Here is a 48580-nt window from a genome sequence, read left to right on the forward strand (position 1 = left end):
CTTCTGCTTGCCCTCGGCGATCCAGAAGGGCACCAGGTGGCTGACCTTGTGCGCCGCCAGCGGGTAGTCGGGCGGATGCGACAGGTAGGAGTCTTTCGCCGGCTTGCCGGGCTCGGGCATGGGTTGTGGCCAGCCCATGCCGCGCGGCAGGCAGTAGCCGCCCTTCTTCTCGACGTTGCCCGTCATGATCGGCAGCATCATGCAGGCCTTCTCGTTGTACGAGCCGTACAGGTGCTTGGCCGGGCCGCGGTAGGTGAACAGCGTGGCCGGCTTGGTGGTCGCGAACTCGCGCGCGATGCGCTCGATCGTCTCCACCGGCACGCCCGACAGCTTCGAAGCCCACTCCGGCGTGTAGGGCTTGTAGTGCTCCTTCAGCTCGGCGGTCGTGACGTTGGTCCAGGTGTCGATGAACTCCGAGTCCTGCAGGTCTTCACGCAGGATCACGTGGCCCATCGCCAGCGCGACCGCGCCGTCGGTGGCGGGGAAGACCGGGATCCACTCGTCGGAGAAGCCCGCGGTGTTCGACAGGCGCACGTCGAAGGTCACGATCTTCATCTGGTTGTCGATGCGGCCTTCGGTCACGCGCTGCGACAAGGGGTTGTGGAAGTAGGCCGCCTCCAGCACGTTCGAGCCGAAGTTCAGCACGTACTTGGTGTTGGCGAAGTCGGGCGTCTCGATGTCGGGGCCCCAGGTCGGCTCCATGCCCACCTTCTTCGACGATTCGCACACCGAGGTGTGGTTCACCACGGTGGCCGAGCCCAGCGTCTTCATGAAGCGGTCCAGCGTGCCGCCGGTACGGTTGCGGCCGTACTTCAGCATGATGGTGTTCGGGTCTTCCTTCAGCGCGGCGTCGAGCTTGTGCGTCAGCTCGGCCAGGGCCTCGTCCCAGGTGATGCGCTTCCACTTGCCCTCGCCGCGCGCACCGACGCGCTTGAGCGGGTAGAGGATGCGGTCGGGGTCGTAGCTGTACCACATGCCCGAGTTGCCCTTGGCGCACAGCCGGCCGCGGGTCGAGACATGCTCGGGGTTGCCTTCGAGCTTGACCACGCGGTCGTTCTCCAGGTAGGCGATCGCGCCATCCTGGATGTTGCAGACGTGGCAGCCGGTGGGCACGGCGCGGCGCTCGACGGCGGTGACCGGGCCGATGTCCTTGCCGCCGAGTTGGCTCTCCATGGCACCGACCAGGCGCGGCGCCACGGCCGCGGCCGCGCCGGTGCCTGCGCTGACCTGAATGAATGTGCGACGCGTGACGGAGGGGGTCTTCATGTGCTGTTTCCTCGCGAACGGTTCAGTACAGAGATTCAGTACAGGGATTGCATCTGCTGGGGCGCCATCAGGATGGCGTAGCGCAGTGCGGCGCTGCCCACCAGCACCAGCAGCGAGGCCAGCGCCATGGTGGCCGGGCGCTGCCCCACCGGGGCGAGCAGCAGGGCCACCGGGGCCACCGTGCCGGCCACGACGCCCAGGCCGACGAAGATCAGGCCCATCGTTCCGGTGGTGAGGATGATGTAGGTGAGCTCCTCGGCGCTGCCGCCATAGTTGGTGGTGCCCAGGATGCCGATCAGCACCACACCCACCGCGCCCACCGACCACATCAGGTACTGCCGCAAGGTCGCCTGGGCTTGCGCATTGCCGCGCGCCAGCAAGGCGCTGGCCGCCGCGCCCGACGCCATCGCCAGGGCGACGAAGAGTACCGGCATGACGGGCGTGTTCCACATCGGCCGCGATTGGTGGACGGAGAGGTCGTAGCCGGTGTAGATGGGCAGGCCCAGGGCCAGCAGGGCCACCACCAGGGCCAGCGCCTTGCCGCGCTTGTCGTCCCCCTTGTTCAGCAGGAACAGGTAGACCACCAGCGCCACGCCGAAGGCCACGATGTTCAGCGAGCCCCAGGCCAGCGGCGACGTGAAGTGCAGGTAGACCGGGTTGAGCACATTGAGAAAGCGCAGCGGCTGCGACAGGTCGCCGATCAGCAGCAGGCCGCCGATCGCCAGCAGCACGAACGCGCCCCAGGCGGCCGGCTTGCGCAGCTCGGCGAGCTCGGGCTTGTGCCACGACAGGAACGAGAAGAACGCGAGGCCCGCGCAGATCCCGATGACGAAGAAGTAGATCGCGTAGGTCGAGTGCCACGACACATCGTGGAACCAGAGATATTCACCCATGGTGTTGTGCCTCTCAGATGTTGAAGTGGTTCCTGAACGCGGCGCGCTGCTGGTCCATCACTTCGCTCTTCTGGTAGCCCTCGCGCCCGAACTCGGTCTGGTTGCGATCGGCGCCGATGTAGAACACGTGGGGCTTGGTTCCCTGCTCGGGCCGCAGCACCTGGGTGGGGTTCTTGGCCACCAGGTACGAGACCTCGCTGTTCGGATCGTTCAGGTCGCCGAACACGCGGGCCCGGCCGATGCAGGTCTGCACGCAGGCCGGCACCAGGTCCTGCGTGACGCGGTGGAAGCAGAAGGTGCACTTGTCGACCACGTTCGTGATCGGCGTGTAGGTGCGGTGCGACGGCAGCATGAAGCGCGCGTTGTACGGGCACGCCGCCATGCAGCTGCGGCAGCCGATGCAGCGGTCATAGCGCTGCAGCACGAAGCCGCCGTCCTCCACCACGAAGGTGGCTTCCACCGGGCAGTTGCGCACGCAGGGCGGGTCGTCGCAGTGGTTGCACAGGCGCGGCAGGAACTTGCGCGACACGTTCGGGTACTTGCCCGTCACCTTGTACGGGACCCACGTGCGGTTCACGCCCAGCGGCGTGTCGTACTCGGCCTTGCAGGCCACCTGGCAGGCCATGCAGCCGATGCAGCGGCGCGTGTCGACCACCATGGCATACCGCTTCTTGGCCGCCTTGCCGCTTGTCGCCTGCGGCGTGGCGCTGGTTGCTTCACTCATCGATTTGTCTCCTGAGGATGAAGGCCGAATCTCTTTTGGGGCCAGCCAGTCACGGGCTCTTATGCGCAACCGCCGTGCCAGGCGAGCTCAGCCCCAAAGCGAGGGATCACCCTTAGGAAAACGCGGCTGCAGAGCTTGATCTGCCTCAGGAAGGTTTCGAAAACGAAACGTCACCAGGGTTTGCCCGCGGCTTCGGCGTTACGAAACCGCCATGTACTGGCGCCGTTGTCGGGAGTTGATGGAGTCGGGCAATGCAGCGTCGGGGGGTCTTGCAGTTCGGAGCCGCCTGGGGATTGGTGCAGGCCGCACCCGCGGTTCGGGCTGCGGAGCCGCCACTGCGGGTCGGGCTCACGGCCGTCATCCTGGCCGACCAGGCCGCCTTCCTGGCGCGCTGGAGCGGCTACCTCGCGCAACAGGTCGGCCGCCCCGTCACCTTCGTCGCACGCGAGTCGTACCAGGCCATCCTCGACCTGCTGTTCTCCGACCAGCTCGACGCCGCCTGGATCTGCGGCTACCCGTATGTCCGGCACCAGGCGCAGCTGCAATTGCTGGCGGTGCCGATGTTCCAGGGCGCGCCGCGCTACCAGTCCTACCTCATCCGCACCCTGGGCAGCCCCTTGCGCGGCTGGCAGGATCTGCGCGGGCAGGTGCTGGCGTTCTCCGACCCGCTTTCGAACTCGGGCTGGCTGGTCGCGCAGCGGCAGCTTCGGCTGGCTGGGCTGGGCATCGGCGATCTGCGGCGCAGCTTCTTTGCGCACGGCCACCGCAATGTGGTCGAGGCCGTGTCCACCGGCCTGGCGCAGGCGGGCTGCGTCGATGGCTATGTCTGGGAAACCATGCGTCACCAGGGCATGCCCGCGGTCGCGAAGACCGAAGTGATCTGGCGATCGGCCGAGTTCGGTTTCCCGCCCATCGTCGCGCGCGCCGGCAACGCCGATGCAGGCCTGAAGCCGCTGGCGTTGGCGTTGCAGCACATGCCGCAGGATGCGCAGGGCCGCGCGCTGCTCAAGTCGCTGAACCTGTCGGGCTTCACCAGCGCCACGCCCGCCCTGTTCGACTCCATTCGCGAACTGGCCAGCAGCGTGAACGGCGGCGCGCGCTCCTGAACCATGCTGTCGCGCCTGCCCTACCGCATCCAGATTCCGCTGGGCCTGTCGCTGGCCGTGACCCTGTCCGTGCTGCTGGTCAGCGTGGTGGCGGCGCAGATCTCGGCGGTGTCGGCGCGGCAGGGCGTGCTGTCCACCGCGCAACGGGTGGTGGACCTGCTGGCCGCGCAGGGGCGGCCGCTGCTGATGGCCGACGACACCTGGCGCGCCTACGAGCTGCTGCGCAACGCCGCCACGCTGCTGCCGGATGCCGAGCAGGGGTTCGCGCGGGCAGCGATCCTGGATGCGCAGGGTTTCTGCCTGGCCGGCTCGGACCCGTCGCGGCTGCAGACCGGCGCGCGGGTGCTGGGGGTTCGCGTCGGCCAGTTCGTGCTGCCGGCCAGCGCTGAGCTGACCAACCCGACGGCGCTGGAGGCGCTGAACGGCAACCTGGCGATGATCCAGCCCATCCGCAGCGCCGATGCGCAGGTCGTGGGCTTCGTCTACGCCGAAGTCGATGCCGGGGCGTTCGCGCCCGACTGGGCCACGCTGGCCACACCGGCCCTGGTGGGCGCGGCGCTGGCAGTGATCGTGCTGCTGCCACTGGGCTGGTTCGCGGGGCGCCGCATGGCGCGCCCGGTGGCGCAGGTCGCTCGGTGCATCGCGCAGATCGGGCGGGTCGACCTGGCGCAACTGCAGGCCCAGGTGCCCACCGGCGACGACCCCGAGATCAACCGCATTTCGGGCGCCATCCGGCGCCTGCTGGCCGAGATGATGGTGCGGCAGGCCAACGAGCAGCGGGCCCTGGCTGCCGAGCGCCTGGCGGCCGTGGGGCGCATCACCGCGGCGGCCGCCCACGAGATCAACAACCCCCTGGCCGGGCTGCTCACGGCCACCCGCACGCTGCGCCTGCACGGCGATGCACCGGAAACTCGGCAACGCACGATCGACCTGATCGAGCGGGGCCTGCACCAGATCCGCACCATGACCGCCGCGCTGCTGCCGCAGGCACGCGTCGAGGACCGGGCGCTGAGCGCCAAGGACCTGGACGACGTGGTCACGCTCGCGCAGGCCACGGCCGCCATGCACAGCGTGAGCATCGGGGTCGCGACACACATCGAGGCGCCCTTGCGGGTGCCCTCTTCCCTGTTCAGGCAGGTGATGCTGAACCTGCTGCTCAACGCCATCAAGGCCGCCGGCACCGGTGGCCAGGTGCATGCCACGCTGACCTGCACGCCCGAGCGCGTCCAGTTCATCGTGGCCAACACGGGGCAGGCCATGTCGGCCGAAGCGCTGCAGGCCAGGCTGCAGGCGGAAGACCGCCACGACCCGCATGGCTTCGGCCTGTGGATCTGCCGCGAATTCGCCGTGCGCCACGGCGGCCACTTCGACGCCGCCGCCGCATCCGACATCCCACCCCCCTACCGGACCAGCCTGACCTTCTGGCTGCCCAACCAGGCCCACCATGAGCACAAGCCACCTGCTGCTGATTGAAGACGACCTCATCCTCGGCGAATCCCTCGTTCAGCGCTTCGAGATCGAAGGCGTCAAGGTCAGCTGGGTCCGCCGCCTGGCCGAAGCCCAGCCGCTGGTCGAGCACCGCCTGTGGGGCGCGGTCGTCAGCGACGTCCGCCTGCCCGACGGGCTGGCCACCGAGTGGTTCGCCCAGCTCGCCGCCGACAAACGGCTGCAGCCCTGGTACTTCCTGACCGGCTACGGCAGCGTCAACGACGCCGTGGGTGCCCTGCACGCCGGCGCCCGCGAGTACCTGACCAAGCCTTTCGACATCGAGAAGCTGGTGACCCTGGTGCTGGATTCGCTGGCCAGCTCCACCCGCGTTCCCGCCGAAGCCGTGCTGGGCATCTCGCCCGCCATGCGGCAGGTCGAGGAAGTCGCCCGCAAGCTGGCGCGCCAGAAGACCTCGGTGCTGGTGACGGGCGAGTCCGGCGTCGGCAAGGAGGTGGTGGCCCAGCTGATCCACCAGCTCGACCCGCGCAGCAAGAGGGGCGAGTTCATCCCGGTCAACTGCGCGGCCGTGCCCGATTCGCTGATGGAGGCCGAGTTCTTCGGCTACGAGAAAGGCGCGTTCACCGGCGCCATGCGCACCCACAAGGGCTTCGTGGAGCGGGCCCACGGCGGCACGCTGTTCCTCGACGAAGTGGGCGACCTGCCGGCGCACATGCAGGCCAAGTTCCTGCGCGTGCTGCAGGAGCGCTCCTTCTTCAGGCTCGGCTCCGAGCGGGCCACGCAGAGCGATTTCCGCATCATTGCGGCGACCAATCGCGACCTGTACGCCGACATGCTGGCCGGCACGTTCCGCGAGGATCTGTTCTATCGCCTGGCGGTGATCCGCATCGAGATCCCGCCGCTGCGCGACCGGCCCGAGGACATCCGCTGGCTGACCGAGCTGATCCTCCAGCAGATCACGGCCGAGCAAGGGGTGCCGATCGCCATGTCCGAGCGCTTCATGCGCGACCTGATGGGCCGTAACTGGCGAGGCAACGTGCGCGAACTTCGCGCCTTCCTGGAACAGGCGGTGGTGCTGAGCAACGAGGGCGTGCTGGATGTGCCCGGCGGACCCCCTTGCGACGAACCGCCCCGCGAGTCGCCGGAAGACCAGGCCGGCGACGATGCGCCGACGAGCCTGCAGGCGATGGTCGAGGAGGTCGAGCGCCGGCACATTCGCGCAATGCTGCAGCGCACGCAGAGCAACATGGGCCAGACCGCCAGCCTGCTGGGCATCAGCCGCAAGACCTTGTGGGAGAAGATGCGGAAGCTCGGCGTCACGCGGGAAGAATCGGAACGGTGCTGACATGTCCATGAGCGAAACCTCGACCGTCGGGCGGGCCTGGCTCGCTTCGGCGCCGCGCCATCTGTTCTTCACCGGCAAGGGCGGGGTCGGCAAGACCTCGCTCGCCTGTGCCTCGGCGCTCGCGCTGGCCGACAGCGGCCGGCGTGTGCTGCTCGTCAGCACCGACCCAGCCTCGAATCTCGACGAGATGCTGGGCACACCGCTGTCCGACACACCGACGCCGATTGCCGGCGCGCCGAACCTGTCGGCGCTGAACGTCGACCCCGAAGCGGCTGCCGATGCCTACCGCCAGCGCGTGCTGGCGCAGATGCCGGCCGGCGCCACCGAAGCCGAGCGCGGCACGGTGCGAGAGCAGCTCTCCGGCGCCTGCACCACCGAGATCGCCGCGTTCGACGAGTTCACCGGCCTGCTCGCCGGTGACGCAGCCGGCTACGACCACGTGATCTTCGACACCGCGCCGACCGGCCACACGCTGCGCCTGCTGAGCCTGCCCAAGGCCTGGACCGGTTTTCTCGAAGGCAACGACCGCGGCGCGTCATGCCTCGGGCCGCATTCGGGCCTGAAGATGCAGGAGGCGCGCTTTCGCCAGGCGCTGCTAGCGCTCGGCGACGCGGCGCGCACGCGCATCGTGCTGGTGGCCCGGGCCGACGGGCCATCGCTGCGCGAAGCGGCGCGAACGCAGGGCGAGCTGCTCGCGCTCGGTCTCGCGAACCAGACGCTGGTCGTCAACGGGGTGCTGCGCGATGCCGCACCGGGCGACGCCGTGGCGCAGGCGCTGCGGGCCCAGGCCGAACGCGAACTCGCCGGCATGCCGGACAGCCTGCGCGCGCTGCCGTGCGACGAAGTGCCGCTGCGCAGCTACGACATGGTGGGCCTGGCCGCGCTGCGCGCGCTGCTGGACGATGCCGCCCTCGCACCGAGCCCGCCCGTCCCGCGCGCCGACCTGACCGGCATCGGCTCCTTGCGCGACCTGGCCAACGCGCTGGCCCGGCAGGACCGCGGGCTCGTGATGGTGATGGGCAAGGGCGGCGTCGGCAAGACCACCATCGCGGCCGCGTTGGCACTTGCGCTGGCTGCGCGGGGAAAGAGCGTGCACCTGTCGACCACCGACCCGGCCGCGCACCTGGCCGCCACGCTCGACGGCAGCGTGCCCGGCCTGCAGGTCGACCGCATCGACCCGCATGCCGAGACGCAGCGCTACATCGACAAGATCATGGCCACCAAGGGCCGCGACCTCGACGACGCCGGCAAGGCGCTGCTGCTCGAAGACCTGCAATCGCCCTGCACCGAGGAGGTGGCCGTCTTCCATGCCTTCTCGCGCATCGTCAGCGAGGCACGCAGCGCCTTCGTCGTGCTCGACACTGCCCCCACCGGCCACACGCTGCTGCTGATGGACGCGACCGGCGCCTACCACCGGCAGATGACGCGCGACTTCGAAGGCAACGCGTCGGCCCGCATCGTGACCCCGCTGATGCGGCTGCAGGATCCGGCCTACACCCGCATCGTGCTGGTCACGCTGGCGGAGACGACGCCGGTGTCCGAGGCCGCTGCACTGCAGGACGACCTGCGCCGGGCTCGCATCGAGCCTTTTGCCTGGGTCGTCAACCGCAGCCTGGCCGCGTCGGGCTGCACGACGCCGGTGCTGGCCGCGCGCCTGGCGGGCGAGCGGGCCCAGCTGGCCCGGGTCGCCGGCAGCCTCGCACAACGAACCTACGTCATTCCCTGGCGGGTCGAGCCGCCGATCGGGCTTCGCGCCCTGCGCGAGCTCGATGCACCCGCCGACAACACCACCACCGCATGAAGATCTTCGGTATCGCCGGCCATTCCGGCATGGGCAAGACCACGCTGCTCGAGCGGCTGGTGCCCGAACTCTCGTCGCGCGGCCTGGTGGTCTCGCTGATCAAGCACAGCCACAAGGACATCGACATCGATCGCCCGGGCAAGGATTCGTACCGCCTGCGTGAATCCGGCTGCAAGGAGGTGCTGCTGCTGGGCAACCAGCGCTGGGCGCTGATGCACGAGTTGCGCGGCGCCGAGGAGCCGCCGCTCGACTATCTGCTCGACCGCATGCAGCACTGCGACCTGGTGCTGGTCGAGGGCTTCAAGCACGGGCGCTTCCCGAAGCTCGAGGTGTGGCGGGCCGAGCTGGGCCGGCCCACGCTGTGGCCCGACTGGCCGGGCATCGTGGCGATCGCCGGCGATGCGCCGCCGGGCGCGGCGAGCGCCGTGGAGCTGCTCCCGCTGGCCGACACCGCGGCGATCGCCGAAAGCGTCCTGAGGCACGCGGCACCGCGCTGAAGCGCGCGTATCGTCTGCCTCAGGCGAGCACGGCGCTCGTGTGCAGCAGATCGGCGCCGAGCGCCTCGGCGACCTCGATGCCGTCGACGCCGGCCGACATGATGCCGCCGGCATAACCTGCGCCCTCGCCGGCCGGGAACAGCCCGCGGACGTTGACGCACTGATAGTCCTTGCCGCGCGGGATGCGCAGCGGCGAGGACGTGCGCGTCTCGACCCCCGTCAGCACCGCATCGGCCATCGCGAAGCCGCGGATCTGCTTGTCGAAGGCGGGCAGCGCCTCGCGCACCGCGGCCAGCGCGTAATCGGGCAGGCTGCCGCGGCCGGGCTCGTTCAGGTCGGTCAGGCGCACGCCCGGCTTGTACGAGGGCAGCACGCTGCCGAACTCGCGCGCCACCGCGGCGCCGTGCCGGCCGGCGACGAAATCGCCGACGAGCTGGCCCGGCGCGATGTAGCCGCCCTCGCCCAGCTCGTAGGCACGCGATTCCCAGAAGCGCTGGAAAGCGATGCCGTCCAGCGGCGACACCGGGCCGTCGGCCAGGCCGTCCTGCCGGTAGTCCTGCGGCGTGATGCCGACGACGATGCCGGCATTGGCATTGCGCTCGTTGCGCGAATACTGGCTCATGCCGTTGGTGACGACGCGCATCGGCTCGGAGGTGGCGGCCACCACCGTGCCGCCGGGGCACATGCAGAAGCTGTAGACCGAGCGGCCATTGCCCGCGTGGTGCACCAGCTTGTAGTCGGCCGCGCCGAGGATCGGGTGGCCGGCGTTCGGGCCGAAGCGGGCCCTGTCGATCACGCTTTGGGGGTGCTCGATGCGAAAGCCGATCGAGAAGGGCTTGGCCTGCATCGCCACACCGCGCCCGTGCAGCATCGTGAAGGTGTCGCGCGCGCTGTGGCCGAGCGCCAGCACGACGTGGTCGGCATCGAGCTGCTCGCCGCTGGCCAGCGTCAGGCCTCGGACGTGCCCGTCTTCGATGCGGATGTCGGTGACCCGCTGCTCGAAGCGGATCTCGCCGCCCAGCGCCTCGATGTCGGCGCGCATCTTCTCGACCATGCCGACGAGGCGGAAGGTGCCGATGTGCGGCTTGCTGACGTAGAGGATCTCCTCCGGCGCGCCGGCCTTGACGAACTCGGTCAGCACCTTGCGCGTCAGGTGGCGCGGGTCGCTGATCTGGCTGTAGAGCTTGCCGTCGGAGAAGGTGCCCGCCCCGCCCTCGCCGAACTGCACGTTCGACTCGGGGTTCAGCACGCTCTTGCGCCACAGGCCCCAGGTGTCCTTGGTGCGCTCGCGCACGGGCTTGCCGCGTTCGAGCACGATGGGCTCGAGGCCCATCTGCGCCAGCACCAGCGCCGCGAAGATGCCGCAAGGCCCGAAGCCGACGACCACCGGGCGCGGCCGCCCGGCGGCGTAGAAATCGGCCGGCGCCGTGGCGACCAGCTTGTAGCGGGTGTCCGGGCTCGGCTTGATGTGGGTGTCGCCGGCATGGCGGGCGAGCACTTCGGCCTCGCCCACGCCTTCGGCGAGCTGGCAGTCGATGGTGTAGATCAACACCACCGCCGTCTTCTTGCGCGCGTCGTACGCGCGGCGGAAGACGGTGAAATCGGCAAGCTGGTCGTCGCGCAGCTTCAACCGCGCGACGATGGCCGGCCGCAGCGCGTCCGGCGCGTGATCCAGCGGCAGGCGAAGTTCGGTGATTCGAAGCATGGAGAAGTTGTCGCGGCGCGCGCAGCGCCGCCGCCCTCAAGTGGCGTGCGTGGATCCGGCTTTGCCGGTCCGCTGCGCGAGCCCCCCTCGGGGGGCAGCCCCCGGAAGGGGGGCGTGGGGGCTCGTTCAGCCGCCTTTATGCGGGCGCTTGCCGGGGTTCTTCTTGCTGCGGGTGTGCGAGCCGCGCTCGAGGCTGACCTTCTGGCCGCGGCCCGGGGTGTAGTGCACACCGGTGGCAGAGGCCACGCGCGGGGTGGCCTTGCGGTCGGCTTCGGTGACGATCTTGTTGCCCATGGTGAAAAGCTCCTGAGGTGGGGTGAAGAAAGCGAAGGGCGTGATTATCGTTGCCCCGGGGCCCGCCGCCCTCAGGCCCGTCGCCGCAGCCCCATGAAACCCGCCAACGCCACCAGCGCGAAGCCGGCGCCGGCATAGAAGGTGAAGCCCGGCCCGAACGCCCCCCAGAGCCAGCCGGCCAGCGCGCTGGCGATCAGCATCGCCACGCCGCTGAGCAGGTTGAAGAAGCCATAGGCCGTGCCGCGCAGGTCGGCCGGCGCCGTGTCGGCCACCATCGCGGCCAGCAGGCCCTGGGTCATGCCCATGTGCAGGCCCCACAGCGCCACGCCCACCAGCAGCAGCGGCCAGCCGGTGGCACCGGCGAGCACCAGATCCGAGGCCACCAGCACCGCCAGGCCGAGCGCGAGCAGCCGGCCGTGATCGACCCGATCGGCCAGCCTGCCGAAGGGGTAGGCCGTCGCCGAGTACACGACGTTCATCGCCACCATCACCATCGGCACCCACGAGGCGGCCACGCCGAGCTGCTGCGCGCGCAGCACGAGAAAGGCCTCGCTGAAGCGCGCCAGCGTGAACACCGCGCCCACCGACACCACGCGCCAGTAGGCGCCGCCCAGCCGGGCCAGGGCCTCGCGCCGGATCGGGTTGGTGGGCTTCGCGCCATCGGCCCGCGGCGGCTCGTGCACGCCGACGATCAACAGCCCCACCGCCAGCAGCCCCGGCACGACCGCGACCCAGAACACCGCCCGATAGTCCTGCGACCAGGCGAGCATCAGCGCGGTGGCCACGAGCGGGCCGACGAAGGCGCCCACCGTGTCGAGCGACTGGCGCAAGCCGAAGGCCGCGCCGCGCACCTCGGGCGGTGCGACATCGGCCAGCAGCGCATCGCGCGGCGCGCCGCGGATGCCCTTGCCCAGTCGGTCGAAGAAACGCGCCGCGACGGCCACGCCCGCGCCCTGCGCCAGCGCGAAGGCCGGCTTGCTGAGCGCACCCATCGCATAGCCCAGCACCGCCAGGCCCTTGCGCCGGCCGACCCAATCGCTCAACACGCCGGAGAAGACCTTGGCGATCAGCGCGGTCGACTCGGCAATGCCCTCGATCAGCCCCAGCGCCAGCACGCTGATGCCCAGCGTGCCGACGAGAAACATCGGCAGCAGGCTGTGGATCATCTCGGACGAGACGTCCATCAACAGGCTGACGAAGCCAAGCACCCACACGGCCGTGGGCAGATGCGGCCGCGGCAAGCCGGCGGCGCCTAATCCGTTCGTCTCATGGTTCGGCATGCGCCATTGTCCCGCCCGCCGGCGGTGGCGCCCTACGCACCGTCGGCGCGAGCTCAGGCCAGCGCGAGCGGGTCCAGCCGGCGGTGCGGCACCTTCACCAGGTCTCGCCGGTGCCAGCCCTCGCCGGGCCGGATCGGGAACTCGGCGGCATAGCAGCCGTCGGCCGAGACGATCTCGAGGTACAGGTGCGGCGGCCGGCCCGCCGGCGCACGCTCGCACACGTAGGCGAACAAGGCCTCGGGCCGCGTTTCGGCCAGCAGGCTGTCGAACACCGCGCGGCGGCGTGTCGGGTCGGCCAGCGCAGCGGCGTCGTCGAAGCCGCGGCCGACAGGGGGGATCCAGTCGGTGCCCAGCAACTCGCCGGGTACGCAGGCATCGACCTCGATGCCGTAGATCTGGCCCTCGTTGCTCAGGCCGCGCCGGATAGCCGTCCGCAGCGGCTCGAACAACTCACGGAAGGCCGCGTTGATGTCGGCCGATTCCATGAAGCGATGCTGGCGGGCGCCGGTGGCGTCCCAGCCATCGCTGTCGTCGCCGTCGCGCGTCCAGAGTGCGGAAACTGAATCGGGAATGCTCATGCCGGTCGCCATCGGCACGATCGGCAACGAGTTGAGGCATCGGGTGAGAAAAAGGTTGCCGATCGCAACCGCGGAGCCTGACGCCCGGCGCGGGGAACCTCAGCCCTTGTGCTGCATGCGGGCTTCGTCCTCATGCATGTGTTTCAGGAAGTAGCGCAGGTAGAACGCGCCCATGCCGATCACGACCAGGATGCTGGCCAGACTCATCAGGCCGACGTCACTCGTGAACAGGTCCTTCATCGCTTGCATGGCAGCTCCTCGTTGAATTGCCTGGAGCCGATTCGACTCCCGCCGCGCGCCCGGCGCTCTGACCTGGCTCAACCGAACCCGGGAACCGCGATTGCCGGATGTCCTGCTGCCGCGGCTGCGCCCATCGGCCGGCGGCCAAGGAGGCCCCCATGCGCCGCTCCCCCGTCCGCCCCACCCTGCTGGCCGCACTCGTTCTCGCCGGCGCCCTCGCCACCCCGAACGCGCAGACCTGCCCGATCGACATGACCCCGCTGACAGCCACCGGCCAGACCCGCCAGGAAGAAGGCAGGACGCTGGCCGAATACAAGTGCGAGAAGGGTCACGTCTACTGGATCGCCGTCGACTGACCCTCGCGGTCAGCCCGGCGCCTGCAGCGCGCGCAGCTTGCGGTACAGCGTGCGCAGGCTGACGCCCAATGCACGCGCCAGCGCCTCCCGGTTGCCCTGGTGCGCGGCCAGCGCGGTGCGCAGCACCTCGAGCTCGGCCTCGCGCAGCGGCCGCAAGGGACGCCCGGCACCACGCGGCGGCGGCGTGGCCAGCTTGGGCGTGGCCGGCGCGCGCGGCACGCCCGCGGCCAGCGCCCGCTCGATCGCCGCGGTGCCGACCACCGCGCCGTCGCTCAACAGCGCGGCGCGCTCGAGCACGTTGCGCAGCTCACGCACGTTGCCCGGGAAAGGATGCTGCGCCAGGCGCGCCATCGCGGTCGGCGCCAGGCTCAGCCGCCGCGCCGGTGCCAGGCGCGCCAGCAGTGCCTCGACGAGCAAGGGGATGTCGCCGCGCCGCTCGCGCAGCGGCGGCAGGTGGATCGGGAAGGTGCTCAGGCGGTAGAACAGGTCTTCGCGAAAGCGGCCGTCGGCGACCATCGCGTACAGGTCGCGGTGGGTTGCCGAGACCAGGCGCACGTCCGCACGCCGCCACTCGGTGCCGCCCACGCGGCGGAAGGTGCCGCTCTCGAGCAGGCGCAGCAGCTTCACCTGGATCGCCAGCGGGATGTCGCCCACTTCGTCGAGGAACAGCGTGCCGCCGGCCGCCGCCTCGATCAGCCCGGCCTTGGCCGCATGGGCACCGGTGAACGCGCCCTTCTCGTGGCCGAACAGCTCGCTTTCGAACAGCGTCTCGGGCAGGCTCGCGCAGTCCACCACCACCAGCGGGCGGGCGGCGCGCGGGCTGGCATCGTGCACCGCGCGGGCAACCAGCTCCTTGCCGGTGCCCGACTCGCCCAGCAGCAGCACGCTGGCCTGCGACGGGCCCACGCGAGCCACCAGCTCGAGCATCGCCTGGAACGGCGCCGAGCGGCCGATCAGGCCCTGGGCGGCCGCCGTGCCTTGCGCCACCCGCAGCGGCTCCATCTTCTCGACGAAATACGCGCCGGCGCCCTGCGCGTCGCGCAACGGCGTCAGCTCGATGTTGACGTAGGCCTCGCCCTGCGGCGTGTGGTGCAGGTGCAGGACGCGCTCGCGCTGCCCGCTCTCGCGCGAGCGGGCCAGCGGGCAGCTCTCGCCGGACTGGTCGCACGGCGCGCTGAAGTGATGCGACACGGCGTAGCAGGTGCGCCCGATCACCGAGGTGCCGGTGCCGAACTGCTCGCGATAGGCCGCGTTGGCGGCCACGATGCGGTAGCGCCGGTCGAACACGATGTGCGGCTCGGGCAGGCTCTCCAGGAAGGCGCTGAGCTCGGGCAATTCGTCGGTGGCGGGGGCGCGGGTGGCATTCATGACAGTGCCAATGGTGCCATTCTTGACACCATCTGCCTAGGTTTGGCAGCGTCGGCCCAGGGCGACGCCCGGCGCGCCACCCGGTGGCAGGACTGGCACGCATCTTGATACCAGGCAAGGTATGCAGACCACCCTCCCCGCCCTCCCGCTGGCCGAAGGCCCCGACGCCGAGCGCCGCCTCTGGCTCGCCGCCACCGGCACCGCCGGCGCCGCCGCGGCCATGGCGACCGCCGTGCCCTTCATCTCCACGCTCGCCCCGAGCGAGCGGGCGCGCGCGCTGGGCGCCGCCGTCGAGGTCGACATCGGCGACATTCCGCCCGGCGGCCTGAAGACGGTCGAGTGGCGCGGCAAGCCCGTGTGGGTGATGCGCCGCACGCCCGAGATGCTGGCCGCGCTGCAGGGCCAGGAGGCCCAGCTCGCCGACCCGCAATCCGACAAGGCCCAGCAGCCCGAGTCAGCACGCAATCCGGGCCGCTCGCTGCGGCCCGAGCTTTTCGTGGCCGTGGGCATCTGCACCCACCTCGGCTGCTCGCCGACCGCCGTGCCGGCCGGCAGCCCGAACCCGAGCGTCGGCCCCGCCTGGCAAGGCGGCTTCTTCTGCCCCTGCCACGGTTCGACCTTCGACCTCGCGGGCCGCGTCTTCAAGAACAAGCCCGCGCCGACCAACCTCGAGGTGCCGCCCTACCGCTACCTGAGCGACAGCCGCATCGTCATCGGCGAGGAAACGGCATGAACAGCTCGGCCGCCGACACCGCGCTGGCTGCGCAGACCGTCTCGCTCTACCAGGCCTCGAAGAAGATCTACCCGCGCTCGGTCACCGGGCGCTTCATCACCTGGCGCTGGGCCTTCGTCTGGCTGACGCAGGCCGTCTTCTACGGCCTGCCCTGGCTGATGTGGAACGACCGCCAGGCGCTGCTGTTCGAGCTGGGCACGCGCCGCTTCTACATCTTCGGCCTGGTCTTCTACCCGCAGGACTTCATCTACCTGACCGCGCTGCTGCTGGTCTCGGCCTACTCGCTGTTCCTCTTCACCGCGGTGGCCGGCCGGCTGTGGTGTGGTTATGCCTGCCCGCAGACGGTCTACACCGAGATCTTCATGTGGGTGGAGCGCAAGATCGAGGGCGACCGCGCCGCACGCATGAAGCTCGACGACGGCGCCTGGACGGGCGGGAAGCTCGCGCGCAAGGCCGCCAAGCACGGCGCCTGGGCCGGCATCGCGCTGTGGACCGGCTTCACCTTCGTCGGCTACTTCACGCCGATCCGCACGCTGGCGGCCGAGGCCATGGCCTTCGGTTTCAGCGCCTGGGAGACCTTCTGGGTCCTGTTCTACGGCTTCGCGACCTACGGCAACGCCGGCTTCATGCGCGAGCAGGTCTGCAAGTACATGTGCCCCTACGCGCGCTTCCAGAGCGCGATGTTCGACAAGGACACCCTGATCATCACCTACGACGCCGAGCGCGGCGAGCCGCGCGGCTCGCGCTCGAAGAAGGCCGATGCGACGCAGCTCGGCCTCGGCGCCTGCGTCGACTGCGGGCTGTGCGTGCAGGTCTGCCCGACGGGCATCGACATCCGCAAGGGGCTGCAGTACGAATGCATCGGCTGCGCCGCCTGCGTCGACGTGTGCGACGGCGTGATGGACAAGATGAACTACCCGCGCGGCCTGGTGCGCTACGACACGCAGAACGGCCTGCAACAGCACCTGAGCCGTGCCCAGCTGCTGCGCCGCGTGCTGCGCCCGCGGGTGCTCGTCTACACCACCGTGCTGGTGCTGATCTGCGCCGGCGTGGCGACGAGCATCGCGCTGCGCACGCCGTTCCGGGTCGACATCGTGCGCGACCGCGCCTCGCTGGCGCGGGTGGTCGACGACGGCTTCGTCGAGAACGTCTACCGCCTGCAGGTGATGAACGCGACCGAGGCGGCGCAGAGCTACACCGTGGCGGCCGACGGCCTGCCCGGCCTGGCGCTGCCCGCGCCGGTGCTGTTCACGCTCGGCCCGGCCGAGGCGCGCTGGGTGACGCTGTCGCTGCGCGTGCCGCCCGAGACGGCGGCCAGCGCGCAGCCCGGCGCGCACGAGATTCACTTCACCGTCGAGCGCCAGGCGGCGCCCGGCGACGGCCCGCGCGCCGTGCGCGAGAAGTCGACTTTCGTGCTGCCGCGCTGAGGGCCGGCCGCCGGGGCCGTCAGGGCTTGAGCTGCGCGCGCACCTCGCCGCCCTTGTTGGCCTCGGTGTGCACGTTGACGTACAGCTCGCCCGACTTGTAGGCCGCCAGTTGGTCGGCGGTGAGCTTGGTACCCGGCGGCACCGACCACATCGCCCCGTCGGCCGACTTCGTCAGCGGGACGATGACCGGCCCGTTCTTGCCCTTGGGGGCCATGTGGATGTGGGCCATCGTGCCGGCCAGGCCCGTCGTCGTGACGCTGCCGCTGACCTGGCCTTCGGCCGACACGCTGATCGAGCCGGCCCCGGTGGCCGAGGTCTTCACCGGTGGCACCTCCTCGTCGCCGCTGAGCTTGAGGCCCTCGGCGCTGAAGGCGGCCGATGCCGCAAGACAGGCCAGCGCAGCAACGCCGGACCAGACCGAGAGGCGGGAGATTCGAGGCTTGCTCATGGGGTGCCCTTTCCTGTGATGTTGGCGTCGGGATACGTTCGGCGATGCGCGCCTATTCCGTGCTTCCCACGCACATCGCCATCCGGGGCAATGCGCATGCCTGGGAACCCCCATGAAGCGCCCTCGATCCAGGGCCGCGCGTGGGATGGACGCGCCCCATGGCCGGCGGGACGATCCGCGCCAAGGAGGGCCGCGCCATGCTCGACCAAGGCCTTGTCCGCTCCGGCTTCGATGCCGAAATCCTGCTCGGGGAGCGCCAGTTCAGCTATGTGCTGCTCGCGCTGGTGGACGCCGGGCTGGTGCCGACGCAGCTTCAAGTGGGGCCGGCCTTGCTCGGCCTGCTCGGGCCGGTGGAGATAGATCGCACCTACCCACCCAACCCGGATGCGCCCTTCGGCGGCGTCTCGGACACTCGGCACCCGTTCGAGGTGGAGATCCTGTTCGAGCACCCGAGCGGCGCCGACCTGCGGGTCCACCCGGTGCTCTCGCTCGACGGCCTGGGCGTCGAGGCCGACATGTTCGTTGCCCTCACGCTGACGACCCAGGCCGACGAGCTCGGCATGCTGGCCAGCGCGTTGCTGCACGTCGAGGTGCGCGACATCGACAGCCCCGTCCTGCCCTTCGTCGAATCGCAGTTCGGCGTCGACAAGGCGACCATCCTGGCCGAGGTGAAGGCCCGCGTCGACCGCGACATCGACCTCGGTGGCTTCGGCGACTTCAAGCGCCTGCAAAGCCTGGCCGTGCGCAAGCTCGAGGCGACCGAGGGCCACCCGCGCGCCTTCGGCATCTACGTGAACCTGCGGCTGCAGCAGGGCCCCGAACCGATGAGCCTGAAGGCCGACCGCGGCAGCGTCGACGAGGCGCTGAACTTCCTGCCCGAAGGCTCCGACGCCGCGATGGCCTCGCGCAAGGGCCTGTTCGGCGACATGGCCACCGACGCCTTCGAGCGCCTGGCCGAGATCGACGCCGAGGGCCATGTGAGCCACCCGTGGCACAAGAGCATCCACAACCCCAAGAGCGACGTGATCGGCAAGATCAAGGGCGTGTCGGTCGGGCCAGGCGTGGGCCCGCAAGGCCAGCCGCAGAACACGCTTCGCATCGACGTGCACGTCGAGTACGAGATCGACGACTTCTTCGACCCCGACGGCCACCTGGTGATCAACCTGTCGCCGTCGACCAACGACCAGGGCATCATGGTCTGGGCCATCGATGCCGATTTCCACGCCTCGCTGCTGCTGGAAGTCATCGGCTTCCTCGTCATCGCGTCGATCTTCACCGGCGTCGGCGGGCTGGTCGGCCTGGGCCTGGGCGCCGCGATCGCGGCCGGCCTCGTCACCGGCTCGCTGGTCGACGGGCTGGGCCACTTCATCGTCGACGAGGTCTACTCGGGGCGGGTCGAGAAGAAGGTCGATGCCGGCCTGCCGGACGTCATCAGCGGCCGCGTCGAGGTCGGCCAGCGCCGCTGGGACCCGCTCTACACCACCCACCACCAGATCGCAATGCGCCCGGACGGCGCGCTCGTCAACGGCAACGGCGTCGCGCTGTGGGGCCGTGCGGTGATCGACAAGCGCATCGTGCCGGTCGACCACGTCGTCATCCGCGACAAGTTCCCGCCGCCGCCGACGCCGCCCACGCACCTGCGCTACCGCGTGTTCGACGTCGACCAGTTCAGCGCCGATTTCACCGCCATCGCGCCGGGCACCGACCGGCGCGACATCGCGCAGCACGACCCGGTCAACGAGCCCACGCTGTTCCAGCTCGACATCGATCAGATCAAGAGCCGCATGGACGAAGGGCGCATCGTGCCGGACCTGGCCTGCATCGCGAAGTACGTCGACATCCGGCAGAACCAGGTCCACAGCATCTTGACCGTCAGCCTGCGCGAGTTCAACGAGCAGCGCAACGAGATGATCTTCGCCTTCGAGGCCGAGGTCCGCCCGCAGATCGAGGCCGAGCAGGGCGAGCAGATCCGCCAGGACGTGATCGCCGAGTTCGAAGCCCAGGGCGTGACGCCGACCGAGGAGGAGATCCTCGCCCAGGTCCAGGCGCGCATCGACGCCATCCTGGCCGAGCGGACCGACACCTTCACCGGCAGCGTCCAGTTCAAGCGCCAGCTCGAGCTCGCGCTGCGGCCGATCCTGAGGCTCGACATGCCGCCCGAGAACTTCGCCGCGCTGCAGAAGCAGGGCATCCTGCACCTGCTGGACCTGGAGGTGATCACGATGCGCAGCGGCCTGCGCTACTACCGCGACCACCCGGACTTCTTCAAGCCCGACAACCTGATGTCGCTGCCGCACTACCGCGAGACGCCGCAGGGGCCGGCGTTCCCCGAAACCTGAACGGCGCCGCGGCGGCTACAGGCGCAGGCGGGCGAAGGGGTCGCCGAAGTAGGCGTAGGACTGCGCGGTCGGGTCGTCGGGCCGCTCGGCGCGGATCTCCTGCAGGGCCTCGCCGATCGAGCAACCGCCTTTGAGCTTGCGGTAGAAGGCCACGCTGAAGGCGGCGGCGCTGGGGTCGTAGACCGGCCAGTACGGCGCGATCACCCCGCTCCAGCCCGCCTCGAGGCAGTTGCCCGCGAAGCCACCGGCACGCGACATGACGCGCCCGCCCCGCCCGACCATGCAGGCATTCAGGTAGAGCACGGGTTGCGCGGTGGCGCCCAGCGCGGTCGACGCAAAGGCCATCGCCGAGATCGAGGTGCTGCCTTCGAGCTGCAATGCGGTCAGGTCGGCATTCGCGCCGACGGCGCCATGGCCCGAGAAGTGCACCACCTGCACGTCGTCCCGCGCCAGCAGGCGTTCCACGTCGGCGCGCGCGGCGGGTGTCACCACCGAAGCCGCGGCGACCAGGCCGCTGATCGCCTCCAGCTCGGCCTGCGCCGACGGCAGGCCGGCGGCCTGCGCGTCCGGCACCACCAGCGCCATCCGGGCCACCGGCATGACTTGCGGCTGCGGCCGTGCCGCCGTGCCGGGCCGCCAGCGCCCCATGACGTGCAGGCTGCCCAGGGGCGGCAGTTCGGTGTACTGCCCGTTCAGCCGGCCGCTCGGGCGCACGATCTCCCAGGGAAACGAGAGCTCGTCGGAGAAGACGAAGAGCGAGCGAGGCGGCGTCGGGGCCGCGGCCAGGCGCAGGTACTCCTCGCGGAACGCCTCGGGCAGGTGCATCCACAACTGCTTGCCCAGGTCGCCCAGGGTGGTCATCAGCTGGCGCTGCCAGCGCGCCACCGCGTCGTCGAATTCGGCGTCGGGCACCTCGGCCCCCGGGAACGTCTCGAAGCCCGGATCCAGCGCCTCGGCGAGGTAGGCGGCCAGCTCGCGGCCGTCGAGGTCGAAACGGCCGAAGGGCCGGGACTCGTACTCGTTGCCATACACGGCCGAGCGCAGGTCCAGCTCGAACAGGTCCCGTCCCGGCTCCGTGCGGCGCACGTAGAGCACCAGATCCGCCACGTCGCGCGGGCGCGCCGGCTCGAGGCGCAGCGCGCTCGTGCGCACCGGCGTGGCGGCGCCGGCAGCCGCCACCGAATGGCCCCGGGGCACCACCAGCACCCGCCGGCTGGCGCCGCCCACACAGTCGTTGCCCTGCCAGAACGACACATCGATCGTGCGCTCGATCGGCTTGTCGCCCGGGTCGAGCGCGGTGACGCGGAAGATGGCCGTCTCCAGCGCCTTGTCGCGCTCGCGCCGGATCGTCAGCCCGGCATGGCGGGCCCCCTCGATGCGAAAGCCCGGCGCGCTGAGCTCCGCGCTCAGCGTCAGCTCGCTGGTGCCGCTGTCGAAGGCCAGGCGCATCCGACCGGGCGAAGGCGCCGCACCGGCGACGGGCGGGTTGAGGCCCACGTACAGGTCTCGCAGCTCGCCGGCCTCGACTTGGTCGGGAAACCCCAGGACCGGGTCACGCTCGATCAGATCCGGGCTCGCGTGCGGCGCCAACGCCGCCGATTCGAGGGCGATGGCTTCGCCGGCCGCGCCGGCGGCCCCACGCAAACCCGAACGCAAGCCCGAACGCAAGCCCTGGCGCAAGCCGTTGCGGCGCTCGCCGGGCGACACCGGCAAGGCCAGGGTCTTCTTCATGCCGACCCCGTTCACGCGGTCGAGGAAGGCCTCGATGTGCGTCACCGTACGTGGCTGGGCGAAGAAGGCCGTGTGCCAGACGCCATCCGTCGGCCCGTAGACCAGCGGATCGTCGATCGGGAACGACGGATGGCCGTTGGCCGCGAACACGCCCTGTTGCGGCACCACCAGGTCGTTGGCCACGGGCTGTCCGTCGCTCACGAAGATGCGGTCCATCGCGGGGTCGGCCAGCCGGTCGAGCACCCAGCCGTTCTCACGGCCCGGCTGCGGCTCGTAGTCCGCCGCGACGGCGCCGTACAAGGCCGGCGCCTTCTCGGTCGAGCGGTTCAGGCGTTCGACGACGTAGCCGCTCCTGGTGCCCAGCGCCGCGATGCCCGGCAGCCCGGCGGCGGCCGAGTGCCCGACCAGCGTGACGAGGCCGAGCAGCACCTCCATCGAGTAGGCAATCGGGCCGTCGGGCAGGTTGGTCAGGCAGTTGGTGAACAGGTCGATCATGTCGACCATGTGGTCGGCGTCGCCCAGCGGGGAGCCCTGGTTCGGCGTGCCGGCGAAGTAGACGCTGCGCACGCGGCACAGGCTCGCGCCGCCGAGCGCGGGCAGCCGCTCGCTGAGCGCACGCGACACGATGCCGCCGCGGCTGTGGCAGAGGATGTCGAAGGTCAACGGCCCGCCCAGGCCGGCCGCAGCCAGCGCACGCAGCAGATGCGCGGCGTTGTCCTCTGGCGAGGCACTCACCGTCGGGTGATCGAAGGCGATGACACGCCCCTGGTAGCGATCGCACCAGCGCTGCATCGCCTCGCGCGGCAGGCCGGCCAGCATGCCCTCGACCGAGCTGAAGATGCCGTGCACGATCAGCAGCACCGGCCCCTCACCCGGCGCCGGCCAGGCCTTGAATGCCTCCACGGTCGCCGCGGCAGGGGGCGAACGGTAGTTGTCCGGCGTCACGCGCCAGAGGCGGTAGGGCCGGGCCCGCTCCTCGACGCCCTCGGCCAGCCAGCGCACAGGATCCTGCAGCAGCGCCGATGCCACCGGCAGCACCAGGACCTTGAACAGTTTGCGGCCGACCTTGGTGATCGGGCCGCGCAGCGCGCGGCGCGGCATGCCGGCGCTGGTGGCGTGCCGGCTGGCGCCGCTGCGAAGGGGGATCACGAAGCGCAGCGCTCCCGCCGCGCGCAAGCCGCCATGCCCACGGGGCGGCGCGGCGAAGTGCCAGCTCAGGCCCCCCGATTCGTCCTGGTAGAGCACGACGCGCGGCCGGGTGTCCCCTGCCGCCACCGCCGGTGCGAGCGTCACCTCGTCCGACGCGTCGGCCCGAAGCTCGGTCGCCTGCACCTGCAGCGTCTCCTGCTCGGTGATGCCGACGGCTTGCAGGGCGCGGTCAAAGCCCGGGCTGGTGTCGATCTCGGCCGGCAGTGCCGCCGAACGCAAGACGCCTGCCGCGGCACGACGCTGCCGCACCTCGCCCATGCCGCCCAGTCCGGTCAGCGTGGTGCCGTTCGGAAAGCTCAGAGTCTCGTGCGTGGCGGCCAGGCGCAATGATGCGTGCGGCATGTCAGTCCTCCTGCAGGCCGAGCACGCGCCGCGCCTTGGTCTTGGCATTGACGATGCCGGCCGGCCCGATCAGCGGCGTGCTCTTGATCGAGTGCACCCGACCCAGGGTGTAGTGCGTCATCAGGCACGCAAGCGCGCTCTCGTCGTCCGGAAACTCGGCGATGGCCAGGCCGTCATAGTCCCCGAGGCAGAAGAAGAACTGGTGCAGCGTGCCGCCGAAGGCTTCCGTCGCGGTGCGCACCTCGTCGACCCGCTCGGCCTTCTCGACGAGCATGGGCTTGACCTGCTCGTCCTTGTAGCGCCACTGATGAAGGTACATCGGCATCTCGCGGTCCTCGGGCAAGGTCAATCGGCCGCCGCGGCCGGCTTGGCCGACGGGTGGGAGAACAACGCCGTCCACGCATCGGGAATCAGGCGGCGCCGAACGCCGGTGCCCTCCCCGGCGTCGGCAAGCTGGCGCACGGGTGGGCGAACGAGATGCGGGACCGTCAGCCCGATCGCGCCGCCGAAGCAGAAGGCGTAGAACAAGCGCATGGCGACCTCGCCGAACGCCGATGACTGGCCACTGCCGCCCAGGGCCAGCCTGATCGCCTGCAGCGTCAGCGAGATGCCGAACCACGTGCCGCCAAGCACCAGCCCGTCGAGCAGCCGGCGCCGCAAGGCCCCGTCGACGTGGCGCCAACGGTGGTCCTGCACCAGCCAGGCCATGCACGCCGCGGTCGTGAAGGGCGACAGCACGATGAAGCGGACCTCGTGCAGGCGCGTCGTCAGGCCCTCCCAATCGCCCACCAGGTAGCCGGCGCTGGCGTTGAGCAGCAGGTGGAATGAAGCCGCCGCGAGCCCGGCCCCCAGCACGAAATCGCGCGGGGTGCGGCGCGTGAGGCCGGCGTTCGCGAAGCCGAAATGCAGCTTGGGCACGATCGCGAACGCCAGCGCCGCGAGCTGTGTGGCGACGATCACGACGAACAGCTGCTCCTGCTCCAGCACGTCGCTCTTCAGCGAGGGCGCGAAGACCAGGTAGATGGTCATGCCCAGCATGAGCACGACGAGCCCGTTGAACAGCGCCATGTAGCCGGACTGCATCGGCTCTTCCGTGATCGTGAAGCCCATGTGGCCCAGCGCCTCGATCCGGCGCCGCGACGAGCGGTGCGCCGAGAGCACCGCCCGCGCACACAGCATGCAAGCCTCGCGGTAGAACGCGTTGGCATCATCGCAGAGGTCGGCATTGAGGTCGTTCACCAGCGCGCGCAACGGCCGGTCGATCTGCTGCGCGTGGGCATCGTCGCCACCCCCGGCCGATTCGTTGTGGTGAAGGCGAATCTCGCCCACCCGCTCGATGCCGCACAGCGAGCGGGCGGCTCGAAGCGTGAGGCGGTCGAAGCGCTGACGCAGTTCGTCGAATTCATTGCGTGCCTCGTCGAGCAGCGCGCTGTACCTGCCCTGCTCCTCCCAGGCCAGGATCTGCAGGAAGATCACGGTCGCTCGCAGCATCAGCTGGTGCGCCGGCTGGGTGATCGGCAGCCAATCGTTGCTGACATCCACGCCGCGCCGCAGCAACATGACCCGCGCCTGTTCGGCCCGTGCGGGGTCCAGCCGGTACTCTGCCTCGCCCAGGCGGCGTGCGAGCCGCTGCGCCTCGAACGGCGCCCTTGCCACCCTGTGCCGCAGCCACTCCCGCGGCCGCCGGGCCACGGGCGTGATGCCGAGCGTGGTCAGCACGACCAGCAGGCCGACCCAGGCCGGCCCCGCGCTGCGCAGCGGCACGCCGACCAGGCGCGCGAACACCCACCCGGCGAGCCAGAACCAGGCGATGTAGAGCAACGCGTGCAGGCAGGCGCCGAGGGCGCAGCGCCAACGTGTCGTCGTGCTGCGCACCCAGCTCGGGCGGTGGAATGCCGTCCACGCCACCACGCCGGCGGCCAGGCTGCCACCGATCATGCGGGCCCATACGGCGGGGTCGTCCATGATGGTTCCTCCTGCAGTCAGATGCCCACGCCGGCGAACAGGCGCCGCAACTCGGCCTGCGCACTCTGGCGTCGGGCAGCGTGCTCGGCCTTCGGCTCCGGCGGAACCGGCTTTGCGGCCCGTTCTGCCGGCCGCGGCGGCTCGCGCTTCACGTTGAAGGACAGGTTGGCGCCAGCGCGGGTGAACAGCACCGGGATGCCCCACTCCACCGCGTTGGTGATCTGCATCGCCACGCGGCCGACCGTGAGCGCCCGCTCGACCGTCTGCCCCGCCACCAGCGCGCCGTAGAAGTGGCTGGCGAACTTCACCGCCGCGTCGTTCGAGACCGGGAACTGCATCGCGACAGAGGCCGAAAGCCCGGAGCGGACCAGCGCCTCGCCCGGGCTCGCCCCGCGACCGCTGTCGCAGCAGTTGAGCACCGCGAGCCGCAGGTGGCCGCCGGTTTGCAGGATGGTCGCCAACTGGGTGGGCGAAATCTTCACCGCGCCGCCGAGGCCGTCGGCGAACACGACGTAGCCTTCGCTGCGCCGCGTGCCGTCGCTGTCCTTGAACACTTCCAAGCCACCGTGGCCGATGAAGTGGAAGACGTGCCAGTCGTCCTGCTGCATGGCGCTGAGCAGGTCCTCGGCCGTCTCGCCCTGCACCCAGCGGAAGTTCACGAGGTCCTTGTCCTTCATGGCATCGATGGCCTTCTCGATGCCCCGCCGCTCGGCTTCCGCATCGAGCGGTTCCCACTCGCCGCCCGGGTTCGCGATCATCCCGAGGATGTTCAGTGGCGCATCGATCGCCGCGTAGGTCGGCGCGTTCAGGTCCAGGAACCTCACGAGCGGCGAACGGCTGCTCAGCGAGAGGAAGGTGCGCGTGGGGTCGCTCGAGGCCTCGTCGAACACGTACTCCCACGGCAGCAGCGCGAGCTCGGGCGGCTCCACGTTCAGCTTGACGCGCAGGCCCTCGAACTTCTCCATCTGGGTGTCGATGAAGTCGACGCTGCCGTTGAAGCTGCGCGCGATGGGCTCGGCCTCCCTGAAGACGGCCTTGAACATGCTGCTGCCGAAATCGCGCAGGATTTTCTCGTCGGCCGAGACCGCGCCACGCGAGCCCCGCAGGCGGCCGCGCAGGATCGCGTTCTCCAGCTGCAGCCGGAGCTCGCGGTGCGTCTCCTCGAATGGCCACTTGAGCTCGGCGCGCTTGGACGGGCCGATCGGCGAGCGCGTGACCTGGGCGACGTACCGGTCCCCTTCCGACCAGATGTGCAGGTCGAAATCCTCTAACAACTTGTTCGCGGCCATGCAGCCCCCCTTCACGCGGCATGGCGCGCGCCGCGCACCGCCACCACATGCGGCGCCAATGTGCGCCCTAACAGCTGCACACGAATCCGCAGGATTGAGGATCGAACCTTCGGCGATCGCCTGGGCCATACTCGTGCCGATCGCCTGCCCGTGCGGCGAACAGGAGAGACAAGCCGCCATGAAACCTGCGACCGTGCTGTTCATTGCCGGCAGTACCGCCGTGGTGCTGGTGGCCGTGGGCACCTGGCTGTGGCAGCGCAGCGTGGGTGGGCCGTTCGCGTCGCTGACGCCGGAATCGCTGCCGGTCGCCACGGCGCCCGCCGCATCAGCGCCGCCTGCGGCACCGTCCGCGCCGGCCAGCGGAGCGGCCCAGTACCCGATCGAGTCGGCCGCGGCCGCATCGGCGCCCGTGCCGGGCCCGACCCTGGAGACCTCGCTCACCACGCTGTTCGGCCGCCAGGCCGTGCTCGGCCTGTTCCAGCTCGACAGCTTCCCCCGCCGCCTGACCGCCACGGTCGACAACCTGGGCCGCCGGCACGCCCCGGCGCAAGTGTGGCCGCTCAACCCCGCGCCCGGGCGCTTCCTCGTCGGCAAGGGCGGCGGCGCCGAGTTCATCGACGCCGACAACGGGGCGCGCTACACGCCCTACGTCCTGCTGATCGAACAGGTCGATCTGCCCCAGCTCGTGGCCACCTACACCCGGCTGTACCCGCAGTTCCAGCAGGCCTACGAGGACCTGGGGTTTCCCGGCCGCTACTTCAACGACCGGCTGGTCCAGGTCATCGACCTGCTGCTGGCCACGCCCGAGCCCGCCGGAGTGCTGAAGGTGCACCTGCCACCGATCAACACGCCGATGCCGGCGCCGCGCCCCTGGGTGCTGTACGAATTCGACGACCCCGCGCTGCAGGGCCTCACGGCGGGCCAGAAGATCCTGCTTCGCATGGGCGTCGTCAACGAGCGCCGCGTCAAGGCGCGGCTGGCCGAGCTTCGGAAACTCCTGACGGCCCGGCCGGCGGCGGGCTGACTCAGTCCACCCTGCCGCCGCCCCCGCCGGGAGCTGACCCTAAAGCATTGCTTGCCCTGGCGGGCCGCACCGCGCACAGTCGACCATCTTCGTCTCGACCGAACGCCGCCATGACGCCCAACCCGCCTGCCGTGCCACGCGCCCGGCTGCCCCTGCGCGCCGCCGACCTGCGCGGGCTGTCACGCCTGGGGGTGGACGCCGTCGTGGGCGTGACCGACGTGGTCGAAGCCATGCACCACACGATCGCGTCGGTGCCCGGCATCGTCGGGCCCGCCCCGGCCGGCCGGCCCAGCGGCATCACCGGTTTCGTCTACCGCACGGTGCGCGCCACCACGCGCACCGTCGGCCGAGGCTTGGATGCGCTGTGGGCTGCCGTGCCCTTCGACACCACGGCCTCCACGCCCGAGCGCGAGGCCTTCGTCGCGGCGCTGAATGGCGTCTGGGGCGACCACCTGGCCGACACCGGCAACCCGCTGGCGATCACCGTGTCGCTGCGCGTCGGCGGCCGGCCGTACCGGGAGGCCCTGGCCACCCCCACCGGCCGCCTGCTGGTGCTGGTGCACGGGCTGGCGATGAACGACCTGCAGTGGACACGCCGCGGCCACGACCATGGCCAGGCGCTGGCGCGCGACCTCGGCTTCAGCCCCGTCTACCTGCACTACAACAGCGGCCGCCACGTCTCGCAGAACGGGCGCGCGTTCGCCGAGCTGCTCGACGAGCTGGTGGCCGGCTGGCCGGTGCCGGTGGAAGAGCTCGTCATCCTCGGCCACAGCCTGGGCGGGCTGGTCGCGCGCAGCGCCTGCCACCTCGGCGCCGCGCGGCCGTGGATGAAGGCGCTGAGCAGGCTCGTCTTTCTCGGCACGCCGCACCACGGCGCGCCGCTGGAGCGGGGCGGCCGCCTCGTCGATGCCGCGCTCGGCTTGAGCCCCTACGCGGCGCCGTTGGCGCGGCTGGGCAAGGCGCGCAGCGCGGGCATCACCGACCTGCGCTTCGGCAACCTGCAGGACGCCGACTGGCAGCATCGCGACCGACACAGCCAGACCCGCGACGACCGCGCGCCCACGCCGCTGCCCGCCGGCGTGGCAACCTACCTCGTTGCCGCCACCAAGGCGGGCCGGCCCATCGGCTTGCACGGCGCCACCGCCGGCGACGGCCTGGTGCCCCTGGCCAGCGCCCTGGGCGAGCACCGCAGCCCGGCCTTGGCGCTGAAGGTGCCGGCGAGCCACCGCTTGGTCGTGGCCTCGGCCAACCACTGGGATCTGCTCGACCGCCCCGAGGTCTACCGAAAGCTGCGCAGCTGGCTGCGCTGAGCGCCGCGAACGCCGCCATCGCCATGGACCGCTCCCGCGCCGAAACCCTCCGCCCGGCCCGTGTGCAGGATGCCCGCGCCCTGGCCGAGATGTCGCGCGACCTGATCGAAGGCGGGCTCAGCTGGCGCTACACGCCGCCGCGCATGGCCGCGCTGATCCGCGAACGCGACACCATGGCGCTGGTGGCCAGCGATGGCCCGCGGCTGCACGGCTTCGCCGTCATGCAGTTCGGCGACACCGAGGCGCACCTGACGCTGCTGTGCGTGCAGCCCGCGCAGCGCCACCGCGGCATCGGACGCCGCCTGATCGAATGGCTCGTCGCCTCGGCCCGCGTGGCCGGCATCACCGCCATCCGGCTCGAGCTGCGAGCCGACAACGCGTCGGCGCTGGCCTTCTACCAGCGGCTGGGCTTCGTCGAGACGCAGTGGCTGCCCGGCTACTACGCCGGCCGGATCGCCGCGCGCGGCATGGTGCTGAAGCTGGTTGACACGGCCGGGTGAGTCCCGTGCCCCATCGGGCTCGCGGTAGGTCAGAATTCGGCCATATCGACACCACGTTGGAGGGCCCCATGGCCAAAGGCATTCACCACGACAAGATGGCCAAGAAGCCGAAGAAGGACAGCGGGCCCGCCAAGCCGCCCGCCGGCTCGGACCGGCCGACGCCGCCCATCACCGCCGTCGCCCCCAAAGGCAAGCTCAAGAACAAGTAGGCTGCCGCCTCACTGGCAACTGAAGTTCTCGGCCGATTCCAGGCTGCCCGTGCCGACGTAACGCGCCACCTTGGGGTAGGCGCACAGCGGCCGGCTGCGCAGCGGCGACCAGCTCGCCGGCAGGTCGGCGTTCACGCCGGCCGGGTTGCCGGTGCCGCGCACGTTGGCCGGCACCTGGTCCGGCGCCTGGCCGCGCTCGACCCAGGCCACCAGCGGCTTGAGCATGTCGAACTGGTCGGTGGCCGGGCCGCCGCTGCAGTGGTTCATGCCGGGCACGCGGTAGAAGCGCGCAAAGTTGCCGGCGTCGCCCCCATTGGCGGCGCGCAGGTTCTCGTAGAAGGTGGTCGTGTCGTCGCTCGAGAAGATCGGGTCGGCCGTGCCGTGGTAGATCATCATCTTCGCGCCACGACGCTTCAGCGCCCCCAGGTCGCTCGGGTTCGGCGGGGTCATGAACGACATGGCGGATTCGGTGTAGGTCGCATCCGTGGCGTTGACCTTGGCCAGCATGCTGTCGACGTTGCCGGTCAATGCGAACACCGGCCCGTTGAAGGTGGCCGGTGATTCGGGCGGAACCTGCCAGATGATGCCGACGGCACCCGAATCGAGCACCAGCGGGGCGACGAATTTCCAGAACGTCCAGCCGCCGGTGGCCAGCCCGTTGTCGTAGGGGAAGCTGGCGTAGATGGTCGCGCCGGTGCCCGTGGTGGCGCCCGCGAAGAGTTGGGCGATGCCGGTCTTCTGCGCCGCCGACAGGCAGCTGCCGTCGCGCTCGCCGCTGCAGGTGGGCACATCGCGATCGAGGCTGAAGGCGGCCTGGCAGGCCGTGGTGTCCTGCACCAGGCCGTCGGCGGCGCCATCCAGCGCGTCGCATTGGGCCAGCACCGCATTCGACACCAGGGTGCGCTCGGCGGTGGTGAAGCCGGTGCCCAGATCGGCGCTGTCGGTGGCCAGGGTGGCGTAGGTCTGCGCGCCGGCGATGTTGGCAATGGCCGCCTTGGGCAGGTTGAAGCCCGGGTCGCCCACCAGGAAGCCGTCGTACTGCTCGGGCAGCCGGGCAGCGGCCACCATGGTGTGGCGCCCCCCGTTCGAGCAACCGCCGAAGTAGGAGCGATCGGGCGCGCGGCCGTAGGCGGCCTGGATGACCGACTTGGCCATGGGTGTCAGCTTCGCGGCCGCCTGGTAGCCGTAGTCGAGCCGCGCCTGCGGGTCGATGCCGAAGAACGGCCCCAGTGCGCCGGCGTGGCCGGCGTCGGAGCTGATCACCGCGAAGCCCTGGTTCAGCGCGTTGTCCAGGCCGCCGCCACCATTGACGGCGCCGGTGGCCGGCACCACGTTGCCGTCGATGCCGCCATTGGCCTGGTAGAAGAAGCGGCCGCTCCACGCCAGCGGCAGCCGCATCTCGAAGCCGATGGCGTAGGTGTTGCCATCGACCGGGCTGACCCGCTCGAGCATCGAGCCCGTGATGCGGCAATGGGCCGCCACCGGGCTGCCCGCGACCGTGAGAACGCCGGCATTTACTTCCTCAACGGAAGTAAAAGTGGTATCCGAGAACGACAGCTTGGCCGCCAGGCCAACACAGTCGGCCAGCGTGCCCGGCTGCGCCTCGGCCAGTTGCGGCAAGGCCGCTTCGCCATCATCGCCGCCGCCACATCCAGGGATGCCGACGAGCAGTGTGAAGCCCACCAAGGGGGCAAGGGTCGCGGTTCGCATGGGGAGGCTCCTGCTGGAGGCCGATCTGCGTGTCGGCCGGTCACGATGGACCACCTCACTTTATTTAAGTCGGTTAAGTAAATAATTGGGGAATGCCCGAGTCCGGCATCGCCTGGCGATGGCACGCCGCCGGCAGCGCCGACAATCGGCGCATGCCCCTGTCCACCCGCCAACGCATGCTCACCACCCCCGCCGGCCAGCTGGTGGAGGCGGGGCTGCAGCAGATCGTGGGCTATCAGATCGCCCAGGCGGCCATCACCACCGACGCGATCTTTCACCAGCAGGTGGCCGAGGCGCTGAACCTGCGCCGGGTGGAGTACACGATCCTGATGCTGATCCGCGAGAACCCGGCGTGCACCTCGGGCCGCCTGGTGCGCGCCTTGAACGTGACGGCGCCGAACATCACGATGTGGATCGACAAGCTGGAGGAGCGTGGCCTGGTCAAGCGTGCCCAGAGCACCACCGACCGGCGGGCAAACCACCTGGCGCTGACGGCCGACGGCGAAGCGCTCGCCCAGAACGCCACCCGGCGCCTGGCGGAGGCCGAAATGCAGGCCTTGTCGGCCGCGCTGTCAGGCGCCGAGCGCGCGATGCTGCTGGAGCTGCTGCACAAGGTCGCCCTGTGCCGGCGCGGCTAGGCCGGCCGAGTCAGCCCGGTCGGCCGTAGCCGCCCTCGGCCCAGGCCGATGCGCTGGCCGCGTTGAGCTTGAAGCCGGCGCCGACGCGCACCTGCGCCAGCGGGTCGCCGGCCGCGTCCTGCGCCGCCAGCAGCGCATGGGGCTCGAACTCGTCGGGCACGATGTCCAGCGTCACGGTGATGCGCTCGCCGCCCACCGTGATCGCCACGCTCTTGTGCAGCAGCGCGTGAAGCTGCTGCTCATGCCGGCGCAGCACCTCCGACGCCGTCTTGACCAGCGTGTTGAAGGCGGCCGTGTCCAGCGGCTTGGGGTTCTTCTTGTCGCGCCCCATCGTCCACGGGCCGACCAGCGCCGGCTCGGGCTCGCCGTCCTTGATCATGGCGACGGCCCAGCCGTCGTCGTCCTCGTTCTTGAGGACGCGGGCCGTCCAGCCGTTGTCGCGCCACAGGCGCGGCTCGTGGATGGTCTCGGGCGACTCGGTTTCGGCGAGGTCGGGTGCGGGGTCGGAGGTCGTCATGGGTCAGGATGGTACGGGCCCCGCCCCGGCAGCACCTCGGCGAAGGCCTCCATGGCCTTCCACTTCGGCTCGGGCGGCTCGTAGCCCGGGCGCGGCGTGTAGACCGACAGCTCGGCCGGCGCGGCGCAGGCGTGGATGTAGCGCGGGCAGTTCGGGAAGATGCGCTCGGCCTGCACGCGCACCACGAGCTGGGCGCCCGGCAGCTGCGCGAGCAGCGGGTCGTCGGCGGCCACGGCCGCACGCCCGTTCACCCGCAGCCGCCGGGGCGATTCGAAGTCGATGAACAGCAGCGCCACGCCCGGGTTGACCAGCACATTGCCCAGGCTGCGGAACATGCCGTTGCCGTCGTAGCTGGGAAACACCAGCTCGCTGGCGCCCGCGACCCGCACGAAGCCCGGCGCGCCGCCCTTGTACGAGCAATCGGGCCGGCCCTGCGCGTCCGCGGTGGCGAGGAAGAACATCGTGCGGCTCTCGATGAACGCGCGGTCCTCGTCGGTGAACGCGCCGCGGCCCAGGCGCTCGTCGAGCCGGTCCGCCAGGCGGCGGGTGTCGAAGCGGTCCTGCAACTCGCGCATGCCGCTGTGGTAGGTCGTGTTGCCGTCGTCCATCGCTGCACTCCTTCGCACCAGACTGCGACGGTGCCGATTCTGCGCGCCGGCTCGGTCAATGGGGCCGGGTTCTGAACGGCTGCGGTGCCGCATCCAGCCGCTCGCTGCCCAGCCGCTCGTATTCGGCGATCACCTGCGCGCCCAGCAGCAGCAGCGTGGCGCCGATCTCCAGGCTCAGCAGCACGGCGATGGCCGTCGTCAGCGAGCCGTAGACGGCGCTGATCTGCGACAGCGTCGCGAAGTACCACACCAGCAGGTGGCGCGACAGCTCCCACAGCACGGCGGCCACCACCGCGCCGAGCAGGGCATGGCGCAGCGACAGGTGGCCGACCGGCATCACCAGGTAGATCGAGGCCACCACGAACACCTCGCCGGCGAAGCCGATCAGGTACAGCAGCAGGCCGGACACGCCGCCCATCGACCACTGCCGCCCGAGGAACTGCACGTGTTCCTGCCCCATCGCCTGCAGGCTGCCGGCAACCAGCGTGACCAGGAGCAGCCCGAAGCCCAGGCACAGGATGTAGCCGTACGGAATCAGCGCCGAGACCAGGAAATGCCGGCGCCGGATCGCCACGCGGTGGTGAAAGATCACCGACATCGCGTTCTCGAGCACGGTGAAGGCCAGCGAGCTGAAGAACAGCATCGTGCCCAGCAGCACCCAGCCGATGAAGCTGCGGTTGGCCAGGAAGCGCGCCAGCTCGGCCACGATGGCTTCGGATTGCCCCGGCACCAGCCACTCCAGGTAGTGGCGTACCGTCTGCAGCAGCTCGGCCTGGTCGACCGCGTGCGACAGCGCGATCGCGGTGATGATCAGCAGCGGCACGATCGACAGCAGCGCGTAGTACGCCACCGCGCCGGCGAGCAGCAGGCCCTGGTTGGCGCGAAAGGCCTTCAGCGTTCGCCGCGTGAAGGCCCAGGGGTGGCGCGCGACTTGCGCAGCCTGGTCGCCGGGGAATTGCATGGTGCCTGCCATTGGACAGCATCGGGCGGGCCCGGGCGCTGCCGGGCTTGCTGCGCGTCAAACCAGCGGCCGCGGGACAGTGGCATGTTGATGGTTCGATCCCCTTTCGGACAGGCGGTGCAGTATGGCCAAGCTCCTGGTGACGTCTTGTCTTCGGCATGCACTGGCGGGGGGCCTGCTCGCGCTGGCGGCCGTGGCGCCCGCGGCCGGTGCAACGTGGTACGTCGTGCAGGACCTCGGCACGTTGCCGGGCGATACCGATGCCATTGCCACCGGCATCAACAGCCAGGGCGACGTGGTCGGCTGGTCCAACGGGCCGGGCGGCTATCGCGGTTTCGTCTACACCGCCGCCGGCGGCATGGTGGCCCTGCCTGGCCTGCCCGACCGGCCGCGGGCGTTTCCGCGCAAGATCAACGATGCGGGCGACATCGCCGGCACCGCCGATGCCGGCGGCACCGACCTCGGCCATGCCGTGCGCTGGCGCGGCGGCATCGCGCAGGACCTGGGCACACTGCCCACCGGCCCCTACAGCGCGGCCTGGGGCATCAACGGCGCCGGCGACGTGGTCGGCGAGTCGTCCGCGCAGGTCAACGGCATCAACGTCGTGCACGCCGTGCTCTACACCGATGCACTGGGCCTGGTCGACCTGACGCCCACCAGCGACGGCGCCGCCGCCCACGGCATCAACGACGCAGGCCAGATCGCCGGCTACCGCCTCGCCGGCGGCGCCTACCACGCGTTCCGCTGGGCGAACGGCAGCTTTCTCGATCTGGGCGTGCTGCCCGGCATGGCGCACAGCTTCGGCTATGCCATCGAGCCTGGCGGCGGCGTGGCCGGCCACTCGACGAGTGCCAGCGGCAATTCCGAGCACATCCTGCGCTACACCGACAGCGCCGGCCTGCAGGACCTGGGCGGCACCGGCGAGCACAACACGGCCTTCGGCATCAACGCCAGCGGAACCGTGGTGGGCGCGCTGGGCCAATCGGCCGCGCGCGCCTTCGTCTACACCGACCAGGCCGGCCTGCAGAACCTGAACGACCTGATCGACCAGTCGCGCGGCTGGCTGCTGCGGGTGGCGTACGACATCAACACCGCCGGCCAGATCGTCGGCTACGGCTACAACAACTTCACCGGGTCGGCGCACGCGGTGCTGCTGACGCCGACGACCAAGCGCCCGCCCGAGTGCAGCTACCACTGCCTGCGCTCCCGGGCCGTTGACCTGAAGGGCCACCTGGCGGGCCAGGAGGCCATGGTCGACGGCAAGGTGACGGTCAAGGACGAGAACCGCGCGCCGGTGCCCGACGCGATGGTGGCCGCGCTGTGGACGCTGCCGGACGGCAGCACCCAGAATCACTACGCATGGACGAACGCCAAGGGCATCGCGAAGTTCAACACCAGCGGCGGCCAGGGCACCTACACGCTGGAGGTGCTGGGCATCATCAAGACCTTCTACACCTTCAACCCGAAGCGCAGCGTGCTGAGCGGCAGCATCAGCGTGCCGTGAACCCGATCGGGTTCCCGTCAGCGGCAGTTCAACGGCAGGAACTCGGGCGGCACGTCGGTGCGGTCGAGGCCCCGCGCCGTCATGTTGCCCGGCACGGGCCCGTGAGCACATACCCAGGCCACCGGGACCATCGGCGTGTCCTCGACGACGGCGGGACGCAGGCTCAGGGTCTTGCCCTGGATGGCGCCATTGGCGCTGTTGCCGAAACGGATGTGAATGGCGCCGTCCTCCAGCGTGAGCCCGCTGACGTAGGTGCCGACGATCTTGTCGGCCGCGGGCAGCCCGGCCGCGGCGTTGTCCTCCGGCAGCGCCTCGCTGGCCCGCCAGGCGGCGGCCACCGGCGGCTTGGCCATGTCGGCGAGCTTCACCGCCTCGACAATCTGCTCGCGCACCAGCCGGGTCTGGATGCTCGGCACGGTCATCAGCGCCAGGATGGCAATGATCGCCAAGGCAACCATGACCTCGGTCAGCGTGAAGCCATGGGGTGGTTGACGGCGGCGGCGCTGACAAGAGATGGTCATCGCCGGGGATTATCGCCACGGGTCAGCGGCGGGCGCAGCCGGGCCAGAATGGCGGCATGAGCGCCACCACACCGCTGAGATACCTGGGCGGCTATCCACCCGCGCTGCTCGCCCAGGTCCAGCGCCTGATCGACGAAGGCCGGCTCGCCGAGAGCCTGGCCCGGCGCTACCCCGACACCCACGAGCTGCGCACCGACGGCGCGCTCTACGACTACGTGGCCGCGCTGAAGAGCCGGCACATGCGCAATGCCGGCCCGCTGGCCAAGGTGGCCTACGACAACCGGCTGCACATCGTGCGCAACGCGCTGGGCACGCACACCACCGTGAGCCGCGTGCAGGGCGGCCAGCTCAAGGCCAAGCGCGAGATCCGCATCGCCGGGCTGTTCCGCCAGTCACCGCCGGAGTTCCTGAAGATGATCGTCGTGCACGAGCTGGCGCACCTCAGGCAGCGCGAGCACGACAAGGCCTTCTACGCACTGTGCGAGCACATGGAGCCCGACTACCACCAGCTCGAGTTCGACGTGCGGCTGTGGCTGACGGCGCGCGAACTGGCCGAGCCCTGAACCAGCCGGGGGTCGCCGACCGACCCACCGACCGTGAAGTGGTAGAGCGACTGGAACGCCAGGCCCTGGAGCCCGAACACCTGGTGGACCGGGTCGTCGAAGAAGCAGCCGATGCCGGTGGCCGCCACGCCCGCCGCCTCGGCCTCCAGGTACAAGACCTGTCCGATCAGCCCGGCCTCCCAGAACAACCGCCGGTAGAACCAGGCCCCGTGCGTGAACAGCGCCTCCTGGTAGTCGGCGAGCATGCCCAGCGAGAAGATGCCGTCGCCAGCGATGTTCTGGTGGCAGCTCAGCCGGGTCGCGAGCCGGCGCGCGTCGCCGGGCTCCAGCAGCCGCAGCGGCAGGCCGGCCGGGCAGCCCGGTGGCGTCGACCATTCGAAGCGTTCATGCATCGCATGCTTCAGCCGGCCCAGCGCGGCCGGGCCACGCACCAGCGCGTACAGCCCCGGTGCGAGGCCGTCGACCCGATGAACGAACAGGCCGAGGTGCAAGGTCGGATCCCAGTCGATCGTGTCCCAGGGCATCGGGCGCTGGCTCGGCGGCAGATCGCCATGCGGCATGACCCGCGCGAGCATCCGGTAGAACGCCTCGGCCGTGATCGACGTGGCGCCGTCGCACGCCAGCAGGCTGCGCCGCTGCAGGATGATCTGCCCAGCGGCGGGGCCATCGTCAGGCGCGTGGTCATTGCTCTCGATCGCCGGCTCTTGAGGCGTGTCGAATGCCGGCGCCTCCGTAGCCGGTTTGCGCGAGGCGATGGCGACGTCGTCGATGACCTCCCAGCGCACCGGGTCGTCGCGGCTGAGCCGGTTCGCGGCGCCACGCCAGCCTTCCCGGGTCAGTTGGTGCACGAGCGCCGCATCGAGCTGCGTTGGAAGCGGCCGCTGCGCGGGAGGCTCCGCGGGCCAGACTGCCAGCATGGCATCCGGGTGCTCACGCTCGGCACCCGCGAAGTCTTCGGCACGGTTCAAGCCGAGCAGCGCCTCGATCGTCTCGTCGGCCAGCCCGTGCAGAAGCGTGGCGTTCCAGCCCAGCGTGGCGGCAGCGAGCCGCAGCGCGCCGATCGCGTGCCCCACGTCATGCTGGCAATAGCGGAATGCGCGCTCGCCGTACTTCCAGGCCTCGCGCCAGTGGACCGACGACAGCCCGACCAGAAAGGCCTGGGGCGGGAACTCGGCCATCAAGGCGCTGAACTGCCGTGCGCTGAACGCTGCCCGTCGCTCCAACCCGTGCTCGAGCGGCGCGTAGTGGTACAGGCCCGGCGCGTCGCCCAGCCCGGGTTGCGCCCCGATCAGCAGGTAGCCCTCGGTCGGATGCAGGTTGCCGCTGGACGGGTTGCAGCGCAACGCCCAGCGCACGGCACCGGCTTGCTTCCAGGCGGAAATGCCCAACCCGTACTGCAGCAGGCGCGACAGCGAGCGGATCGTGAGCGCCTCACTCGAAACCGAACCACGGCGATACAGCGCGTCGTAGCCTGGTGACAGGGGCTCGTCGTCGGGACCCAGCAGCGGCAGGCTGACCAGCGGCGCGCCTTCATAACGGCGGAAGGGATCGGGCTGGTTCGCCCAATCGAGCTCGCCGGGCCCGGGCGCGTAGCGGTCGAAGTGGTGCTTGGTCCGCTCGTGGTAGCGCATCACCGTCTCGATCAGGTCGGCGTCGCGCATGGCGGCCCCGGGCCGTGCCGACCTGCCGGTGGGGGTCAATCGCGCTGCCCGGTGATGTAGTGTTCGAGTTGCTCGATGATGAACTGCTGCTCGGAGATGGTGTCCTTGACCAGGTCGCCGATCGAGACCACACCGACCAGCTGGTTGCCATCCATCACCGGCAGGTGGCGCATCCGGTTCTCGGTCATCAGCGCCCGGCACTCGTCGCTGGTGCGGTGCGGGTGCACATACATCACCGGGCTCGACATGATGTCGGCCACCGCCGTCTCCGTCGGCGGGTGTGACATGAACACCAGCTTGCGCACGTAGTCACGCTCCGAGACCATGCCGACGACCTGGCCCTGCTCCACCACCACCAGTGCACCGATGTTCTTGTCCGCCATCAAGCGCGCGGCCTCGTGCGCCGAAGCGTGCGGCCCCAGGGTGTACACGGTCTGGTCGGGCTTGGACTTCAGGATCTGCGCAGCGGTTTTCATGATTCACCTCTCGAATCATCATGGTTGGCGCACGCCCGGCGGCCTCGCTCACCAGGGCGCTAGGCTCGGGCGTGCGCGCAAGAGCATCGTAGACCTCGCGGGGCTCGTTGTGGGAACGGCCGTGCAGCGCGTGCGCAGTGGGCGAATGCCATGAGATTCAGTCCCAGGGCGCTGGCCACCGCGTGGCTCATGGCCACGGTGTTCAGCGGCGCGCCGTCGACGGTCTACGCCTTCGCGAGCGGGGGCAGCGCGCTGGAGGCCACCTTCGCCGCCGGCCGCATGCTGATCGATTCGAACTCGCCCTGGGCGTTGTTCGCCGCGGCAGCGCTGGTGCACGGCTCGGTCTCGGCTTTCTGGGCGGGGGTGGCCGGCATGGTTCTGCCGCGGCGGCACACGGCGGCGTGGGCGATCGCCTTCGCGGCGGCAGTCGGGATGCTGGACCTGCGCGTCATCGCGCCCATCTGGTTCCCCCACATCGCCGCCCTCGCCTTTTGGCCGCAGATGGCCGACCACCTGATGTGGGGCGCATGCCTCGGCGGCACGCTGCAGGCCGCCGGCCGGCTCCGAAGCCTGGAACCTAGGTGTTGACGGCCCTTTCGGCGTGTCCGAAGAATGTGCGGTTTCACCCCCCGAGAGGAGAACGTTCATGGACTCGAGCCGTCGAATCTGCACCACGCTCTTCATGGCGATGGTGATCGCGGGGCCCGTTGCCGCCGCTGCGCCCGCGCTGACCCAGGTCAGCGAGCTGAACGCGGCGGGCCGCCCCGCCGGCGTGCCGCTCGACTACGTCGTGACACCCCATGGCTTCTTCCACCCTTCGTGCGTCGGCCAGCTCGGCGAGGATGAGCGCCTGGCCGCCGATGGCAGCGTGGTGCGCCCCGACGGCCGCGTCATCGCCGCCGCCGCCTGCGCCTACCCGCGCTATGGCGCCCGCGGCGAGCTCTTCGGCAGCAACGCCGAGGCCGGCCCCCCGCTGCCCGCCTTCAACGGCTGGATCGCCAGCAGCAACTCGAATGCGAACCTCACGCCGCCGGCCAGGGAGATGGTCGCCAACTTCACCGTGCCGAGCGGGCCCACCGCCAACGTCGGCCAGGTGCTGTACTACTTCCCCGGCCTCGAGGACGGCGGTGCCGTGCAGACCATCCTGCAGCCCGTGCTGGCCTGGAACGGCTTCAACGACGCGGCGTGGACGATGACCAACTGGAACTGCTGCAAGAGCGGCAAGACCTGGCACGGCCCGACGATCTCGGTGGCCACGGGCCACAAGATCCACGGCGCGATGAAGGGCAGCAGCTGCGACACCAACACCCAGGTCTGCGCGAACTGGGTGATCCTCAGCAAGGACAAGACCACCGGCCAGAAGACCAAGTTCCAGACCGACGCCTACGGCCAGGCCTTCGACTGGTACTTCGGCGGCGCGAAAGAGGCCTATGGCGTGAGCACCTGCAGCCACTTCCCGGCCAACGGCAGCATCAGGTTCACCAACATCCACGTCTACGACCTGAACGGCGTCGAGACCACGCCGGCGAACTGGAACACCTTCATCGCCGGCGGCGCGCCGCCGTGCAACTACGTGGTCACGCCGACCACCCACACGACGACGATCACCTTCGACACGGCGCCCTGACGCGCCTGCCGGCGGCCGGGGCCGCCAATTCAGCGCCGCTGCTCGGCCCACACCCGCTGCATCGCCGCCAGGCTGCGCGTCACGTCCTCGTCGGTCGTCGCCCACGAACTCACGCTGATGCGCATGGCGGTGTGGCCCTGCCACACGGTGGGGCCGCACCAGCAGGTGCCGTCCTGCTGCAGCGCGGCCACCACGCGGCGCGTCAGCCCGGGCTCGCCGAAGCTGACCAGCACCTGGTTCAGCGCCACCTCGTTCAGCACCGTGGCGCCCATGGCCTGCAACTCGCGGGCGAAGCGGCGGGCGTGGCCGCAGCAGCGCTCGATCAGCTCGGCCAGGCCGCTGCGGCCCAGCGTGTGCAGCGCGGCCCACACGTCCACGCCGCGCGCGCGGCGCGAGAGCTCGGGCGTGTGGTCCGCCGGGTTGCGGGTGACACCCTCGGTCGGCAGGTAGTCGGCCGACACGGCCATCGCCGCCACCAGCGCCGGCGCATCGCGCACGAAGGCGATGCCGCTGTCGTAGGGCACGTTGAGCCACTTGTGCGCGTCGGTGGCCCACGAATCCGCCTGGCCGATGCCGGCCACCAGCGGCGCCAGCACCGGGCTGGCCGCGGCCCACAGGCCGAAGGCGCCGTCCACGTGCACCCAGGCGCCGTGGGCGCGGGCATGGGCGATCACCGGCGGCAGCGGGTCGACCGCGCCGGTGTTCACGTTGCCCGCCTGCGCGCAGACGATGGCCGGCCCCTGCAGCGCCGGCAGGCACTCGGGCCGCAGGCGGCCCTGCCCATCCACCGGCACGCGCAGCAGCCGCTTGCGCCCCAACCCCAGCAGGCCCAGCGCCTTCAGCAGCGTGGGGTGCACCTCGTCGCCCACCACCACGGTGATCGGCGGCGCGCCGAAAAGGCCATCGGCCTCCACGTTCCAGCCCGCACGCGCCAGCACCGCATGCCGCGCCGCCGCCAGCGCGGTGAAGTTGGCCATCGTGGCGCCGGTGACGAAGGCGCCGCCGGCCGTGGGCGGCAGGCCCAGCAGCTCCAACAGCCAGCGCAGCGCCACCTTCTCGAGTTTGGATACGCCGGGCGCGGCGTGGTGCAACGCGGCGTTCTGGTCCCACGCGGTCGCCAGCCAGTGGCTCGCCACCGTGACGGGCAAGGCCCCGCCCGTGACGAAGCCGAAGTAGCGCCCCGAGGCCGATGCCGAGGTGGCGGGCGAGCCGAGCGTGTCGAGCAGGCTCAGCGTCTGCGCCGCCGGCTGCGGGTTGGCCGGCATGGGCATGTCGAAGCCCGAGAGCGCGGCGACGGCGTCGTCCGCCGGCGCCACGCGGCGGGTGGGCAGCGAGGCCAGGTAGCGCGCCGCGCGCCGGGCAGCATCGTCGAGCAGATCGTCCATGGGGAAATGATTCTGCGCGATGATCGACGCCCGCATCGACCGGAGATCGTGACGAGCACCGAAGCCATCGCAAGCAAGGGCCCGCAGGTCGATGCCCTGATTGTCGGCGCGGGCCACAACGGGCTGGTTTGCGCCTGCTACCTGGCGGCGGCGGGGCTGCGCGTGCGCATGCTGGAAAAGCGTGGCGTCGTGGGTGGGGCCGCCGTGACCGAGGAATTCTTTCCCGGCTTCCGCAATTCGACGGCGAGCTACACCGTCAGCCTGTTGAACCCGAAGGTGATCCGCGACCTGCGCCTGGCCGAGCGCGGGCTCGTCATCGTGGAGCGCCCGTTTTCGAACTTCGTGCCGCTCGAGGATGGCCGCTTCCTGCAATTCGGCGGCGATGCCGATGCCACGCACCGCGAAGTTGCGAAATTCTCGGCGCGCGATGCCCAGGCGCTTGGCTCCTACTTCGCGCGCCTCGATCGCCTGGCCGATCAGCTGAAGAAATGGGTGCTTCGTGCACCGCCGAATCTGCGCGGGCCGTGGGTGGTTCAGGGGCTGCGCGACGCGGGCGCGGCGGCAAGCCTGCTGCGCGGGTTCGGCGCGCTGCCGACCGAAGGCAAGCGCGACCTGATCGATGTGTTCACCAAGAGCGCCGGGCACTGGCTGGACGCCACCTTCGAATCGGAGCCCTTGAAGGCGGTGCTCGGCTGGGACTCGGTGGTCGGCAACCACGCCAGCCCCTACGCGGCCGGCTCGGCCTACGGCCTTCTGCACCATGGCTTCGGCGAGGTGAACGGCAAGCCGGGCCAGTGGGGCCACGCGATCGGCGGAATGGGCCGCATCACCGAGTTGATGGCCGACGAGGCGCGCGCCCGCGGCGTGCAGATCGACGTGGGCCACGGCGTCGAGCGCGTGCTCGTCGAGCACGGTGCGGCGGTGGGTGTACTGAGCGAACGCGGCGAAGAGATACGCGCCCGCTGCGTGGTTTCGAACGTGCATCCGCAGCTGCTGTACCGGCGCCTGATCGAAGCAAGCGCGCTGCCGGCGGGGTTCCTCGGGGCGATCGACCGCTATCGAAGCGGATCAGGCTCGCTGCGCATCAACGTTGCGCTTTCCGAGTTGCCCGACTTCGCGTGCGCGCCAGGCACGAAGGCCATGCCGCACCATGCGAGTGGCATCGTCTTCGGTCCGTCGCTCGACTATATGGACCGTGCGTGGCATGACGCCGAGGCGCTGGGCCATTCGAGCCGGCCGATCGTCGAGATGATGATCCCGAGCGTGGTCGACGACTCCCTCGCGCCGAAAGGCGCACACGTGGCGAGCCTGTTCTGCCAGCATTTCAAGCCCACGGCCGATTGGGATCGGCTGAAGGACAGCGCCGTGCAGGCGGTGTTCGACGTGGTGCAGGCCCACTGCCCGAACTTCCGCGCTTCGCTGCTCGGCCACCGCGCGCTCACGCCGCTCGACTTGGAGCGAGAGTTCGGCCTCGTCGGTGGCGACATCTTCCATGGCCGGCTCTCGCTCGATCAGCTGTTCTCGCTGCGGCCCGTGCTCGGCCATGCCCGCTACCGGGGGCCGTTGCGCGGGCTGTATCACTGCGGCGCGGGCGCCCACCCGGGGGGCGGCGTCACCGGGGCAGTCGGGCACAACGCCGCGGTCGAAATCAATCGCGATCTGGCATAGCGGCTTCTGTCCTCGCGCTTGCGCCAACGAGCGCCGTGCCATGGACGAGCAGGTCGTCCATGGGGATTTGATTCTGCGCGATGATCGACGCCCGCATCGACCGGAGATCGTGATGAGCACCGAAGCCACCGCAAGCAAGGGCCCCGATCTCACCCAGGGCGTGCCGACCGAGACGCTCGACGACGGCAGCATGCTGGCCGGCCACGTCGGCGAAGACGCCGTGCTGCTCGCGCGCCGCGGCGACGAGTTCTTCGCGATCAGCGCCGAATGCAGCCACTACCACGGCCCGCTGGCCGACGGCCTGATGGTCGGCGACACGGTGCGCTGCCCCTGGCACCACGCCTGCTTCAGCCTGCGCACGGGCGAGGCGCTGCACGCGCCGGCGCTCGGCCCTGTCGATTGCTGGGCCACCGAGGTCCGCGACGGCAAGGTGGTCGTGCTCGGCAAGGTCGTGGCCCAGCCCGTCGTCCGCGCGGCATCGGCGGCCACGGCCCAGGCACCACAGCGCATCGTGATCGTCGGCGGTGGCGCGGCGGGTTTCGCCGCCGCCGAGATGCTGCGCCGCCAGCGCTACCAGGGCCGCATCGTGATGCTGAGCGATGACGACGCCGCCCCGGTCGACCGGCCCAACCTTTCGAAGGACTACCTGGCCGGCAGCGCGCCCGAGGAATGGGTGCCGCTGCGCGACGATGGCTTCTACGCCGAGCACGCCATCGACCTGCGCCTGAAGACCAGCGTCACCGGCCTCGATGCGAACGCGCGCGAGCTCACGCTCGCAGACGGCAGCAAGCTCGGCTTCGACCGCCTGCTGCTGGCGACCGGCGCCGAGCCGGTGCGCCTGGCGATGCCGGGCATCGAGCTGCCGCACGTGCACACCCTGCGCACGTTGGCCGACAGCCGCGCCATCATCGCGCAGGCGGCCACGGCCAAGCGCGCGGTGGTGATGGGCGCGAGCTTCATCGGGCTCGAGGTGGCCGCCGCGCTGCGTACGCGCGGCCTCGAGGTGCACGTGGTGGCGCCCGAGAAGCGCCCGATGGAGCGCGTGCTGGGCCCCGACCTGGGCGATTTCATCCGCCGGCTGCACGAAGAGCACGGCGTCGTCTTCCACCTGGCCGACACGGCCGGCGCCATCGACGCCAAGCAGGTGACGCTGAACAGCGGCGGCACCATCGCCGCGGACCTGGTCGTGGTCGGCGTCGGGGTGCGCCCCCGGTTGACGCTCGCCGAGCAGGCCGGCCTCGCGATCGACCGCGGCGTCACCGTCGATGCCTACCTGCAGACCAGCGCCCCTGGCATCTACGCCGCCGGCGACATCGCGCGCTGGCCCGACCCGCACAGCGGCGAGGCGATCCGCGTCGAGCACTGGGTCGTCGCGCAGCGCCAGGGCCAGACCGCCGCCCTCAACATGCTCGGCGCGCAGCAGAAGTTCGATGCCGTGCCCTTCTTCTGGAGCCAGCACTACGACGTGCCGATCAACTACGTCGGTCACGCCGAAGCCTGGGACGAGATCGTCGTCGACGGCAACGTCGCCGAGCGCGACTGCACGCTGCGCTACAAGCGCCAGGGCCGCGTGCTGGCGATGGCCTCGATCTATCGCGATGTGGAGAGCCTGGCGGCCGAAGCGCGCATGGAGCGCGAGGCAGCGCAGCGCTGAGGGCACCGAGCGCGTAAGCTCGGGCCATCTCCGCATCGAACCCAGGAAGCCATCATGTCCGTCGCCCGCAAGACCCAAGCCAAATACGGCGCCCAGATCCCCACGGCCCGCAAGCCGGGGGCCAAGGTGGCACGGCCAGCTGGCAAGGCAAGCTCGTCAGCGGGCGGGTCAGCCAAGGCTTCGCAAGGCGCCAAGGCCAGCGGCGACAAGAAGGGCTGACACCGGGAAGGAACGACGCCGCCCAGCGTTGGCGGTAGAGTCGCCTGGGTGACGCCTTGCGTCTGCCGCAGGCAAAGTACAAACGATCGGGAGGAACCATGTTCGGGAGAGACCTTTTTCGAAGGGCCGTGGCGGCGTGCATCGATGTCGGCCGTCCGCTATTGGTGGTGGCGCTGCTTCAAGCCGGCGCTGCGCAGGCGGCACCAAAGGAGCCCTTCGAATTGCTCCACCAGTTCGATGCACCCACTGATGGTCGCGGTGCCGCCGAGGGCCTGGTTCTGGGTCCGGATGGCCGCTTCTATGCCGTCAATGCTCTCGAGGGCGCCCTCGGGGGAGGCACGGCGTACGCCGTAGACAAGCACGGCGTGTTCACCGTGTTGCACGCATTCAACCCATGGATCGAAGGCAGTGAAGCGCATGGCCGCCTGGTATCCGCCAGCGACGGTTCACTTTACGGGGTGCTGTCGGGCGGAGGTGCCCATGGTTGCGGCTCGATCTTTCGGATGTCCCCTTCCGACGGAGCGACCGAGATCCTGCATTCGTTCGTCCGCGGCGCCGAGGGCTGCAAGCCCCTCGGCGGGATCGTGCAAGGCCCGGACGGAGTCTTCTACGGCACCACCTCGGAGGGCGGCGCGTACCAGTGGGGGACGGTGTTCCGCTGGGCGCCAGGGCAGCGAGCGAGGGTGCTGCACCATTTCACCCACTCTGACGGCGACGGCGGCTACCCGTTGCGTGGCGTCACCATGTCAGCCGATGGGCTGGCGGTGTATGGCGTAACCTACCGCGGGGGTGCGCAAGATTCGGGCGTCATCTTCAAAGTCGGGACGGACGGCACGGACTACAGCGTGCTCCGCTCGTTCGATGACAAGATCGGCCTGTCGGCTTCCGGTGAACTGGTCCTGGCCAAGGACGGCAACTTCTACGGCCCGACTGCACGGGGAGGCGCCGGGCATTACGGAACCATCTATCGACTCACGCCTGCGGGTGACGTCTCTGTCATGCACTCGTTCGTGAGCTTCAGCGATGTGGGCCAGAACCCCGCGGGGCGTTTGACGCTGGGTGAGCACGGCATGCTCTACGGTACGACGACCTATGGCGGCGCCAACGCACAGGGAACCATCTTCGCGCTCAGCCGAGATGGTGTGATGACTGTCATGCACTCGTTCGCCGCAGATGAATTCGGCTTCAATGCCGGAGGCAACCTGGCCCGGGCCCATGGCTACTTGTATGGGGTCACTGGCAACCGCGGTTGGCCGCTGCCGACGGCGGGAACCGTTTTTCGGATTCGGAAGCTCGAGCCAGGTAACGAGGCGACGAGTGGTGGCGCCCTTTGAACAAGCAACACTGCCTGCTCGGGCACATGAACTTCCACCTTCCACGTGCGCTCCTCCGGGCGGCCCTTGCGTTCGTCCTGCTGGGCACTTCACTGCATTGCGGGGCCCAAGAATCCACGCCCATTCCTGATGGGCGCCAGATCGCCGCATCGATCAAGTACCAGTTCGCCATCTACTACCTGGGACAGCCCGCAAAGCCACCCCTGCAGGCCCTGCAAAGCCAGATCAAGGCACTGCCTCATCCGCTGAAGCTCGTCTCGGGTGTTTCGGAGAAGCCCAACGCACCGCTGGTTGCCGCGACGCTTGAGAAGAACGTTCAAAGTGCCTATGCCCCACCCGGCCTGGACATGCTGCAGCGATTCGGCCGCGGGCTCACCAGAGACCAAGCGGTGGCCATGCAGTCGTCGGAGCAGGCGCTGATCCTCGACTTCGCCCACCCGGCATCCTTCTCGTTCACGGCCTACCGGTCGGCGCTGACACTGACCGAGCAGGTCGCGCGCGACACCAGCGGTCTGATCTGGGATGAAGAGACCCGCGAGGTCTTTTCGCCCGAAGAGTGGCATAAGCGCCGGCTCGACACATGGGACGGCGACATACCCAACGCGCTGATGCACACGGTGATCCATGCCTACAAGGGTGACAGGCTGGTTCGTGCGATCACCCTCGGCATGGCCAAGTTTGGACTTCCGGACGTCGTGGTCGACGACTTCTCCTGGTCGGAGAACCGGCCAATGGGCAACTTGATCAACCTGCTTTCGCAGGCGCTGGTCGAGGGCGCAGTCGTCGGACCCAGGGGTTCCTATGACCTGGACATTCACCAAGTCAAGCACGCCGCTGTCCGCCGATCCCACTTGGACACCCTGAAGCCCAACACCACCGCGATTGCCAAGCTGGTACTGGTCACAGGAATACCCGATGAGGGCGATCCGCACAATCGACTGGTTGAAATTCGGTTCGACAGGACGGCCGGGCCCGACCGCCATGCACAACAGGCTGCGTTGTTGTCATCCCTGTTCGGGTCCGAAGACGCCATCAAGCGCGTCAAGCACACCGAGGAACTGCTCAAGGTCAGCGAGCAGGCGCGATCGAAGCTGCCGGCAGTCCGAGATGCCTTCAACAAGGGCTTGCAGCCGGGCGAGTATGTGCTGGTCAAGGCCCCGTTCAAAACCCCCGGCGGCGACAACGAGTGGATGTGGGTAGAGATCGTCTCCTGGCAGGGCGACGAGATCGGTGGCCTGCTGAAGAACGAACCCTTCGACATCCCCACCTTGCACGCGGGTCAGATGGTCAAGGTGCTGCAGGAAGATGTGTTTGACTACATTCGCCGAAGCGCTGACGGCCGGGAAGAGGGCAACGAGACGGCGAAGATCCTTGAGCGCATGCGGGGTGCTGTTCAGCACTAGGAAGATGCCGAGTTGCAGGCGGCCGTCGGGCCCTGAACCGCCCGGGGCCCGCGCGGGCTCGGCGGGCGGCACTACCAGCTGCGTCAGTGGATCCGGCGCAGCACCCGATGAAGGCGCTGTTCACCATCCTCGCGCCCTTCCGCGATGCTGAACCCCAGCTCGCGGGCCGATTCGAAGAACTGCACCGTCTCGCACACACCGTTCGTCTTGACCACGCGGTAGACGCGACCATCAGCAGCTTCGATGCCGAAGAGCATGCCGTTTCCCATGCCCCGCGATGCGTGGACGTGCCCGAGGGCGCGCATCAGCGAGTCGTCCCAGGGCGGCACCCCGGTACTGGAGAGGAGGGTGGATTCCATGGTGGTCAACGCTTTGGGATTGCCGATCATGACAGGCGGGTATGTCAGGACGACGACATCGCGGCGCGCGAGGCCGTGCCTGGCACATCGCCCAGTGTGGGCCATAAAGGGGGCGGAAGTTCCGGTAAAGCGCGGGGCCTTACATTCGCGCGATCTGGCAACAACTCGACCCAGGAGAGCCGATTGAGCTTTGAATACCTCAGCGTCGAAGAGGCCATGCCGCGGCGCGGCCTGCGCATGGTGGTGGTGGGCGGCGTACCCAGCCCCTGGGGCGAGGCGGCCAAGGGCATCCTCCACGTCAAGCGCATCGCCTGGGCCGCCGTGCGGCTCGACTACACCAGCGATGC

Annotated in this window: 46 protein-coding genes; 23 read left to right on the forward strand and 23 right to left on the reverse strand. The window is 70.0% G+C overall.

Features of this window, described 5'->3' with window-relative positions; translation table 11 throughout:
- The 3 genes from VJ693_RS00695 to VJ693_RS00705 all read right to left on the reverse strand — a co-directional run.
- Positions 1-1266: molybdopterin-dependent oxidoreductase (locus VJ693_RS00695; protein ID WP_324151535.1), on the reverse strand; the 1266-nt coding region annotated here is incomplete at its 3' end.
- Between the two features lie 35 nt (positions 1267-1301).
- A complete protein-coding gene (gene nrfD / locus VJ693_RS00700) occupies positions 1302-2159 on the reverse strand; it encodes an NrfD/PsrC family molybdoenzyme membrane anchor subunit (RefSeq protein ID WP_324151536.1) in 858 nt (285 codons plus the stop codon).
- 13 nt (positions 2160-2172) lie between these two features.
- A complete protein-coding gene (locus VJ693_RS00705; protein WP_324151537.1) occupies positions 2173-2883 on the reverse strand; it encodes a 4Fe-4S dicluster domain-containing protein in 711 nt (236 codons plus the stop codon).
- Between the two features lie 251 nt (positions 2884-3134).
- On the opposite strand from VJ693_RS00705, the gene VJ693_RS00710 reads away from it, so the two are divergent.
- The 5 genes from VJ693_RS00710 to mobB are packed head-to-tail and all read left to right on the forward strand — an operon-like array spanning position 3135 to position 9078.
- Complete coding sequence (locus VJ693_RS00710) at positions 3135-3989, forward strand: PhnD/SsuA/transferrin family substrate-binding protein (RefSeq protein ID WP_324151538.1); 855 nt, start codon at positions 3135-3137, stop codon at positions 3987-3989.
- Between the two features lie 3 nt (positions 3990-3992).
- Positions 3993-5462, forward strand: coding sequence for a HAMP domain-containing sensor histidine kinase (locus VJ693_RS00715; protein WP_324151539.1), 1470 nt, complete (start codon positions 3993-3995; stop codon positions 5460-5462).
- The gene (locus VJ693_RS00720; protein ID WP_324151540.1) at positions 5434-6780 is read left to right on the forward strand and encodes a sigma-54 dependent transcriptional regulator; all 1347 of its coding nucleotides are present in this window, start codon (positions 5434-5436) and stop codon (positions 6778-6780) included. The genes VJ693_RS00715 and VJ693_RS00720 overlap by 29 nt, the downstream gene beginning before the upstream one ends.
- Position 6781: 1 nt before the next feature.
- Positions 6782-8581 (forward strand): arsenical pump-driving ATPase, encoded by a 1800-nt coding sequence (gene arsA / locus VJ693_RS00725; protein ID WP_324151541.1) that lies wholly within the window; start codon positions 6782-6784, stop codon positions 8579-8581.
- Complete coding sequence (mobB, locus tag VJ693_RS00730) at positions 8578-9078, forward strand: molybdopterin-guanine dinucleotide biosynthesis protein B (RefSeq protein WP_324151542.1); 501 nt, start codon at positions 8578-8580, stop codon at positions 9076-9078. Before arsA ends, mobB begins: the two co-directional genes overlap by 4 nt.
- 19 nt (positions 9079-9097) lie before the next feature.
- Here the strand turns inward: mobB and VJ693_RS00735 are convergent, their stop codons facing one another.
- The 5 genes from VJ693_RS00735 to VJ693_RS00755 all read right to left on the reverse strand — a co-directional run bounded on the left by VJ693_RS00735 (position 9098) and on the right by VJ693_RS00755 (position 13184).
- Positions 9098-10783 (reverse strand): NAD(P)/FAD-dependent oxidoreductase, encoded by a 1686-nt coding sequence (locus tag VJ693_RS00735; RefSeq protein WP_324151543.1) that lies wholly within the window; start codon positions 10781-10783, stop codon positions 9098-9100.
- Positions 10784-10909: 126 nt separating this feature from the next.
- Positions 10910-11077 carry a hypothetical protein gene (locus VJ693_RS00740; RefSeq protein WP_324151544.1) on the reverse strand — a complete coding sequence of 56 codons (168 nt, stop codon included), beginning with the start codon at positions 11075-11077 and terminating at the stop codon, positions 10910-10912.
- Positions 11078-11148: 71 nt separating this feature from the next.
- Positions 11149-12357 carry an MFS transporter gene (locus tag VJ693_RS00745; RefSeq protein WP_324151545.1) on the reverse strand — a complete coding sequence of 403 codons (1209 nt, stop codon included), beginning with the start codon at positions 12355-12357 and terminating at the stop codon, positions 11149-11151.
- 53 nt (positions 12358-12410) lie between these two features.
- A complete protein-coding gene (locus VJ693_RS00750; protein WP_324151546.1) occupies positions 12411-12935 on the reverse strand; it encodes a hypothetical protein in 525 nt (174 codons plus the stop codon).
- A gap of 99 nt (positions 12936-13034) precedes the next feature.
- Positions 13035-13184 (reverse strand): DUF3149 domain-containing protein, encoded by a 150-nt coding sequence (locus tag VJ693_RS00755; RefSeq protein ID WP_324151547.1) that lies wholly within the window; start codon positions 13182-13184, stop codon positions 13035-13037.
- 149 nt (positions 13185-13333) lie between these two features.
- On the opposite strand from VJ693_RS00755, the gene VJ693_RS00760 reads away from it, so the two are divergent.
- Positions 13334-13531 (forward strand): hypothetical protein, encoded by a 198-nt coding sequence (locus VJ693_RS00760; protein ID WP_324151548.1) that lies wholly within the window; start codon positions 13334-13336, stop codon positions 13529-13531.
- Positions 13532-13540: 9 nt separating this feature from the next.
- Here the strand turns inward: VJ693_RS00760 and VJ693_RS00765 are convergent, their stop codons facing one another.
- The gene (locus tag VJ693_RS00765) at positions 13541-14899 is read right to left on the reverse strand and encodes a sigma-54 interaction domain-containing protein (protein WP_324151549.1); all 1359 of its coding nucleotides are present in this window, start codon (positions 14897-14899) and stop codon (positions 13541-13543) included.
- 121 nt (positions 14900-15020) lie between these two features.
- On the opposite strand from VJ693_RS00765, the gene petA reads away from it, so the two are divergent.
- On the forward strand, positions 15021-15632 hold the full coding sequence (petA, locus tag VJ693_RS00770) for a ubiquinol-cytochrome c reductase iron-sulfur subunit (protein ID WP_324151550.1): 612 nt from the start codon (positions 15021-15023) through the stop codon (positions 15630-15632).
- Complete coding sequence (gene ccoG / locus VJ693_RS00775) at positions 15629-17059, forward strand: cytochrome c oxidase accessory protein CcoG (RefSeq protein WP_324151551.1); 1431 nt, start codon at positions 15629-15631, stop codon at positions 17057-17059. The genes petA and ccoG overlap by 4 nt, the downstream gene beginning before the upstream one ends.
- Before the next feature lie 19 nt (positions 17060-17078).
- Here ccoG and VJ693_RS00780 read toward each other — a convergent pair whose 3' ends face one another.
- The gene (locus VJ693_RS00780) at positions 17079-17507 is read right to left on the reverse strand and encodes a CHRD domain-containing protein (protein ID WP_324151552.1); all 429 of its coding nucleotides are present in this window, start codon (positions 17505-17507) and stop codon (positions 17079-17081) included.
- A 197-nt stretch (positions 17508-17704) separates the two neighbouring features.
- Between VJ693_RS00780 and VJ693_RS00785 the strand changes: the two genes are divergently transcribed.
- Positions 17705-19846 carry a hypothetical protein gene (locus VJ693_RS00785; protein ID WP_324151553.1) on the forward strand — a complete coding sequence of 714 codons (2142 nt, stop codon included), beginning with the start codon at positions 17705-17707 and terminating at the stop codon, positions 19844-19846.
- Between the two features lie 15 nt (positions 19847-19861).
- Here the strand turns inward: VJ693_RS00785 and VJ693_RS00790 are convergent, their stop codons facing one another.
- Genes VJ693_RS00790 through VJ693_RS00805 form a run of 4 tightly spaced genes read right to left on the reverse strand, consistent with a single transcriptional unit; the run spans position 19862 to position 26382 of the window.
- Positions 19862-23128 carry a DUF7379 domain-containing protein gene (locus tag VJ693_RS00790; protein WP_324151554.1) on the reverse strand — a complete coding sequence of 1089 codons (3267 nt, stop codon included), beginning with the start codon at positions 23126-23128 and terminating at the stop codon, positions 19862-19864.
- 1 nt (position 23129) lies between these two features.
- Entirely contained in the window at positions 23130-23447 is a 318-nt protein-coding gene (locus tag VJ693_RS00795) for a GYD domain-containing protein (RefSeq protein ID WP_324151555.1), read from the reverse strand.
- A 26-nt stretch (positions 23448-23473) separates the two neighbouring features.
- On the reverse strand, positions 23474-25093 hold the full coding sequence (locus VJ693_RS00800) for a hypothetical protein (protein ID WP_324151556.1): 1620 nt from the start codon (positions 25091-25093) through the stop codon (positions 23474-23476).
- A gap of 17 nt (positions 25094-25110) precedes the next feature.
- Complete coding sequence (locus VJ693_RS00805) at positions 25111-26382, reverse strand: CHAT domain-containing protein (RefSeq protein WP_324151557.1); 1272 nt, start codon at positions 26380-26382, stop codon at positions 25111-25113.
- 178 nt (positions 26383-26560) lie between these two features.
- Between VJ693_RS00805 and VJ693_RS00810 the strand changes: the two genes are divergently transcribed.
- The 4 genes from VJ693_RS00810 (at position 26561) to VJ693_RS00825 (ending at position 29425) form a co-directional block, all read left to right on the forward strand.
- Positions 26561-27406: a DUF3014 domain-containing protein gene (locus VJ693_RS00810; RefSeq protein ID WP_324151558.1), complete on the forward strand. Its 846-nt coding sequence runs from the start codon at positions 26561-26563 to the stop codon at positions 27404-27406.
- Between the two features lie 110 nt (positions 27407-27516).
- Positions 27517-28716 (forward strand): alpha/beta hydrolase, encoded by a 1200-nt coding sequence (locus VJ693_RS00815; protein ID WP_324151559.1) that lies wholly within the window; start codon positions 27517-27519, stop codon positions 28714-28716.
- A gap of 23 nt (positions 28717-28739) precedes the next feature.
- Positions 28740-29216 (forward strand): GNAT family N-acetyltransferase, encoded by a 477-nt coding sequence (locus VJ693_RS00820; protein WP_324151560.1) that lies wholly within the window; start codon positions 28740-28742, stop codon positions 29214-29216.
- Between the two features lie 68 nt (positions 29217-29284).
- On the forward strand, positions 29285-29425 hold the full coding sequence (locus tag VJ693_RS00825) for a hypothetical protein (protein ID WP_324151561.1): 141 nt from the start codon (positions 29285-29287) through the stop codon (positions 29423-29425).
- 9 nt (positions 29426-29434) lie between these two features.
- Here the strand turns inward: VJ693_RS00825 and VJ693_RS00830 are convergent, their stop codons facing one another.
- Positions 29435-31135, reverse strand: a complete 1701-nt coding sequence (locus VJ693_RS00830) for a tannase/feruloyl esterase family alpha/beta hydrolase (protein ID WP_324151562.1) — start codon at positions 31133-31135, stop codon at positions 29435-29437.
- Positions 31136-31287: 152 nt separating this feature from the next.
- Between VJ693_RS00830 and VJ693_RS00835 the strand changes: the two genes are divergently transcribed.
- Positions 31288-31773, forward strand: a complete 486-nt coding sequence (locus tag VJ693_RS00835) for a MarR family transcriptional regulator (protein WP_324151563.1) — start codon at positions 31288-31290, stop codon at positions 31771-31773.
- A 10-nt stretch (positions 31774-31783) separates the two neighbouring features.
- Here VJ693_RS00835 and VJ693_RS00840 read toward each other — a convergent pair whose 3' ends face one another.
- The 3 genes from VJ693_RS00840 to VJ693_RS00850 are packed head-to-tail and all read right to left on the reverse strand — an operon-like array spanning position 31784 to position 33859.
- Positions 31784-32290: a hypothetical protein gene (locus VJ693_RS00840; protein WP_324151564.1), complete on the reverse strand. Its 507-nt coding sequence runs from the start codon at positions 32288-32290 to the stop codon at positions 31784-31786.
- Positions 32287-32898, reverse strand: a complete 612-nt coding sequence (locus tag VJ693_RS00845; RefSeq protein WP_324151565.1) for a pyridoxamine 5'-phosphate oxidase family protein — start codon at positions 32896-32898, stop codon at positions 32287-32289. The genes VJ693_RS00840 and VJ693_RS00845 overlap by 4 nt, the downstream gene beginning before the upstream one ends.
- Positions 32899-32953: 55 nt before the next feature.
- Positions 32954-33859 (reverse strand): YihY/virulence factor BrkB family protein, encoded by a 906-nt coding sequence (locus tag VJ693_RS00850; RefSeq protein WP_324151566.1) that lies wholly within the window; start codon positions 33857-33859, stop codon positions 32954-32956.
- Between the two features lie 124 nt (positions 33860-33983).
- On the opposite strand from VJ693_RS00850, the gene VJ693_RS00855 reads away from it, so the two are divergent.
- A complete protein-coding gene (locus VJ693_RS00855) occupies positions 33984-35363 on the forward strand; it encodes a hypothetical protein (protein WP_324151567.1) in 1380 nt (459 codons plus the stop codon).
- 17 nt (positions 35364-35380) lie between these two features.
- Here the strand turns inward: VJ693_RS00855 and VJ693_RS00860 are convergent, their stop codons facing one another.
- Complete coding sequence (locus VJ693_RS00860; RefSeq protein ID WP_324151568.1) at positions 35381-35884, reverse strand: pilin; 504 nt, start codon at positions 35882-35884, stop codon at positions 35381-35383.
- Positions 35885-35940: 56 nt separating this feature from the next.
- Between VJ693_RS00860 and VJ693_RS00865 the strand changes: the two genes are divergently transcribed.
- A complete protein-coding gene (locus tag VJ693_RS00865; protein ID WP_324151569.1) occupies positions 35941-36447 on the forward strand; it encodes a M48 family metallopeptidase in 507 nt (168 codons plus the stop codon).
- Here VJ693_RS00865 and VJ693_RS00870 read toward each other — a convergent pair.
- Both VJ693_RS00870 and VJ693_RS00875 read right to left on the reverse strand, forming a co-directional pair.
- Complete coding sequence (locus VJ693_RS00870) at positions 36384-38108, reverse strand: SagB/ThcOx family dehydrogenase (RefSeq protein WP_324151570.1); 1725 nt, start codon at positions 38106-38108, stop codon at positions 36384-36386. The two genes, VJ693_RS00865 and VJ693_RS00870, sit on opposite strands and share 64 nt — an antisense overlap.
- Before the next feature lie 35 nt (positions 38109-38143).
- Positions 38144-38584: a CBS domain-containing protein gene (locus VJ693_RS00875; protein ID WP_324151571.1), complete on the reverse strand. Its 441-nt coding sequence runs from the start codon at positions 38582-38584 to the stop codon at positions 38144-38146.
- Between the two features lie 189 nt (positions 38585-38773).
- Here VJ693_RS00875 and VJ693_RS00880 point away from each other — a divergent pair, with 189 nt between their 5' ends.
- Both VJ693_RS00880 and VJ693_RS00885 read left to right on the forward strand, forming a co-directional pair.
- Positions 38774-39172 carry a hypothetical protein gene (locus VJ693_RS00880; protein ID WP_324151572.1) on the forward strand — a complete coding sequence of 133 codons (399 nt, stop codon included), beginning with the start codon at positions 38774-38776 and terminating at the stop codon, positions 39170-39172.
- Between the two features lie 58 nt (positions 39173-39230).
- Complete coding sequence (locus VJ693_RS00885) at positions 39231-40211, forward strand: hypothetical protein (RefSeq protein ID WP_324151573.1); 981 nt, start codon at positions 39231-39233, stop codon at positions 40209-40211.
- Positions 40212-40240: 29 nt separating this feature from the next.
- On the opposite strand, the gene VJ693_RS00890 is transcribed toward VJ693_RS00885, so the two are convergent.
- Entirely contained in the window at positions 40241-41596 is a 1356-nt protein-coding gene (locus tag VJ693_RS00890) for a pyridoxal phosphate-dependent decarboxylase family protein (RefSeq protein WP_324151574.1), read from the reverse strand.
- Between the two features lie 48 nt (positions 41597-41644).
- Between VJ693_RS00890 and VJ693_RS00895 the strand changes: the two genes are divergently transcribed.
- The 5 genes from VJ693_RS00895 to VJ693_RS00915 all read left to right on the forward strand — a co-directional run bounded on the left by VJ693_RS00895 (position 41645) and on the right by VJ693_RS00915 (position 47874).
- Positions 41645-43264 carry an NAD(P)/FAD-dependent oxidoreductase gene (locus VJ693_RS00895; protein ID WP_324151575.1) on the forward strand — a complete coding sequence of 540 codons (1620 nt, stop codon included), beginning with the start codon at positions 41645-41647 and terminating at the stop codon, positions 43262-43264.
- 112 nt (positions 43265-43376) lie between these two features.
- Positions 43377-44918 carry an FAD-dependent oxidoreductase gene (locus VJ693_RS00900; RefSeq protein WP_324151576.1) on the forward strand — a complete coding sequence of 514 codons (1542 nt, stop codon included), beginning with the start codon at positions 43377-43379 and terminating at the stop codon, positions 44916-44918.
- A 54-nt stretch (positions 44919-44972) separates the two neighbouring features.
- Positions 44973-45137 carry a hypothetical protein gene (locus VJ693_RS00905; RefSeq protein ID WP_324151577.1) on the forward strand — a complete coding sequence of 55 codons (165 nt, stop codon included), beginning with the start codon at positions 44973-44975 and terminating at the stop codon, positions 45135-45137.
- Between the two features lie 56 nt (positions 45138-45193).
- Entirely contained in the window at positions 45194-46471 is a 1278-nt protein-coding gene (locus VJ693_RS00910) for a choice-of-anchor tandem repeat GloVer-containing protein (protein WP_324151578.1), read from the forward strand.
- Positions 46468-47874: a DUF2314 domain-containing protein gene (locus VJ693_RS00915; protein WP_324151579.1), complete on the forward strand. Its 1407-nt coding sequence runs from the start codon at positions 46468-46470 to the stop codon at positions 47872-47874. The genes VJ693_RS00910 and VJ693_RS00915 overlap by 4 nt, the downstream gene beginning before the upstream one ends.
- 83 nt (positions 47875-47957) lie before the next feature.
- Here VJ693_RS00915 and VJ693_RS00920 read toward each other — a convergent pair whose 3' ends face one another.
- Positions 47958-48263: a hypothetical protein gene (locus tag VJ693_RS00920; RefSeq protein WP_324151580.1), complete on the reverse strand. Its 306-nt coding sequence runs from the start codon at positions 48261-48263 to the stop codon at positions 47958-47960.
- Positions 48264-48580: the final 317 nt, after the last annotated feature.

The sequence above is a fragment of the Ideonella sp. genome (assembly GCF_035254525.1).
Taxonomy (GTDB): Bacteria; Pseudomonadota; Gammaproteobacteria; order Burkholderiales; family Burkholderiaceae_C; genus Ideonella.

Coding starts and splice junctions, on each gene's coding strand:
- nrfD (WP_324151536.1), bottom strand. CDS start 2,159: ATGGGTGAATATCTCTGGTTCCACGATGTGTCGTGGCACTCGACCTAC.
- VJ693_RS00705 (WP_324151537.1), bottom strand. CDS start 2,883: ATGAGTGAAGCAACCAGCGCCACGCCGCAGGCGACAAGCGGCAAGGCG.
- VJ693_RS00710 (WP_324151538.1), top strand. CDS start 3,135: ATGCAGCGTCGGGGGGTCTTGCAGTTCGGAGCCGCCTGGGGATTGGTG.
- VJ693_RS00715 (WP_324151539.1), top strand. CDS start 3,993: ATGCTGTCGCGCCTGCCCTACCGCATCCAGATTCCGCTGGGCCTGTCG.
- VJ693_RS00720 (WP_324151540.1), top strand. CDS start 5,434: ATGAGCACAAGCCACCTGCTGCTGATTGAAGACGACCTCATCCTCGGC.
- arsA (WP_324151541.1), top strand. CDS start 6,782: ATGTCCATGAGCGAAACCTCGACCGTCGGGCGGGCCTGGCTCGCTTCG.
- mobB (WP_324151542.1), top strand. CDS start 8,578: ATGAAGATCTTCGGTATCGCCGGCCATTCCGGCATGGGCAAGACCACG.
- VJ693_RS00735 (WP_324151543.1), bottom strand. CDS start 10,783: ATGCTTCGAATCACCGAACTTCGCCTGCCGCTGGATCACGCGCCGGAC.
- VJ693_RS00740 (WP_324151544.1), bottom strand. CDS start 11,077: ATGGGCAACAAGATCGTCACCGAAGCCGACCGCAAGGCCACCCCGCGC.
- VJ693_RS00745 (WP_324151545.1), bottom strand. CDS start 12,357: ATGCCGAACCATGAGACGAACGGATTAGGCGCCGCCGGCTTGCCGCGG.
- VJ693_RS00750 (WP_324151546.1), bottom strand. CDS start 12,935: ATGAGCATTCCCGATTCAGTTTCCGCACTCTGGACGCGCGACGGCGAC.
- VJ693_RS00755 (WP_324151547.1), bottom strand. CDS start 13,184: ATGCAAGCGATGAAGGACCTGTTCACGAGTGACGTCGGCCTGATGAGT.
- VJ693_RS00760 (WP_324151548.1), top strand. CDS start 13,334: ATGCGCCGCTCCCCCGTCCGCCCCACCCTGCTGGCCGCACTCGTTCTC.
- VJ693_RS00765 (WP_324151549.1), bottom strand. CDS start 14,899: ATGAATGCCACCCGCGCCCCCGCCACCGACGAATTGCCCGAGCTCAGC.
- petA (WP_324151550.1), top strand. CDS start 15,021: ATGCAGACCACCCTCCCCGCCCTCCCGCTGGCCGAAGGCCCCGACGCC.
- ccoG (WP_324151551.1), top strand. CDS start 15,629: ATGAACAGCTCGGCCGCCGACACCGCGCTGGCTGCGCAGACCGTCTCG.
- VJ693_RS00780 (WP_324151552.1), bottom strand. CDS start 17,507: ATGAGCAAGCCTCGAATCTCCCGCCTCTCGGTCTGGTCCGGCGTTGCT.
- VJ693_RS00785 (WP_324151553.1), top strand. CDS start 17,705: ATGCTCGACCAAGGCCTTGTCCGCTCCGGCTTCGATGCCGAAATCCTG.
- VJ693_RS00790 (WP_324151554.1), bottom strand. CDS start 23,128: ATGCCGCACGCATCATTGCGCCTGGCCGCCACGCACGAGACTCTGAGC.
- VJ693_RS00795 (WP_324151555.1), bottom strand. CDS start 23,447: ATGTACCTTCATCAGTGGCGCTACAAGGACGAGCAGGTCAAGCCCATG.
- VJ693_RS00800 (WP_324151556.1), bottom strand. CDS start 25,093: ATGGACGACCCCGCCGTATGGGCCCGCATGATCGGTGGCAGCCTGGCC.
- VJ693_RS00805 (WP_324151557.1), bottom strand. CDS start 26,382: ATGGCCGCGAACAAGTTGTTAGAGGATTTCGACCTGCACATCTGGTCG.
- VJ693_RS00810 (WP_324151558.1), top strand. CDS start 26,561: ATGAAACCTGCGACCGTGCTGTTCATTGCCGGCAGTACCGCCGTGGTG.
- VJ693_RS00815 (WP_324151559.1), top strand. CDS start 27,517: ATGACGCCCAACCCGCCTGCCGTGCCACGCGCCCGGCTGCCCCTGCGC.
- VJ693_RS00820 (WP_324151560.1), top strand. CDS start 28,740: ATGGACCGCTCCCGCGCCGAAACCCTCCGCCCGGCCCGTGTGCAGGAT.
- VJ693_RS00825 (WP_324151561.1), top strand. CDS start 29,285: ATGGCCAAAGGCATTCACCACGACAAGATGGCCAAGAAGCCGAAGAAG.
- VJ693_RS00830 (WP_324151562.1), bottom strand. CDS start 31,135: ATGCGAACCGCGACCCTTGCCCCCTTGGTGGGCTTCACACTGCTCGTC.
- VJ693_RS00835 (WP_324151563.1), top strand. CDS start 31,288: ATGCCCCTGTCCACCCGCCAACGCATGCTCACCACCCCCGCCGGCCAG.
- VJ693_RS00840 (WP_324151564.1), bottom strand. CDS start 32,290: ATGACGACCTCCGACCCCGCACCCGACCTCGCCGAAACCGAGTCGCCC.
- VJ693_RS00845 (WP_324151565.1), bottom strand. CDS start 32,898: ATGGACGACGGCAACACGACCTACCACAGCGGCATGCGCGAGTTGCAG.
- VJ693_RS00850 (WP_324151566.1), bottom strand. CDS start 33,859: ATGCAATTCCCCGGCGACCAGGCTGCGCAAGTCGCGCGCCACCCCTGG.
- VJ693_RS00855 (WP_324151567.1), top strand. CDS start 33,984: ATGGCCAAGCTCCTGGTGACGTCTTGTCTTCGGCATGCACTGGCGGGG.
- VJ693_RS00860 (WP_324151568.1), bottom strand. CDS start 35,884: ATGACCATCTCTTGTCAGCGCCGCCGCCGTCAACCACCCCATGGCTTC.
- VJ693_RS00865 (WP_324151569.1), top strand. CDS start 35,941: ATGAGCGCCACCACACCGCTGAGATACCTGGGCGGCTATCCACCCGCG.
- VJ693_RS00870 (WP_324151570.1), bottom strand. CDS start 38,108: ATGCGCGACGCCGACCTGATCGAGACGGTGATGCGCTACCACGAGCGG.
- VJ693_RS00875 (WP_324151571.1), bottom strand. CDS start 38,584: ATGAAAACCGCTGCGCAGATCCTGAAGTCCAAGCCCGACCAGACCGTG.
- VJ693_RS00880 (WP_324151572.1), top strand. CDS start 38,774: ATGGCCACGGTGTTCAGCGGCGCGCCGTCGACGGTCTACGCCTTCGCG.
- VJ693_RS00885 (WP_324151573.1), top strand. CDS start 39,231: ATGGACTCGAGCCGTCGAATCTGCACCACGCTCTTCATGGCGATGGTG.
- VJ693_RS00890 (WP_324151574.1), bottom strand. CDS start 41,596: ATGGACGATCTGCTCGACGATGCTGCCCGGCGCGCGGCGCGCTACCTG.
- VJ693_RS00900 (WP_324151576.1), top strand. CDS start 43,377: ATGAGCACCGAAGCCACCGCAAGCAAGGGCCCCGATCTCACCCAGGGC.
- VJ693_RS00905 (WP_324151577.1), top strand. CDS start 44,973: ATGTCCGTCGCCCGCAAGACCCAAGCCAAATACGGCGCCCAGATCCCC.
- VJ693_RS00920 (WP_324151580.1), bottom strand. CDS start 48,263: ATGATCGGCAATCCCAAAGCGTTGACCACCATGGAATCCACCCTCCTC.